Raw genomic sequence first — 57,671 nt, 5'->3', positions numbered from 1 at the left:
CACACCCCGCCGGGCACGTACTTGCCGAGCTGGCTGATGCCGAACACGGCGACGGCGGTGCGCGGCCCGAGCGGGGAGCCGAGGTCGGCCAGCACGGCCCGCCAGGACAGCAGCGTGCAGCCGACGAACAGCACCGCGAGCAGCGCGGCCGCGGCGAGCCGGCCCGCGGACAGCGCGGCGGCGGCGTCGGCCAGCTCGTCCTGCACGGAGACCACGGCGTACACCGCCAGCGCCAGCGCCAGGACGAGGAACCCCCAGCGCACCCACGGCGAGCGCAGCACGGCGAGCAGGCGGGCGACGGCGCCGGGGCGTCCGGCACCGGCGGCGTGCGTGCGGCCGGCAGGCGTGCCGGTCACGGCCGCACCCCGCGGGCGGCGAGGGCGTCGAGGAGCGGGCCGACGACGGCGGCGGGCCGGACGGCGTCCCGCCCGGCACGGGCACGGGTCCGGGCGGCGGCCAGCTCGGCCGGGTCGGTCAGCGCGACGAGCCGGTCGGCCAGGGCCGCGGCGTCCCCGGCGGGGACGAGCTCGAGGTGGTCGCCGAGCAGGCGGCGCTGGGGCGGGGTGTCGGAGGTGACGACCACGCAGCCGGCGGCGAGGCCTTGGAACACCTTGTTGGGCACGACGCGGAGCGCCTTGGGGGTGGCCCCGAGGATGCCGAGGCAGACGTCGTGGTCGGCGACGAGCCCGGGCAGGTCGCCGGGTTCGACCCAGTCGTGCCAGGTGACGCCGGGGACGCCGGCGAGCGCGGCACGGGCGGCGTCGTGGTCCTGGCCGGTGCCCGCGAGGGTGGCGGTGATCGGTCGGCCCGCGGCGGCGGCGCGGGGCAGGGCGTCGGCGAGCGCCTCGGCGATGACCACGGCCCCCTGCAGCGGTGTGAACAGGCCGAAGAAGACGACCCGCAAGGGTCCGGCGTCGTCCCGGGTGCCGTCGTCGGACGTGCCCTCGTCGGACGTACCGCCGTCGCGCACGGCCGCGAACCACGCCTCGGGCGCCCCGACGGGCACGACGACCGCCTGCCGCGTCCGGCGGGAGCGGGTCCGGACGGCCGGCGCGAACAGGCCCCCGGGCAGCATCGCGCGGTGCTCGTCGGTGTCGACGACGACGACGTCGGCGCAGGCCAGGGCGAGCCGGTCCAGCCCGTGCAGCAGCCGCACGCGCAGGCCGCGGGCGCCGCGGTCGGTCGCGGTGTCGGCGGCGAACACGAGGTGGTCGAGGATCACCGGGGTGCGCGGGTGCAGCAGGCGGGCGAGGACGACGTCGAAGTGACCGAGGTAGCCGACGAGCAGCGCGTCCGGGGCGCCGTGCGCGCGACGGTGGGCGACGCCGTCGCGCACGAGCGCGAGCCAGCAGGTCAGCAGGCGAACCACCAGCAGCGGCAGCCGCCAGGGCTGGCGCAGCATCCGGACCCGCTCGGCGGTGGAGAACCCGAGGGGGCGGTTCAGCTCCTCGACGCGGTGGCCGTGGGCGCGCAGCCCGGCGATCAGGACGCCGGCGCGGGGGTGCCGGGCGGCGTCGTACGTGCCGAACGCGACGATCACGTGTCGCGCCCGTACTGCAGGTTCTTGACCCGTTCCAGGGTGTCCTCGACGAGGATGCGGTTGGTGCGTTGCAGGTCCGCGAGGACCAGCAGGGCCAGGCACAGCAGGGTGCCCACCAGCATGGCGGCGGCGAAGATGAGGGACTGCACGTGCCCGTCGCCCTCGCCCTGGGCGAAGAACACGAGGAACCGGACGGCCGGCACCGCCGAGGCGAGGAAGAACAGCGCCGCCAGGGTCAGGAACACCAGGTGGGGTCGGAACATGATCGAGCTGCGCACGATCGCCCGGGCGGACCGCCCCATGTGCTGCCAGATGTTGCGGAACAGCCGCGACTCGCGGGTCTTGGCGTTGGTGACCACCGGCACCGAGACGATCCGCAGGTGCTTGTTGCCCGCCTGGATGATCGTCTCCATGGTGTAGCTGAACTGCGTGATGACGTTCAGGCGCAGCAGCGCGGCGCGCGAGTAGGCGCGGAACCCGCTGGCGGCGTCGGGCAGCGAGGTGTTCGCGGCGGCGCTGACCACCCGCGACCCGAGGCGCTGCATGCGCTTCTTGAACGGGCTGAAGTGCTCGATGGTGGCGGTCTGGCGGTCGGCGACCACGATGTCGGCCTCGCCGGCGAGGATCGGCGCGGCGAGGTCCCCGACCCGGTTCGAGGGGTACTGGTTGTCGCCGTCCGTGTTGACCACCACGTCGGCGCCGTGGGCCAGGGCGAAGTCGACGCCGTCGCGGAAGGAGCGGGCCAGCCCCATCGTGGCGGTGTGCCGCAGCACGTGGTCGACGCCGAGGTTGCGCGCGACGTCGGCGGTGCCGTCGGTGGAGCCGTCGTCGATGACGAGCCACTCCACCTCGTCGAACCCGTCGACCTCGCGCGGCAGGGTCGCCAGCACGAGCGGGAGGGTGTCGGCCTCGTTGAGGCAGGGGATCTGCACGACGAGCTTCATCGAGCCCTCTCCGGTCCGACGGCGGTGGGCAGCGCCGGGGCGCTGACGTGCGCGAGTCTAGCCACGCGGGTCCGACCCGGTGCGATGCGGCGGGTCAGTCATCGAGCGCTGACGGCTGACCGGACGCATCGTCGCGGGGTGCGCGCGGCGCGCCCGGGGCGCGCCACCGCCAGGCGGCGACTAGCCCGGTGACGAACCCGAGCGCGACGACCACGAGCACGACGGCGATCGCGGTGCCGCTCATCGGGCTCCACGCGGCCCAGCGCTCCCACGCCTGCGCCGCCGACTCCCCCGGCCCGCGGTACATCGCCCCGAACGCCCACACCAGCCCCGCGGCACCGGCCGCGACGGCGAGCGTCGTGAACCCGGGCACGACGACGGCGGTCCAGCGTTCGCGGCGCAGGCACAGCTGCCACACGGCGATAGCCAGCAGCGTCGCCAGCGCGGCCAGCCCGCCGAACACGTAGCGGCCCTGCAGGGCGACGAGCACGCCAGTCTCCGACCAACCCTGCAGCGCGTTGCCGACGACGCCCGCGGCCAGCGCGAGCGGCAGCAGGGCGACGGTCACGGCCCCGCGCCGCGCCCCGGGCAGCGCCACGGCGACCAGTGCCGCCACGACCAGCACCGTCGAGCCGGTCGCGACGAAGGTGCCGGGCAGGTGGATCTCCAGCCAGGACAGGTTGCCGAAGAACGCCTGGGCGGTGCGGCCGACCGCCTCCTCCAGCACCTGGTCCGCCGGCACCCGGGTCATGCCGTCGTAGTCGCGCGGCAGCCCGACCGGCTGCACGGCACCGTCGACGATCCAGTTGCGGGCCCACCACCAGCCCCCGACGACGAAGGCGACCGCCAGGGCGACGAGGCCCCGCCCGCTGCGGGCGAGCACCGACGGGCCGGCCCGCGGCCGGGAGCGCGGCCCCGGGGCGAGCAGGTAGGCGGCGACGACGGTAGGGATCGCGAACGCGAGCATCACCTTGGTCAGCAGGCCGACCCCGAGCACCAGACCCAGGCTGACGGCGGTGCGCCAGCGTTGGTCCCCGGTGACCACGCGGGCGGACAGGTAGGTGACGCCGGCGCCGGTGAGCACCACGAGGGCGTCGTTGTTCGCGGCGCCCAGGATGTGCCCGACCTGCGGGATCAGCAGCGGGAACGGGGCGGCGAGCAGCGCGGCCGAGCGGGACCCCGTCAGCCGGCGGGTGGTCGCGGCGGCGAGCGGCACCGTCGCGGTGAGCAGGGCGACGTCGAGCAGGCGCAGCGCGAGCAGGGCGACGTCCCAGCGCGCGTCGGCGGTGCCGGTGAGGCGCAGGACGCCGGCACCGAGCACGTAGTAGGCGGGCGGGTGCTGCGTCATCTGGTCGACGGTGGCGTTGCTGACGGGCGGGGGCAGCGCGTTGCCGGCGTCGATGCGGACGCGCTCGTCGGCCGGGACGGGTGTGAGGTCGACGAACTGGGTCTCGTCGGGGCGGTACCGCCAGCGTCCGGGCAGGTCGGCCGGGTAGGCGGCCTCCTCGACGGCCTGCTCGGTCACCGGCGCGAACCGCGCCTCCCCCGGCGCCGGCCACCCGCCGCCGTAGGCGATGCGCACGGCGCTGTTGAGGTGGTTCTGCTCGTCGGGCGACCGGAAGCCGGGGGTGAGCACCGCCCAGGCCACCGACCACAGGGCGACGACGAGGGTCAGCAGGGCGAGGGTGCGGCGATAGGCACGCTCGGCCGACGGCGTGTCTCGCGTCACAGTGTCATTGTGGCAGGCGGACGACGGTGTCGCCTGCGACAGCTGCCCACCGGACACCTGCGTAAAGTGCTGATCGATAGGCTGCGACAGGTGTACATTGAGGCCAGGATCGCTGGTGGGAGGCGCAACATGTACCGACCGCGCGTCGTCGACGAGGAGATCTCCGACGGCCTGCAGACCGCTGGAGCCGTGCTCGTCGAGGGGCCGAAGGCCTGCGGCAAGACGTCGTCGGCCCACCGGGTCGCGGGGACGCGTGTCCACCTCGACGACGTGGCCGATCCGCGGATCACCGCCGCCCTCGAGGTGGATCCGTCGCTGCTGCTGCGGGGCGAGACCCCCGTCCTCCTGGACGAGTGGCAGCTGGCGCCCGACCTGTGGAACCTGGTCCGCCGTGAGGTCGACCGGCGGGAGCACCCGGGGCAGTTCATCCTCACAGGGTCCTCGACGCCCGACGACGACATCCGCCGTCACAGCGGTGCCGGACGCTTCACCATCATCGAGATGCGGCCGATGGCCCTCGCCGAGAGCGGCCACTCCAGCGGTGAGGTGTCGCTGGCAGGCCTGTTCGACGGCGCGGATGCCGACGGGTACGACAGCGCCTGGAACCCGACCGACGCCGTCCACGAGATCGCCGAGCGGGTCGTCGGGGGCGGATGGCCCACCAACGTCGACAAGCCGGTTCGTGCCGCAGCACGCGCGAATCGCGACTACCTGGACATCATCCGGAACTACGACATCCCGCAGGTGTCGCGCGTCCGTCGCGACCCGGACAAGGCGTGGCGTGTCATGCGCTCCCTCGCCCGGAACGTGGCCACTCTCGCCGGGGACGCCACGATCGCCAGGGACGTCCGCGAGGGCGACCCGGACTCGGGCGCCGACGCGACCCACCGGGCGACCGCCACCGAGCACCTCGACGCCATGCGGCGGCTCAGGATCGTCGAGGACCAGCCGGCATGGTCCCCGCACCTCCGGTCGCGCACACGTGTCGCGTCACGGTCGAAGCGGCACTTCGTCGACCCCGCCCTGGCAGCAGCAGCCCTGGGAATCCATGCCGGGCCGCTCACGGAGGACCTGCAGACCCTGGGGTTCCTCTTCGAGTCTCTGGTCACCCGAGACCTCCGTGTCTACGCCCAGCCGCTCGGTGGACGCGTGCTGCACTATCGCGACGAGCGCGGCCTGGAGGCCGACGTGGTGGTCGAAGTGCCGGACGGTCGGTGGGCGGCCATCGAGGTCAAGCTCGGCTCCCGCCCGGAGACGATCGACCGGGCCGCCCACGGCCTCACGACGTTGCGCGACAAGGTCGACACCTCACGCAGCGGTGAGCCGGCCTTCGCCGCCGTGATCACGAACGGCGGCATCGCCTACCGTCGCCATGAGGACGGAGTGCATGTGATCCCCGTCAGGATGCTCGGCCCCTGACCCCACCATGGGGCGCATGGATCTGCCTGCAGACGAGGGCCATGTGGCGCCCGCCCTCTCGGCATATCAGTCGCGCTCCTCGCGAGTGGCAAGGCGGTCCAGGAGCACGGTCACATGCCGCCAGGGCAATCGTGCAACGGCCTGTTGCACACATTCGGTCTCGGTCGGCCAGACCTCTCACCCTCCTTCAGCCACCGACAGGGAACGCACCGCCGCCCGGGCGGCGGCGATCGTCGCGGCGCGCGGCGGGTGCGCGGAGGCCGCCGCGGCCGCGGCGCGCTGGCGTGCCTGGACAGGCGCGGGCCGGCGTCGGGCGCCCGCCGACGGCGGCGCGGCGGGCGGCGCCGTGTTCCTCCGCCAGGAGGGGAAGGCCTGCCACCGTGTCAGGTTGGGGACGCGCAGGCCGGGTGCTCCGCCCGGCCGGGCGGCCCGACGTCGGGCGCGGGCGTCCTTCGCACATCGGGAGGCGGGCAGCAGCGCGACCAGGACCCGCTTGGTCACCCGCAGCAGGGACGGCACGCCGCGCAGCCCCTGCCGTGCGCCGCGGCGCAGCATCACGACGACGCCGCGATGCTGGAGCCACCGGCGGGCACGGATGACGGTCCGCACCGAGACGCCCGCGCGTTCGGCCGCCTGGGCGTCGGTGGTCTCGACGACGGCGGTGCGCGGGTCGGCGAGGCGGGCCAGGGCGAGCAGGTAGCTGCGCACGCTCTGCGGGGCGTCGCGCAGATCGCCCCAGCCGGCGGCGGCCAGGGCGTCGACGAGGCGCCACAGCGGCGCGTGGGCGTTGAGGCGCACCGGGGGTGGCGGGGGCGCGCTGATATCGTCGGCCGTAGCCATCAGAGAGGTCCTATCTCTCGTGGTGGTCAGGCCCGGTCAGAGGTTGCCGCCTCTGGCACGGGCCGTTTTCGGTTGTGGTGGGCGTCACGCTAGCGCACGACGCCGATGGTCCGGCAGGGGTCGGGGCACGCCGACTCGTGACGGCGCCACTTACCTATACCTCGCGCCTCCCGACTGCCTCTCCTATAATTAACACACCTGTTAATTATGATCGAGGTGAGCGGGGCCCGATGAACACACTCTTCGACGACAGCCCGGTCCAGATCGCCGTGCGTTCGATCCTCGACGCCCTCGACGACGGCCGCCCCGTGGACGAGAGCGTCGAGCGACAAGTCGTCGATCTCAAGGAGGAACACGGCCGCCGGGACAAGAGCGGCGCGGTCGGACCCGGACTAGCGAACAACGAACTGGCAGCCAGGGAGCTGGCCGCCGCGGCCGCCTGCATGGCCAACACTCCCGGCGGCGGAGCACTCATCGTCGGCGTCTCCGACGATGGCGACCTGATCGGCACCGAGCTCGATGCCGACTGGCTGCGCCATCGGCTGTGGGAACTGAGCAGCCGGTCTCTCACCGTTGACATCGGGGTCCGCACCTGTCGCGGCACCAGGCTCCTGGTGGTCCTTGCGCCTCAGGCGTTGGAGCCGATCCGCGTCGACGGCCGGATCCGATGGCGCGTGGGTGCCAACTGCGTCGACGTCGATCCCCACACCTGGCATGCGAAACGGATGGCCGCCCTGCACTACGACTGGTCTTCCGACCCGTCGACCGTCACCGCCGATCAGGTCCGACCGGGCGCCGTGCAGCAGGCTCGGGACATGCTGCTGGCTTCGACAGAGCCGCACGCGGCGGAGCTCGCACGACAGCCGGACCTCGACCTGCTCCGCCGGCTGAATGTTGTGACCCCGGACGGATACCTCACCAACGCCGGCGTCATCGCGTTCGTCGGCCGCGGGGACCCGTGTCTCGACTACGTCAAGCGTGAGCACCAGGGCGGCGACAGCCTGACCCGAGTGCGACGCCGCGACCGGTCGCTGCTCGAAGAGCTCGGCGAGCTGCTGGCAGCCCTCGAGGCCAACACGCCGGCTGTGCACGTCCGACGAGGGCTCGTGATCGGGCAGCAGCGAGAGATCCCCCTGCGCGCCGCACGCGAGGCGGTCGTCAACGGTGTCGCCCATCGCGAGTGGGCAAGCCCGGAGTCCACCCTTGTCGAGCAGGTCGGCCGGTCTCTGCGCGTCACGAGCCCCGGCGGCTTCGTGGGTGGCGTGACGCCGGACAACATCATCACGCACCCGTCCAGGTCACGGAACCGTGCCCTCAGCGAGCTCCTCGCGGCACTCCGCGTGGCTGAGAGAGAGGGCGTGGGCGTGGACCGGATGATCGGCGAGATGATTCGACGCGGCCACCCCCGGCCGCAGATCGAGGAGATCGGCGGACCGAACGTTCGCGCGTCGCTGATCGCCGAGGAGGTGGACGAACCGTGGGTCGCCTGGCTCGACGAGGTCGAACCGATCGAGCAGTCCGACGACGTCAACACTCTGCTCGTCCTGCGACAGCTGGTCGATCGTCGATGGACCGACCCGCTACAGAGCTCTCGTCTCATCCAGGACACCGTCGAACGGGCTTCAGGAGTCCTCGCCCGACTCTCACGCGCTTCCGTCGGAGGACGACCGTTGGTCCAGAGGCTCAACGGTGTTCCTGACTCCGCAGACCCTGTGTGGATACTGACGTCCGCCGCGCGGGAGCGCCTCTCCGACCTCGACCAGGAACTGGCGTACACCCGGCCGATACCCCGCCGCGAGACCATCGCCCGGGACTACGTGAGGGAACGCGGACGCATCAGCTCCACCGAGCTCGGAGGGCTCGTCGACGCATCCCCCACCAACGTCGGGGGAGCCCTCCGCATCCTCGAGGACGAGGGCCTCGTGGAGCCCGCCTGGCCCTCTCGCCGGGGCAAGGGGTTTCACTACGTGCTGTCGGCACCCTCACGGAACGCCTCCCGCTGACGACCGGGAGCTGGGGGCGGTCACATGCTGAGCGGACAAACGTGGACAGCAGAGCCTGGATTTCGGCCAGTCCTCCCGGGGCGGGCTCCTGAGAGGGCCAAGATCTTCGTGAGATCCGCGTGACATCATCGGCACCATGCGCGGCATCATCCTGGCCGGCGGGTCCGGCACGCGGCTGCACCCGATCACGCTCGGGGTGAGCAAGCAGCTCGTGCCCGTCTACGACAAGCCGATGATCTACTACCCGCTGTCGACGCTGCTGCTCGCGGGGATCCGGGACATCCTCGTCATCACCACCCCGCACGACGCCGAGCAGTTCCGGCGGCTGCTCGGGGACGGTTCGCAGTTCGGCATCTCGCTCGAGTACGCCGTGCAGGAGGAGCCGAACGGGCTGGCGCAGGCGTTCGTGCTCGGCGAGGAGTTCCTCGCCGGCGGGCCGGCCGCGCTCGTGCTGGGTGACAACATCTTCTACGGCCAGGGCCTGGGCGACCAGCTCCAACGCTTCACCGACGTCGACGGCGGCTCGATCTTCGCCTACCGCGTGGCCGACCCGACGGCGTACGGCGTCATCGAGTTCGACGACGACGGGATCGCCCGGTCCATCGAGGAGAAGCCCGCCCGGCCGCGGTCGCGGTACGCGGTGCCGGGCCTGTACTTCTACGACGCCGAGGTGGTCGAGGTCGCCAAGGGCCTCACGCCGTCCGCCCGCGGCGAGTACGAGATCACCGACATCAACCGGCACTACCTAGACCAGGGGCGCCTGCACGTCGAGGTGCTGCCCCGCGGCACTGCGTGGCTAGACACCGGCACGTTCGACTCGCTCATCGACGCCAGCGACTTCGTGCGCACGGTGGAGCAGCGCCAGGGCCTCAAGATCGGTGCTCCGGAGGAGGTGGCGTGGCGTCGCGGGTTCCTGTCCGACGACGAGCTGCGCGGGCGGGCCGAGCCGCTCGTGAAGTCCGGCTACGGCACCTACCTGCTCACGCTGCTCGACGGATAGCCAGCCTCCGGGGCCCCGGGCACCGCGGCGATCCCCGCCAGGACCGACGGCGCGGCGACGTCCCAGCGGTCGGCCCAGTCCCCGATCGGCTGCACCCCGGCACGGCGCAACGCGTCGTGGGCGAGCACGGAGAACCGGGGGCGGCGCGCCGGTCGGGGGAGGGCCTCGCTCGGGACGCGGTCGAGCTGGGCCGTGGACCCGGTGGTCGTCAGGATCTGCCGCGCGAACCCGAACCAGGACGTCCGGCCCGACGCGGTGCCGTGGTACGTGCCCGCCGGAGCACGGGCGGAGACCAGCCGCACGATCAGCTCGGCTAGGTCCCGGGACCACGTGGGCTGGCCGACCTGGTCGTGGACGACCGCGAGCCGGTCGCGCTCGGCGGCCAGCCGGGCGATCGTGCGGGGGAAGCACCGTCCGTGGGCACCGTAGAGCCAGGCGGTCCGCACGATGAGGTGGTCGAAGGCCTCGTCGCGCACGGCCCGCTCCCCCGCGGCCTTCGAACGCCCGTAGATCGATTCCGGCGCCGTGGGCGCGTCCTCCGGGTACGGGGCGGCGTGGTGGCCGTCGAACACGTAGTCGGTGGACAGATGGACCAGCCGCGCACCGGCCAGCCGGGCCGCCCGTGCCACGTGGGCGGCACCGACGGCGTTGACGGCCATCGCCTCGGACTCGTGGGTCTCGGCCGCGTCGACGTCGGTCCAAGCGGCGGCGTTGACCACGACGTCGGCCCCGGCGAGCGCGCGCCGGGTGGCGTCGGCCTCGGTGATGTCCAGGTCGGCGTGCGTAAACGCCCGCACCGAGGCACCGGCGTCCGTGAGGACGTCGACGAGGTCGCGGCCGAGCATGCCGCCCGCACCCAGGACGGCCCAACGCTGGGCCCGATCGACGGGAGCCATGCGTAGCATCCTAGGGGCGGGACCATCGACACCGGGAGGCCGTCCGTGCAGTTCAGTGAGCTGGGAGTGCCCGGCGCGTACGAGATCACGCCCCGTCAGCACGGCGACCCGCGCGGCGTCTTCCTGGAGTGGTTCAAGGCGTCGACGTTCGCCGATCACCTGGGCCACGAGCTGGACCTGCAACAGGCCAACTGCTCGGTCTCGGCGGCCGGTGTGCTGCGCGGCATCCACGTCACCGACGTCCCGCCCGGGCAGGCCAAGTACGTCACGTGTCCGCGCGGCGCGGTACTCGACGTCGTCGTCGACCTCCGGGTCGGATCCCCGACGTTCGGCCGGTGGGACTCCGTGCTGCTCGACGACGTCGACCGGCGGGCCGTGTACGTCGGCGAGGGCCTGGGCCATGCCTTCCTGTCCCTGGAGGACGACTCCACGGTCATGTACCTGTGCTCGTCGGGATACGACCCGGGGGCCGAGCACGGCGTCCACCCGCTCGACCCCGCGATCGGGATCGCCTGGCCGACGACGGCCCGCGACGGGTCGCCGATCACCCCGCAGCTCTCTGAGAAAGACGCGGCGGCTCCGACGCTGGCCGAGGCCCAGGAGCAGGGCCTGCTGCCCGCCGTCGAGGTCGTCGAGGACTACCTGGCGACCCTCCGGCGCCGCTGACCCCTCACTGGCCGGTCCGGGCGTACTTCGCCTCGACCGCGGCCTTGCGGGGACGCCACCACGCCTCGTTCTCGCGGTACCAGTCGACGGTCGCTTCCAGGCCGGAGCGGAAGTCGGTGTACCGGGGTGTCCAACCGAGCTCGTCGCGCAGCGTGGTCGCGTCGATGGCGTACCGCAGGTCGTGGCCGGGGCGGTCCGGGACGTGGTCGAAGTCGTCGGCGTCGCGGCCGAAGATCTCGAGCAGCGTCTGCACGACCTCGAGGTTGTTCCTCTCGCCGTCCGCACCGATGAGATAGGTCTCGCCGATGCGGCCGCGGTCGATGATCGCCCACACGGCGGTGTTGTGGTCCTCGACGTGGATCCAGTCGCGAACGTTCAGCCCGGCGCCGTAGAGCCGGGGCCGCACCCCGTCGAGGAGGTTCGTGATCTGGCGCGGGATGAACTTCTCGACGTGCTGGTACGGCCCGTAGTTGTTCGAGCAGTTCGAGATCGTGGCCGCCACGCCGAAGGACCGCACCCAGGCGCGCACCAGGTGGTCGGACCCCGCCTTGGTGGCCGAGTACGGGCTCGACGGGTCGTACGGGGTCTCCGGCGTGAACTTCGCCGGGTCGTCCAGTGACAGCTCGCCGTAGACCTCGTCGGTCGAGACGTGATGGAACCGCACCCCGTGCCGGCGCACGGCCTCCAGCAGCGCGAAGGTGCCGACAAGGTTGGTCTGCACGAACGGCGACGGGTCGTCGAGGGAGTTGTCGTTGTGCGACTCGGCGGCGAAATGGACGACGACGTCCGCTTCCCCCACCAGGCGGTCGACCAGCTCGACGTCGGTGACGGAGCCGTGCACGAACTCGATCTGCGCGGCCACCGGCTCCAGCGAGCTCCGGTCGCCCGCGTAGGTCAGGGCGTCGAGCACCGTCACCTGAGCGTCCGGGCGGTCCCGGAGGGTCTGCAGGGTGAAGTTCGCGCCGATGAAGCCGGCGCCGCCGGTGACGAGTACCCGCACGCGTCCACTCCTCACTGCTGGTGTGGAGCCAGGCTAGCGGTCGACCGAGGGCGAATCGTGACCATCTCGTGGACCACGTGGCGGCACCGGAGGGGATCCGGTCACGCCATACCCTCTAAGATGCACGCGATGAGTGCCCCGGTCCCCCCACCGCAGTCGACGTCGTCCGCGACGTCGGCCGACGTCGCGGATCTCTACAAGGAGATCTTCACGGGGCAGCAGAAGGCGCTCGAGGTGGTCTCGACCGACCGCCTGACGCAGGTCGGAGCGCGACCACCGATCTCCACGTACCTGGGCCAGCTCTGGAGCCGCCGGCACTTCCTCTGGGCGGAAGCCCGGGCCAAGGTGACGAGCGGGACTCGCGAGACGCTGCTCGGCCAGGCGTGGCTCGTCATCAACCCGGTCCTCAACGGTCTCGCCTACTATCTGATCTTCGGCCTCATCCTGAACACCAGCCGGGGCATCGAGAACTTCGTCGGCTACCTGGTGATCGGGGTCTTCCTGTTCCAGTTCACGACGCAGTGCGTGACGAACGGCGCGAAGTCGATCCAGAGCGGACGCAACCTCATCCGAGCGTTCACGTTCCCCCGCGCCTCGCTACCGATCTCGGTCGTCCTGCGGAGCATCCTCAACCTCATCCCGACCATAGGGGCGATGCTCCTCATCATCGTCCTGCTCCCACCGGCCGAGAGCTGGTCCCTGGCGGCGCTCCTCTTCCCCGTCGTCCTCGTCCTCCAGGTGATGCTGGCGACGGGGCTCGCGCTCCTCTTCGCCCGCATGACCACCGTCCTGCCGGACATCGGCCAGCTCCTCGGCGTCGGCATGCGGATCTGGCTCTACGCGTCGGCCGTGTTCTTCTCGGTGGACCGTTTCAAGGAGTTCCCGTCGATCGTCGGGATCATGGAAGCCAACCCGATGTACATGGTCCTGGACGCCGCGCGGGACTGCCTGCTCTACGCCACGGTGCCCGACGCCGGCACCTGGATCGGGCTCGGGGCCTGGTCCGTGGGTGCGCTCGTCCTCGGGTTCCTCTTCTTCTGGCAGGGGGAGGAGTCCTATGGCCAGGCGTGAGGACAACCCGTTCGCCCACGCCACGGTGGCGGTGCAGGACGTCCACGTCCGCTACCGCGTCCCGTCGACCGACGCCGCCGAGCGCCGCCGCGGCGCCAACTTCGTCAAGCGGGCGGCACGCACGGTGCTCGGCAACGACCCCAAGGTGCTCGTCCGCGCACTGTCCGGTATCTCGTTCGTCGCCAAGTCCGGGGAGCAGATCGGGCTGGTCGGCCAGAACGGCTCCGGCAAGAGCACGCTGCTGCGGATCATCGCCGGCCTGGAGAACCCCGCCAAGGGCCGGGTCCTCGCGGAGAGCACGCCCGTGCTGATCGGCGTCAACGCCGCCCTCGTGCCGGACCTCTCCGGTGAGCACAACATCCGGCTCGGGTGCCTCGCCATGGGCCTCACCCCGGAGCAGGCCGAGGAAGCCGTCCCCGACGTCAAGCAGCTCGCGGGCCTGGGCAAGTCCATCTACCTGCCGATGAAGACCTACTCGTCCGGCATGGGCGCCCGCCTGAGGTTCGCCATCGCCACAGCGGCCAACCCCCACATCCTGCTCATCGACGAGGCTCTCGCGACCGGTGACGCGGCGTTCAAGGAGCGCAGCGAGGCCCGCATGCAGCGCCTCCGCCAGAGCGCCGGCACCGTGTTCCTCGTCAGCCACGCGGCGCAGACCATCGAGGAGAGCTGCACCCGCGCGATCTGGCTGAACCACGGCCGGCTCGTCCTCGACGGCGCCGCGGAGGACGTCGCACTGCGGTACCGCAAGTGGGCCTGGGCCGTGGCGAAGGACAAGCCCGACGAGGCGAAGAAGATCATCGAGAACGCCTTCGCCGAGCGACAGCAGACCTACGTCCAGGTCGAGGAGACCGCCCGCCCCCGGCTCTACACGGCCCGGCACGTCCGGGACAGCAAGCGCATGCCCCCGAACGAGTGAGAGAACAGCGACCAGTGAAGCACCGCGTATTCATCTACGGCTCGTGCGTGTCCCGGGACACCTTCGAGTACTTCGACGACGAGCAGTTCGAGCTGGCCGAGTACGTCGCTCGCCAGTCGGCGATCAGCGCCTACACCAAACCCGTCGAGCTGATCGCACCTCCGACGCTCGAGTCGCGGTTCCAGCAGCGCATGCTGAGCGGGGACTTCGGGTCGAGCCTGCCGACGCTGCTGCGCGACTCCACCGACGAGATCGACCTCTTCCTCGTCGACCTGGTCGACGAACGTCTGGGGGCGTACGTCCTGCCCGACGGCTCCGTCATCACCCGGTCGCTCGAGCTGATCAGCTCCGGCGCGGAGAACCTCCTCCCCGCGGGCTCCCACCATCTCCCGTTCGGCTCGGACATCCACCTGCAGTACTGGAGCCAGGGCCTGGAGACCGTGGCGTCCCTGCTCCGGACGCACCACCCCCGCGCCGGCGTCGCTCTGCTCGACATCCCCTGGGCATCGGTCTCCGAGACCGGCACCGCGACGCCGCCGAGCTTCGGTGTGTCCGCCGACGAGGCGAACGCCCTCTACCGGCCCTACATCGACGCCGCGGCCCGGATCCTCGACGCGGAGGTCGTCACCCCTGGGAGCACCGCGGTGGTCTCCAGCCCCGACCACGCGTGGGGGGACGCACCGTTCCACTACGCACCGAGCGTCTACCGCAGCGTCGCCTCCGTGTTCGGGGCCCCGCGCGCGGCAGAGTCCGCACCGCCGGCCCCCGCACCGGCCTCGGCCGCCACTCCTTCGGCCGCGTCGGCCGCGACGGCCCCGGCGCAGCAGGTCGCCGCGCAGAAGCCGTCCTCCGTGATGACCTTCGACGCGTCCACCGTCACGGACGTGCCGGAGATCAGCGAGCACGTCAAGGTCGTCACGGTGAAGCACGGCTCGTTGGCGAACGGGGAGGAGAACCTCGTCCGCATCGCCTACAAGAACCACGCCGCGCGGCATCTCGTCTACCAGCTCGCGGCCCAGGGGTTCCACATGTACCGGGCGGACAAGAACGAGACCCGGTTCGTCCTCGACAGCCACATCCCCGACTTCTGGCACAAGGTCAAGGACGGCGACCTCCAGCATGGCGACGAAGGCCTGATCCACACGGTCGAGCCGCCACGTTCCCAGGTCCGGGCCGAGTCCATGGTCGTGGTGTTCTCCTCCATGGCGACGCCCTACGACAAGCCGTCGATCCTGCGCTACATGGACAGCAACTACCGCTCGCTGCCGAAGCACGTCCCCGACTCGACCGCGATCCTCCGGATCGCGGACGTCGATGGCGTCGTGGGCGGCTTCTACCTGGACACCCACCGCAACCCGGACCGGACCGCTCAGGTGACCCGTCTGGTGGAACGGGTCGCCGGCGAGCTCGGAGTTCCTGCGGACCGGATCATCACCTACGGGCCGTCCAAGGGCGGGACGGCCGCGCTCTACTACGCCGCCCGCAACGGCTGGCGGGCCGTCAGTGTGGACCCTGTGCTGGACGACACCTTCTACGAGAGCACGTACGACGACCTGCACTGGACCGCTGGCCCGCTCTTCGTGCACCGCAAGCGGGACCTCTTCCACCACCTCGGGGGGCAGGTCGCCCCGCATCCCGGCGGCGCACACCTCACGGTGATCACCTCGCCGAACTCGCCCCAGTACCCGTACACGGCCGAGATCCTGCAGAGCTACCCCCCGGCGGCGCTCCAGGTGGTACGGACGAATCATCCCGAGGTCACTGAGCATGCCCATGTGTCTCCGCGAACCTTGTCGATCGCGGCGTCGATGATGACCCTGTACGCCATCGGCGCCCAGGTGTCGCCCGGCGTCCGGGACGTCGACCGCCCCGCCGGTTGAGGGCGTCCGGCCCGCCGACACCATCGGCGGGCCGGACGTCAGCTCAGGCTTCTGCCAGGTCCCGGGCCCGCGTGCCGAACGCCTCCGTGAAGGCGCGGACGGCGTCACGGCGGTACGCCTCGAAGTCGAAAGCCTGCGGTGCCTGCCACCCCTCGGCCAGGGCCCGCATGCCGTCCCGCAGCCCCGACGTCGTGCTCGGCACCAGCAGGCCCTCCCCGCCCTCGAGGATGGTGCGGGGGCCGACGACATCGGTCGACATCGCGGGCAGCCCGAGCGCCAACGCCTCGAGCACCACGAGCCCCTGTCCCTCGTACTCGGACGACATGACGAACCCGTCGCAGACACGCATGGCGGGGAACGGGTTGGCGACGTACCCCGCGAACCTCACGTCGGCGGCAGTCAGTCCGAGCCGGCCGGCGTACGCCTCGAGGACCTCGCGCAGCGGGCCGTCGCCGACCAGGAGCAGCTGGACGGGGACACCCGCGTCCCGCAGCTCGCGGAGGGCGTCGAGCAACCGGCCGTGCCCCTTCTCGGGGGAGAGCCGCGCCGCGTTCACGAACGTGAACCTCTCCGGGTCGATCCACTCCTCGAGCTCCGGGTCGACCGGCTCCTCCGCCGCCACGCGGGTCTTCACGTGGTCGGTCACGTTCGGCACCGAGACGAAGCGCGAGGGGTCCAGGTCGACGACCTCCGGCAGGTGGGCCCGGTTCGCCTCGTGCACGCTCTCGGAGACGGAGGCGAGCACGTCGTACGAGCGGTACTGGCGCGCCACGCCGTACAGGTAGGGGAAGCGGGTGCGCGCCTCGCCGAGCATGTCGTTGTGCAGGTAGGCGCCGTGCTTGCCCGCCTCCGTCACCGCAAGCAGCGCCATCCAGAACCTGGCGTACCCCTCGAAGCAGATCGAGGCGTCGAACGAAGCGCTGCCGAACATGCGGCGTGACTCCCGACGGAACGCCCGCCAGTAGGAGTCCCACATGGCCTCCGAGGGCAGGTCGTCGTGCCGGTTGAAGGTGTCGATGACCCACCGTTCCTCGGCGGTCCGTGCCTGCACCCCCACGCGCCCGATCACGCGGACGCCCGGATCCATGGACTCGAACCGCTCGACCCGGCGCTCCTCCGAGTGGAGGGCCGAGGGTTCCAGCACGACGGTGCACCCGACACCCGCGTCGACCAGACCCGCCGCCAGGGCGAGGAAGCTGGACGTGATCCCGTTCGGCATGAACGAGCCCTGGAAGAAGAGCAGCTCGGACTCCCGGCGATCGGTCGAGAAGTCGCGGACCCGCTCCGGCTCGATCGCGTCGTCGAAGAAGTACTCCACGACCCGACGTGTCGCGGCACCGTCCTCGGTGGCGCCGAACGTCTCGACCGCGGCGTCGTGCCACCCGCTGTCGGTGTGCGCGTCCGCCGCGATCTTCTCGAGCCCCTCGACGAGCTCGACCTCCGTGCGGAAAACGAACCGTGACAGCTCGGCGGGCTCGACGGCGAAGCCGCGGGCGTCCCGGTACTCGGCCTCGTCATAGGCATAGAAGACCGAGGGCCGACCGAGCGGCAGGAAGTCGAAGATCACCGAGGAGTAGTCCGTCACCAGCACGTCGGTGGCGGTCAGGACCTCGTTCGTCGGCACGGTCGGGTCCGCCACGGTCACCCCGGGGACGGCCAGGTCCCCGAGCGCGGCCTCGTCGACCGGGTGACCCCGGAAGACCACTCGATAGCGACCGACACCGACGAGCGCCTCCAGGGTGCTGCGCAGCCGCTCGGTGTCGACGTCACGAGCGCCGAGGTCTCCGCGCCAGGTCGGCGCGTAGAACAGGACGGGGGCGCCGTCGTCCGGCAGCCCGAGCCGCTCACGGACCGCCCCTGCCGCGGTCCCGGCCGACGCGACCGTCACGTCGACCCGGGGCGAGCCCGTCACCGCGACCTTCCCCGTGTACAGGTGCGCCACGTCGTAGTCCTCCAGGAGGACACGCGCGGTGTGGTCGTTGGGTGCCGCGAGGTGCGTGGCGTGGAGGAAGTTCCGCGCCGCGTTCTTGTGGTCGAGCTGACCACCCCGGATGTGCTTGCCGAGCGTCTTGAGCGGGGTCCCGTGCCAGGTGTTGAGGTAGCGCTGCTCGTCGCGGCGGGAGAAGTAGGGCGGGAACGTGTTGTTGTTGACCAGCCACCGTGCCGTCGCGAGATACCGCAGGTAGAGCTCGCTCCCCCGCGGGACCGGGATGACCCGGGGGTCCGCCAGGACGTCCTGCGGCACCCCGTCGCCGTTGACGACCACGGCGAACGTCATTCCCTCGAAGCGCGGGTCCTCGAGCAGGTGGCGGGTGATCGGCAGGACGTTGCAGGTCAGCGAGACGCCGTGGTTGCTCTCGAGGAGCACCAGGTCGCCGTCCACCGGCAAGCACTCCGCGAACTCCAGGAACTTGGCGGCGTCACGTTCAGCGGCCGTCTTGAGCTGGGACCCGATGTCGCCCACGAACGGGCGGCGCAGCACCCGGGAGTCGACGAAGGCGGCCGCCGCGCCCTCGTGATCCCCGAGCAGCGCCCTGACCTGGGCGAGCTTGAGGTGCGTCACCGGCTGGTGGCGGGGTGTGCTGCGCACGGCACTCATGAGCAGCTCCTCGGCCCGGCGGAGGTCGCCCCCCGACGCGAACTGCCCCGCGAGCCTCACCCGCATGGCGTCGTCGCGGAGCTCCATGGCCCGGCCCGCCGCCGCCAGCGCGTTGCGCTCCAGATAGGGGCTCCAGCGCCGCGCCGGCTCGCCGTCGCTCTCCCCGGACAGCCCGAGGACGTCCGGGAGGAGGTCGACCACCGCCGAGGTGTCGCCCGCCTTCCAGGCGCAGTACCCGGCGCGATACCGGCGGTAGTCCGTCGGGGCGTCGCTCGTCATCGCCTGGCGGTATGCGTCCGCGGCCTCCGCGAACCGTCCGCTGAGCTCGAGCGCCTGCCCGAGACGGAAGTGGTACTCGGCGCGAGCCGGTGCCAGCCCCGCCGCCAGCATGAGATCGGCGGCGGCGGCGTCGAACAGGTACTGGAACAGGGAGGCCATGCCCCGCGCGTGGTACAGCTCCGCGGTCGGTCGCGTCGCGAGGCGCCGGCTCAGCGTGGCGACCGCGAGGTCGCGGAAGGCGAGAGCGCTCAGGAGCACGCCGATCCCCATGCGTCGCGCGTCCTCACGACCCGACTTCCGGACGGCGATCGCCTCGGTGTCGCCGGTGAGCTCCACCCCGGACCGTGTGCCGGCGACGAACGCGTGGACGGCGTCCTTCCAGCCGCAGCCCGGGAACCCCAGGAGGTGGTCGTAGTACCGGGCCGCGACGTCGTACTTCTTCATGCGGAACGCGGCGTCCGCGAGGTGGCGCACCCACTTCTCGTCCCGGGTGTGCAGCGCGTAGCCCTGCTCCAGGATCTCGAACTTGCGCCAGAGGGGGAGCTTCGAGGCGGCCTCGAAGCGGATCTGATGCACCCGCGGGTCGGACTCGGTCAGTGCGAGGGCGCTCTCCGTGTCTCCCATCGCCTCGTCGTCACGTCCGAGAAGCCGGCCGACCTTCGCGCGGCGGTAGAAATACTCGGCCTCGGACCGGTGCAGCTCGATGGCCCGCGAGTACGCCTCGTGCGACTCCTCGAGGTCCTTGCTCCGCTCCAGCACGAACCCGAGGCGGTACCAGAGCCGGTGGTCCTCCGCGTTGCTCCGGAGTGCCGCGCGCAGGATCGCCGCAGCCTCCGTGAGCCGATCGCGGCCGAGGGCCCGCTTCGCCCGGTGCAGCGCCACCTCCGCGTCGTCCGGCTGCAGCACCTCGGCCACGCGGATCACGGCGGTGGCCGCACGGTCGTGCTTGCGGCGTTCCAGACCGGACGCCACTCTCAGAAGTTCCTTCACCAATTACACCTTGCGTCGTGCGGGTAGAGCCGTGTGCACATTCCTGGAGTTCCTGCCGAGGCGCCGAATGGTGCCGTCAGCCGATCTCGGCCGACGAGCGCACCGGCGGGTCGAGTCGGTCCATGATGCGGGCGCGCACCTGCGCCAGTCCCTCGGTGACCCCTGTCGAGTCGACGGCGGGTGTCGCTCCCGTGCCGTCGAACGCGTGGCTGACGGCCTCGACGAGCTGATCCTCGTGCTCGACGACCGGCCATCGGATGTCGTTCGGCCATGTGCCGTAGAAGCCGCGCTCGACGTCGCGGTATCGCGCCAGGTCGTGCGCGTAGACGATCGCCGGACGGTTCAGGAGCGACCAGTCGTGGAGCACCGAGGAGTAGTCCGAGACGAGGACGTCCGCCGCGAGCATCAGCTCCTCGACCGACCCGTGGTCGCTGACGTCCTTGACACGTGCCCCCGAGACCTCGCGCCGGCTCGAGACATGGTGACTACGTGCCAGCACCATGGCACCGGTCATTTCCGCGAGCCCCTGGAGGTCGAGCTCCTCGTCCCACGTCCCGGCGCGGTCGCGCGTCCGGTGGTGCTCTCGCCATGTCGGCGCGTAGAGGATCACCCGCTCCTGCGGACCGATCCCCAGGTCACGCCGAACACCAAGCCGCCCGTCGACGCCTGCCAGCAGAGCGGCGTTGCGCGGTTGCTCCGCCACGAGCACCTCGCCGTCGTAGCCCAGCCCGCTGCGCAGGTCCCCGACCGCCGACTCCGTCTGGGCAAGCAGCAGGTCCCACATCGGCACCTGCCGCCGCATGAGTCTGCGGTACGTGAGCGGCACGGCCGACGACGGGAGATCCCACAGCAGGCGCTTGATCGGGGTGCCGTGCCACGTCTGCAGGTAGAACTGCTCCGCACGCTTCTCGAAGTGGTGCGGAAAGTTGTTGTTGTTGACGAGGACCGCCGACGTCGCGAGCGCCCGGTGCCACGCCTCGGAACCGATCACGAGCGGTGTGCCTCCGCGGGGCACGGGCACCGAGAGGTCCCGGACGGACCAGTAGAGCGGGACGTCCACGGCTGCATGCCGGAGGTCGTCGAAGATCGCTCCCGGGTTGCCCCCGCAGGACTTGCCGTTGAAGGTCTCGAACAGGACGGCCGGAACCACCGGCCCCCAGTCCTGTACCCGGCGCAGCGCGCGCTGACCGTATCGTGATCGTTCCCCCACGGTCAGGGGCGGCCTGATCGTGACGCTGACCGCGCTCTCACCGCGACGCGCGACCGTCGCCGCCTGCGACTCACCACCGGCCTCGACCGCACCCTCGATCAGCGCGTGACCCGGCCGTGCCCAGCCGACCAGCTCGCCGTCCGCGGAGGTCGACCACCGCAGGAAATAGCCGTCGCTCGGGAACGCCGAGCCCATGGAGTCGATCTGGACGGAGAACGCGCCTTCCGGCGAGACGTCGGCGAACGCGTCGAACACCCGGCGTGACGTCCGCAGGCCGACGCGAAGCTTCTCCGGGACCGGAGCGACCGTCCCGGACACCAGGACCGAGCCCCCGTGCACGGCGACATCGTCGACGGTCATGCGCATCGGCCCCTGCGCCACCGCGGAGTCCGGACGGAGGCCCGCCGCCTCGCGAAGCGGCGTCGCGACCTCGATGGTGGCCACCCATGCGGCGCCGCCGAGGACGAGCTCGACCTCCAGCGACGCGGAGGGCCCGTCGGCCGGCAGGACCACGCGGAAGCCTGCGTCGCGATAGCTGCGCCAGGGATCACCGGCGTCCACGTCGACCAGCAGATCCCGGTGCCCGTCGTGGTCGAGCACCAGAGGGTCCCCGGCCTGCCGGATCCGTACGTCGAGCCCCGGGGTGTCCGGGGCCAGCCCGGGGACGTACGCCCAGCCGTCGACCTGCACCCTCCGGTCGTCGAGCCGGACCACGTTCCGAATACCGGCCTCGGGCTCGAGCAGCCCGGGGTCGACGTCCAGCACCTCCGGGGGCACGCTCGTCCCGAGCCTGTCCAGAACCTCGGGGACTGCACGGAGCCGATCGTCCGAGGTGGCGACCAGCGGTACGGCTGTCGAGTCCTCCGCCTGCGTCCCCAGGACCTCCTCGACGTCCTGACGGCTGCCCGACACCAGGCACCACGCCAGCAGCCGGTCACGCACGGGCACCTGAGCCCAGACCGCGGATGTCACTCTTGGTGCGATCCGGGCGACGCCAGCGCGCAGCAGGTCCCAGTAGGCGTCGTCGGCCTGCGGCACATGGGCCGCGTACATCCCGAGGTCCGGCCCGATCCAGCGGGCGACCACGCGGTCCCGCAGCGCCCCGTCGGCCTCGTCGAGGATCGGGAGCTTGCGTTCGATGACCGCGAGCCGGTCCCGCAGGTCGCCGAGCTCTCTCTTGTGCTGGGACCGGGAGGCGCGCCCCTCCGGGAGGCGCCAGGAGTACACCTCGGTAGCGAGGAGATCGAAGGAACGGGCACGTAGGGCGGAACGCAGCGCAGGCTCCCGGTCCTCGTAGTTGCCCTGCTCGGGGAAAGGTCCCACCGAGGACCGCCAGAAGGCCGTCCGGTACACGCGGTTCCAGACCACGGCTTCGTCGAGCAAGGACGGGGTGCGTCGTGCGTCGGTGCCGATCCGCTCCTCCCGGTGCACCCGGGAGACCAGCCGCGGCCGGTGCGTCCCGCCCGTCCCGTGCCGGAGATAGCCGCCCACAGCCATGTCGCTGCGCGACCTCCGCAGCGCGTCGAGCATGCGCGAGTACGCCCCCGGGAGAACCAGGTCGTCGGCATCGACGAAAGTCAGGTATCGACCGCGTGCCTGCGCGACCCCCAGGTTGCGTGCCGCGCCCGGCCCGAGGCCACCGCTGGTCGCCATGGGACGGATCCGACGATCCCGGCCCGCGAGCGCCTCGACGATCTCCCGCGACCGGTCCTGTGACCCGTCGTCCACCACAATCAGCTCAAGATCGCGCATGTCTTGGTTCAGGACGCTTCGGACGGCCGCCTCGACGAACCTCTCGCCATCGCGGCACGGCATGACCACGCTCATCTGCGGCGGACGGAGCCTCCGCCGGATGCCTCCCAGAGTGCGCCGCACGACGGCAGGGAGAGCTGCAGCTCTGGTCATGACGTGGATCGTTCCGCCAATGGTGAGGGGTCCTGTGGCCCGACGATGATACCCACCGTTTAGACTCCGGACAGTCTCCGTCCATGTCCTCGACAGCCGGATTCCCCGGGCCGGCGTATCGCCCGACGGGATGGATCCACTGAAGGTGAAGGTTGGCCCGTGCGCCCTCGCGTCATGACCGTCTATGGCACTCGCCCCGAAGCGATCAAGGTCGCACCCCTCGTCAAGGCTCTTGAGGCGAGCGACGTGCTCGACGTCGTGAACGTGGTCACCGGACAGCACCGCGAGATGCTTGATCAGGTCAATGACATCTTCGAGATCACCCCGGACCACGATCTCGACGTCTTCGAGCACGGCGCCTCTTTGTCGACGATCGTCGCCCGCGTCCTGGAACGGCTGGACCCGCTCCTCGAGTCGGAGCAGCCAGCGGCGGTGGCCGTCCAGGGCGACACGTCGACCTCCACGGCGGCAGCTCTCGCCGCGTTCCATCGACAGATCCCCGTGGTGCACGTCGAGGCGGGACTCCGGTCGGGTGACATCCGCTCGCCGTTCCCCGAGGAGGCGAACCGGAGGATCACCTCCCAGATCGCGTCCCTGCACCTGGCGCCCACCCCCCGGAGCCGGGACAACCTGCTGCGCGAAGGGGTCCCCGCGGAAGCGGTCTTCTCCACCGGCAACACGGTCATCGACGCGCTGCTCATGTCGGTGCAGAAGGAGACGCCGTTCACCCGGCCCGAGCTCACCGAGCTGGCCCTGTCGGGCCGCCGGGTCCTGCTGGTGACCACGCACCGGCGCGAGAACTGGGGCGGCACGATGGAGGGCGTCGGTCGCGCCCTTGCCCGGCTCGCGGAGCGCTTCCCGGACGTGGAGCTGGTCCTGCCGGCGCACCGCAACCCGATCGTCCGCGAGTCGATCCTTCCCCACCTCCACGACCGCCCGAACGTGACCGTCACGGAGCCGTTGGCGTACGGCGAGTTCACCCGTCTGCTCGCCCTGTCGAGCCTCGTCCTCACCGACTCCGGCGGCGTGCAGGAAGAGGCCCCGAGCCTCGGCAAGCCGGTGCTCGTCATGCGGGAGAACACCGAGCGCCCCGAAGCCGTCGACGCCGGCACCGTGCGGCTCATCGGGACGGACGAGACGACCATCGTCGAGGAGGTCTCCCGGCTGCTCACGGACCGGGAGGCCTACGACGTGATGGCCCGCGCCACCAACCCGTACGGGGACGGGCACGCCGCGGCCCGGAGCGTCCAGGCGATCGCCGGCCTGCTCACCGGCGCGGAGCGTCCCGCCGAGTTCGCCTGACGTCCTCAATGGGGGCCGCCACGGCCCCGTCAGCCGACGGCGGCTGTTGTCACCACCCGATACCGCGAGTGTCGATGAGCGCGACGTCCCCGAGGTCGGCGGCGCGGATCTGGTCGAAGGCGCCGTGGTCGACGAGCACGACCACCACGTCGGCCGCCCCGAGCGCCTCGTCCAGGTTCCTGAGCCCGACGTTCCGCCGGTTGGCCAGCTCGGGGGGCAGGCCGTCGACGTGCGGCTCCACGACCTGGATCTGCCCGTCCGGGAGCCGGTCCGCGACCTCGGCGACGATCGTCCGCGCCGGGGACTCCCGCAGGTCGTCGATGTCCTTCTTGAAGCTCAGCCCGAGCGCGACGACCGTCGGGTTCTCGATTCCTGCCACCGCCTCGATCACCTTGTCCACGACCCACTCGGGCTTGGAGTCGTTGACCTCGCGGGCGGCGCGGATCAGTCGTGCCTGCTCCGGCGCCGCGTCCACGATGAACCACGGGTCGACAGCGATGCAGTGCCCACCGACCCCCGGTCCGGGCCGGAGGATGTTCACCCGCGGATGGTGGTTGGCGAGCTCGATCAGCTCCCAGACGTCGATCTTCAGCCTGTCCGCGATCAGCGAGAGCTCGTTGGCGAACGCGATGTTCACGTCGCGGAACGAGTTCTCGACGAGCTTCGCCATCTCGGCCGTGACCGCGTCGGTCAGCAGGATCTGTCCCTGGCAGAAGACCGAGTACAGCTCCTTGGCGTGCTGCGCCGCCGCCGGCGTCAGGCCGCCCACGATCCGGTCGTTGGTGACGAGCTCGATCATCACGCGTCCCGGCAGCACCCGCTCCGGGCAGTGCGCCACGTGGATGACCGACCGGCCGTCCGACCCGTCGAGGCTCAGGTCCGGGCGGGCGGCCAGGATCCAGTCGGCCATCTGCTGCGTGGCGCCGGGCGGGGACGTCGACTCGAGGACGACCAGCTCGCCGCCGTTGAGCTGCGGCGCCACGGCCTCGGCGGCAGCCCGGATGTACGAGAGGTCCGGCTCGTGGTTCCCACGGAAGGGCGTCGGCACGGCGATGATGAAGGCATCGGCGGGTGCCGGGGTCGCCGTCGCCTGCAACGTGCCGAGCTGCACCGCGCCGCTGACGTAGGTTGCGAGGTCCGGCTCGACGAACGGCACGTCGCCGCGGTTGACGGCCTCGACGGTGGCGGGATTGACGTCCATGCCGGTCACCTTCACGTCCTTCGACGCGAGGATGGCGGCGGTCGGCAGACCGATGTAGCCGAGCCCGACCACACCGACGGTATTGATCTCCATACCCAGATTCCTTCTCAGATCATGACGTGCTGGTCGGCACGTCCGTAGAAGGCCACATCACCGCTGGCGAGCAGCTCGGCATCGGTCACCGTCCAGGTGTGCCGGCCCGACCCGGACCGCATCTGGACGAAGTTGAATCGGTCGGCGGAGTAGATCCGCGCCCCGGCATCCGCGACGGTCCGCAGGAACCCGGTGTCCTCCCCGGTCCAGGTCTCGGCGAAGCGAGCGCGCGCCACCAGGTCGCGGCGCGCCACGATCGTCGGCCCCATGACGAAGTCCGTGTACCGGTGCTCCCGCTCGGCGAACCGCAGCAGGGTCGCGTCCTGGGACTCGAGGTACATGTAGTGGGCCTGCTTGCCGACCACGTCGGCCGCGGCGTAGTCGAGGGCGTGGAGCTGGTCGCTCAGGTACTGCGCCCCGTAGAGGTCGTCGTCGTCCATCTTGGCGACGGCGTCGCCGTCGGCCACGTCGACCAGCCGGTTCAGGCAGGCGCCCAGTGGCACGTCCTGGTCCGCCCGCAGCAGCACGAGCTCCTCGACGCCGGCCTCCTTGGCGCGGAGCCGCAGGTCGGTCTCATCCTCGGTGAACCCGTGCGTGAGCAGGGCGAGCTGGACGTCCACTCCCTCCTGCGACCCGACCGAGCGCAGCACGTGGTCGAGCTGGTGCGGACGGTTCGTCGAGACCAGCGCGGTCACCCGCGGACGCGGCACGACGGGCGAGTCGGCCAGCCCGACGTCGTGCAGCACCCGCTGGGCCCGATGTCCGTACGTGTGCTCGCGCCAGATGCGCCGCTGGCCCCGGTGCACGGCACGGTCCCGCAGCTCGGGCGAACGGACCAGGGCGCGCACGGTCGAGGCCGCCTCGTCCCGCGTCGCGACGTCGAAGACCTCGTCGCCGGGGAAGAACTCCCCCGTCGCTGCGCTCGGCGTGGTGACGACCGGCGTGCCGCAGGCGGTGATCTCGAAGATCCGCCGCGCGCACATGCTCGGCGAGTCCACCACCGAGTTCACGTTGAGGAACACCTTGTAGTCACGGTAGGCGGAGAGCATCTGCTCGTAGGGAAGCGATCCCACCACCCGCGCGGCGTACGGCGCCGGGAACTCGTACCGCTCGTCCTGTCCCGTGAACCGGGAGAAGATCTCCAGGCCCCGCTCCATCCGCGACGAGACGTCCAGCGCACCGCCGAGCAGGAGGTGCATCTGCTCGCGCCGCTCCGGGTACTTGTGCGCGAACCACGTCCCCGCGAAGGCGACGTCCCGCTGCGGGCCGGCACCGTGCCGGCGCACCGGGTTGTGGATCGTCGGCTGCGCACCGAACGCCAGGACGCCCACGCGGTCGTGTCCTAGCGCCTCGCGGTAGGCGGGCAGTCGGTTCACGTCCGTCGTGTACACCCGGTCGAACAGCCGCGCGGTGTCGAGGAAGTCCTCGAAGTGGACCGGGTCCTCCTTGTTCCAGAAGACCGTCGGGATCTTGCGCTCCTGGCACGCAGCAAGCATCTCCGTGACGGCCGTGCGCGGCGCGGACGGGCCGGTGAGGTGGTACTTCCAGGCGCCCCCGTTGCCGGCCCAGGCCGACTCGACGAACACGAGGTCCAGACCGTCGAGCTGCTCGGTCCACGTGGACGGCTCGAGCGCCACCTGATGCCACTCGTCCCCGAAGGCGAGCCGGGAGAAGTCGTCCAGGACCACACCCACGCGCAGGGAGCGGGCGGCGGCCCGGTCCGGCGTCGTCCACGGTTCGTAGGCGAGTCCGGAGCCGGTCGTCGTGTCGCCCTGCGGGGCGTGGTCACCCAGGATGCGCCGGCGGCGGAGGAACACCCGGACCTGGTCCGGCCCGCCGCGCCGCAGGTGCCAGGCAGCCTTCCGGGCGGTCGTCCACCACCCCGCCCGTCGTGCCCGCATCGTTCTCCCGCTCCCAAACCTCAGATCGTCAGCCGAGGCAAATGGTATCGACCTGAGCCACCCTTCTGTACACCCCCGGTCACAAGGAGGTCACAACCGGGTCAGGACAGAGCGTCCTGCAGCGGTTCGAGCAGGAAATACACGACGAAGAGCAACGAGGAGACCCACATGAGCGGGTGGATCCTGCGCGCCTTGCCGAGCGCGAGCTTGATGACCACGAACGCGATGAACCCCGCCCCGATGCCGTCCGCGATCGAGTACGTGAACGGCATGATGATCATCGTGAGGAACGCCGGGATGGCGATCTCCATGTTCCGCCAGTTGATGCCCGCCACCTGCGCCATCATGAGGAACCCGACCAGCACCAGCGCCGGCGCGGCCGCCTCGTAGGGCACCAGCGCCACCAGCGGGGACAGGAACGTCGCCAGCAGGAACGCCACGCCCGTGACCACCGAGGCGAACCCGGTCTTGGCGCCCTCGCCGACACCCGTCGTCGACTCCACGTAGGCGGTGTTCGAGGACACCGAGCCGGCACCACCGGCGATCGCACCGAACGAGTCGACCACCAGGATCGCGCGGGTCCGCGGCGGGTTGCCCTTCTCGTCGAGCAGCTTCGCCTCCGCCCCGACGGCGACCATCGTGCCCATCGTGTCGAAGAAGTCCGCCAGCAGCAGGGAGAAGACCAGCAGCGCGACCGACACCGCCGCGATCTTGTCGAACGACCCCAGCAGCGAGAACTGGCCGAGCAACCCGAAGTCCGGGACCTCGACGACGCCGGAGAAGGCCGGGGCGTTGAGGTTGAAGCCGTTCGGGTTGGAGCCGTCCGGCGCCTTGGCGCCGATGCTCAGCGTGTTCTCCAGCACCACGGCCAGCGCCGTCGCCGTGAGGATCGCGATGAGCAGTGCACCGCGGATCCGGCGCACCCACAGCACGATGGTGAGGATCAGCCCGACGACGAACACCAGCATCGGCCAGGTGGCGAGGTTGCCCAGCGCCACCGGGGTGCCGTCACCCGGCACGACGAACCCGGCGTTGACCAGACCGATGAGCGAGATGAACAGGCCGATGCCGACGCTGATCGCCGTCTTGAGCTCGACGGGCACCGCGTTGAACACGGCCTCCCGGAACCCGGTCAGCACCAGCACGAGGATGATCAGGCCCTCGATGACCACCAGGCCCATGGCGTCCGCCCAGGTCATCTCCGGCAGGCCGGCGATCGAGTACGCGACGACGGCGTTCAGGCCCAGACCCGCGGCGAGGCCGATCGGGAAGTTGGCGAAGACGCCCATCGCGATCGTCACGATGCCGGCGATCAGCGCCGTCGCCGCGGCGACCATCCCGAGGTTCGGCGCGTCGCCACCCCCGAGGAACTGCCCCGTGCCGTCCGGCACGGTGCCGATGATCAGCGGGTTCAGCACCACGATGTAGCTCATCGCGAAGAACGTGACCAGGCCGCCGCGGACCTCGGCCCCCATGCTCGACCCTCGCTGGGTGATCTGGAAGAAGCGGTCGATCGCGCTGAGACCCTCGGTGGGCGCGCTGGTCTGGTTCGCCATGGGCACACATCGTGCCAGAGCCGTGCCGGTCGACGGGACACGGTCCGGACAGTTCGGGCGTGACGCCGACCTCGTTCGGGGCCCGCGACGTACGATCGATCCGTGCCCTCCGTCATGACGCTGCTGCTCCACCCGGAACGCCGCCGTCCCACGCCCGGGCCGCCGGCGATCGACCTGTCCCGCGTCACGCTCCTCGGGATCGCGTGCTGGGTGGTGGCCCTGGTGGTCACCGGCGTGCTCGCCGCGGTCGACCTGGTCCCGGTCGACGTCGTGATCATCTGCGGGGCCGGCATCGTGCTCGGGCTGCTCGGCCTGCCCTGGGCCCGCCGCCACCGCGGCGACTGATCCCCCTAGGCTTCGACACTCGATCCGACGTGGAGACGAGCGCTAGGATCACGGATCGCACCGCTTACAGAGGGAGATTCGTGATGGCGCCAGACTCTGGCCTCGTGGCTTGCCGGCAACAGGTCTCGGGCGACAGCACACTGGAATACGCCCGGAGCAATGGCAGTCCGGAGTGCCGATCTCCGGGTCGCGTCAACGACGGCTCGATCTCCTACGTGCGCGACTTCGTCTCCCGCCACCTCCTCGAGAACGGCGCCGCCTTCAATGAGCACAAGGCCGCCCCCGGTCATCTGAACTACGTACTTGAGGCCGCGAGGAACCGGAACCTCGAGGTACAGGCGGTCGGCCTGGGTCATTACTTCTACGCCGACGGGGCGGTCGTTGGCGGCATTCGGAAGATGGTTACGACACTCGTGGGTGACGTTGCTGCCCAGGTCGCCGAATCGAAGACGGTCACGAAGCAGCTCCTGGAACGTGCTGGGGTACCGACTCCTCACGGCCGAGGCTTCAAGATCTACGAGTTCGCGAGCGCGGTGGCCTTCCAGGAGAGTCTTGGCGGACCCGTCGTCCTCAAGCCTGCGGGGGGACGCGGGGGCGAGGGAGTTCGCTGCAATGTCCGTGACTCCGCGGAGTTTGAACGCGCATGGGCGTATACCGCGGGGATCACAGCGAAGGGTAGTCGCGTACTCGTCGAGGAACAGGTCGCGGGGATCGACATTCGCGCCTACGTCATCGGAGACACCGTCATCGCAGCGGCAACTCGGCTACCGAGCTTCGTGGTTGGCGACGGTGCGACCACGGTCGCCGACCTCATCGAACTCAAAACCGAGAAGCGCGCACGAAACGCCTACCTAGCGCGCGGGGCGATCGTCATGGACGAGGAAGTCGTCACAGAACAGGGTTACGCCCTCGGAAGTGTGCCAGAACACGGCGAGGTGGTTGTACTCAACGGGGTAGCAAACGTTCATCAAGGAGGCGAGAACGTTGACATTACTCGTCTCATCTCGCCAGAACTCGCTGATCTCGCCGTCAGAGCTGCTCGCGCCATCCCAGGTCTCCGCGCCGCGGGTATCGACCTCATCACTCCGAGCCTCGACACCAGCGACGGTGCGGTCGTGCTTGAGGCCAACGTCAGTGCCAACATCGGCATGCACCACCTACCCGCCTACGGCGAGCCCGTGGACGTGGCCGCGGCCCTCGTCGAGGAGATGCTCGACCACTCCTGCTAAGTTCCGCCCGGCGCAACAGGCTTCGGTCACATGACCATGCGACCGCATCGACCGCATCGCTCAGGGCAGGCTCCGCGTCAGCCCCAGGCGGTCGTCGCCCAGAGCGCCACCGCGCGCTCCGGCTCGCGCAGCACCGCCGACAGCAGCGCCACCCGGTCCGGGCGTCCCAGCACGTCCGCCAGCCCGGCGGCCAGCCCGGCCGCCGACGTCGCGTGCACGCGACCCTGGGCGTCCACCCACCACGGCACCGGCCGGCCCGCCACCGACAGCCGCTCGTGCTCGAACCAGACAGCCGGCAGCCGGTGGTCCAGCACCGCGAGGCGCGGGTCCAGCTCCTGCTCGGTGCCGAGCTGGTCCGGGGACGGCAGCCCGTCCTGACCCGCCAGCGGCAGGTCCAGCAGCTCGGCCAGCCCCTCGGCCTCGCTCTCCGGGGCGGGCACCACGGCGCCGAGCGCCGCCCAACGGGCGGTCCCGGCCACCACGACGTCCTCGGCGGGCTGCACGACGACGTCGCTCGCGTCGAGCACGGGCAGGCGGTCCGGCAGGGGGTCCAGCGCCGTCGAGCGGTCGGCGGCGTCCAGTCGCTCCGCCAGGCTCGTCAGCCCGCGCCACACCACCAGGGCGTCCCGCAGCGGCAGCGGCGAGCCGACGGCGGGCAGCCGGTCCAGCGCGGCCGGCCAGTCCGTGGGGTCGAGATCGCCGAGGGCGTCCGCCCCGCCCAGGGCACGCCGCACCGCGACGTCCAGCCCGGCCACCGCCCGGGGTTCGGGCGGCAGCAACGGGACGCCGTCGTGCAGGGCGAAGGGGGCGCCGAACCGCTCGCGCAGCCACCACGCCGAGTACGAGGGCGCCGCGGCCCGTCCGCGCCGGACCGGGGTCAGCAGGGCACGGCGCGTGTCGGGGTCGCCGGCCAGCCGGGCCAGCACCCGCGGCCAGGCGTCATCCGCCACGGCGTCGAGGTCGGCCACCGCCACCAGGTCGCCGACGGCCACGCCGGGACCGAACCGCGCCGTCAGCAGCCGCAGGTAGTCCGACCACCCGCCGAGCCAACCCGCGGCGTCGTCCGGGCCGCCGTCGTCGTCGGCCTCGTCCGGATCCGGGGTGATGACGTCCGGGACGATGTAGACGTCCGGGTCGGTGCGGGCACCCGCCGCGGTCAGCACCGGAGCGCCGTAACGGGCCACGTACTCGGCACCGACCGGTGCGAGACCGTCGAGGACCTCGGCCGCCCACGTCCCGGGCAGCGTGGCCTCGCGCAGCGCGACCAGCTCGCCGTCCGCCGTCGGCACCGGCAGCTCACCCGTCCAGAACGGGGCGTCCGCTCCCCCGGTGAGCCGCACCAGCGCCAGCGCCGACGCGACGACCTCGCGAGCGCCGTCGTCGCCGTCGCCGTCCAGGACCGCCTCGGCGGCGTCCAGCGCGGCACGGCGGACCTCCGGGTCCTGCAGCATCCGGTGGGCGTCCGTCGCCACCGCGCCGGCGCGCACCAGCAGCGGGTGGGCGACGTCGGGGTGGACGACGCGCAGCCCGAGCACCCGGGCCGTGGCTGCCAGGGAGGCCTCGTCGCCGTCGTCCACCGACCCCTCCGGCAGCACGACGGCGCTGCGCACCCCGGCCACGCGGCCGTCCGCCAGCGGGACGCGGGCCCCGGCGAGCGACTCCAGCACCCCGGGTTCGTTCGCGTACGGCGCCAGCGAGTCCAGCAGGTCGTGCCACCGGGCGGCGGGCAGCCCCGCCGGCAGGTCGTCGACGAGGTCCGCCAGTGCGACGACGGTCGCGCCGAGACTGCGCACCGTCGCCTGGTGCCGTGCCGGGACGAGCACCAGCCCGGGCAGCACCGGGGCGAGCGCGGCGACCAGGTCCGCGTCACCGCCGGCGTCGCCGGCGACGACCAGCGCGTCCTGCGGCGCCTCGAGCGCGGCACCGCCATCCTCCGCGCCGGACGCGCCGAGCAGCGGGGTGCCGCGCAGCGCCGCCGTCGCGGACTCGCGCACCGCGGCGTCCAGCTCGGAGCCCGGCAGGCCGGTCGGCACCAGGTCCAGCGGGTCCGGCGCAGCGGCCCGGTCCGTGGCGCGGTCCGCGGCCAGCGAGCCGAGCAGCTCGGCGTAGGCGGCCCCCGCCTCGGCGGCCAGCCGGTCGGTGGCCGGGCCGGGCAGCACGCGACGGCGTCCGGCGTCGACCGGGAACGTCGCAAGCAGCACGGCCGGCAGGTCGATGACGACGTCCGTCGGCGTGGGGGCGTGCAGCACGCGCCGCCCCTCCTGCAGGGTCCAGACCAGCGACCAGTCCGTGCGCCGGTGCTCGCGCGGCAGGTCGGCGACGTCCGCGGCGGTGAACCGTCCGCTCCGGCCGAGCTGCGGGGCCGCCGTGCGGGCCGAACGGTCCCAGGTGTGCTCGTCCTCGGTGCCGGACGCCGTCGTGACGACGACAGCGAGGTGGTCGACGGCGGGGAACGCCAGCAGCAGCACGTCGTCGAGCTCGGCGAGCTGGCGGCGCACCGCCTCCACCGCGGCGGCGTCGCGCAGCCGCAGCTCGACCACCGTGTCCGCGGCGGAGCCGGCGTCCAGCGCGGGCGCCGGGAACGGCAGGCGCAGCACCGGCAGGTCGTCGCCGCGCCCCGCGACGTCGGCCGCGAGCCGCTGCCGGTCAGGGCCGACGTCACCCGAGGTCAGCGTGGCCAGCGCGGTGCGGGTCTCGTCCAGGTCGAACCGCACACCGCCGTCGCGCGAACTGATCGTGACGTCGTCGGACACGCCGCGCACGGCCGCGAAGCCGACGCCGAACCGCCCGACCTCGCCGGGGGCGCCGTCCTTCGCCGAGGCGCGCAGGGAGGCCAGGGAGGCCACCCCGTCGGCATCCAGGGCGTGGCCCGTGTTCGCCACGCGCAGCACGCGCGCGCTCGTGTCGAGGGCGATCTCCACGCGGCCGGGGACCCCGGCGCGGGCCGCGGCGTCGGCGGCGTTCTGCAGGAGCTCGACCACGACGCGGTCCCGGTAGTGACCGCGGGCGTGGTCCTCCTCCGAGTTCGCGTCCTCACGGAAGCGTGTGGCGGACCCGAGCCACGCCTCCGTGACCGCGTGCCGCAGCGCGGCGGTCCCGAAGACGTCTGTCGTCACGCGCGCTCGTCACCTTCCGGCTCGTCGGACCGGTCCGGCTCGTCCGGACCCGGCGTCCCCAGGTCCACCTGCTCGACCGTGGACTCGTCGATGATCGGGTCCGGGTCCGGCCACTCGCTGCGGCGCCGGCTCACGTCCGTCTCGGAGTGCGCCCCGCACCCGTGGTCCAGCGAGACGACTTTGCCGTCGTCGGGCGACCACGCGTTGGCGCACACCCCGAAGAGCTGGCCCAGCGGGCCCTGCAGCGGCACCAGGAACCCGCAGGTCGTGCACTCGGCGTCCGAGGCGACCGCCCCGCGGGAGGTCGGGCCCTGCGAGCCGCGGTACCAGCGCTCGGCGGCCTCGTCCCGGCCCTGCGGGGACAGCACCCGCTGGCGGGCCAGCGCGAGCTCCTCGATCGCGACCTCGTCCTGCTCCTCGTCACCGGTCGGCGTCCAGCCCGGCTCCAGGCGCGGGTCGTCCGCGCGGAACGGCAGCTTGTCGCCCGGGCGCACGTCCCCGGGGCGCAGACGCTCCGACCAGGGCACCCAGGCCGGGGCGAGGATCGCGTCGTCGCCCGGCAGCAGCTCGACCTCGCAGACGGTGGCCGTGCGGCCGCGCGGGACGCGGGCCACCGTCACGGTCCAGTGCCAGCCCTGGTAGCCGCGCATCCCGGCCGCGAACCGGTGGGACATCAGCCGCTCGCCCTCGGCGACCGTCCCCAGGTGCTCGCCGACGTCGTCCGGTCCGGACGCGACCTCCAGCGCCGCGGCGCGCGCCAGCTCGACGGCGCCCAGCAGGACGGCGTCGTTGCGGGCGCGCGAGCTCACGCGGCGTGCCTTCGCGGGCGCCTCGGCGGATGCCATGATTCGTCTCGCTCTCAGGAATCGAGGTTGTCGGCGACGGCGCGCAGCATCGTGGCGACGCGCTTGCCCGCCTCGCCCTCCGGGTACTTGCCGCGCCTGAGCTGGTCTCCCGTGCGGTCGAGCACACGCATCAGGTCCTCGACGATGCCGGCCATCTCCGACGGCGGCTTGCGCTTCGCCTTCGCCACGGACGGCTGCGGGTCGACGACCCGCACCGACAGGGCGGACGGCCCACGGCGCCCGTCGGCGACGCCGAACTCGACGCGGGTACCGGGCTTCGGGCTCGGCACGTCGGCCGGCAGCGCGGAAGCGTGCAGGAACACCTCACCGCCGTCGGCGCTGGCGATGAAACCGAAACCGCGATCCGCGTCGTACCACTTGACCTTGCCGGTGGGCACCTGAACCTCTTCGTGCTCGTCGTTGCTCTGACCCGACGGATGCCGGGCAATGTCCCAGAGTACCGGCGTGGGGCCGGGCCCGTCGCATCCGTGGACGACGGTGTCCGCCCCCTCCGGTCCGGGGCACGCCGCGCCCGGCCGTGCCACGCTGAGCGCACCGAGGAGAGCACCGCTCTCGGATTGGAGGGTCGGTCATGGCCCGTCATCTCGTCGTGGGGGCCGGTGCCGTCGGCCACCAGGTCGCCGCCCTGCTCGCCGCCGCCGGCGAGGAGGTCACCGTCGCCACCCGCTCCGGGCGGGACACCGGCCTGACGGGCGTCCAGCACGTCGCCGTCGACGCCGCCGACCCCGACGCGCTGTGCGCCGCCGCCGGGGAGACCGACGTGCTGTACAACTGCGCCAACCCCGCCGACTACACCCGGTGGGACGAGATCTGGCCCCCGCTGGCCGCCTCGCTGCTGACCAGTGCCGAACGGCTCGGCGCCACCTACGCGATCACCGGCAACCTCTATCCCTACGGCCCCGTCGACGGCCCGATGACCGAGGGGCTGCCCGACGCCGCCACGGACCACAAGGGCCGCCTGCGCGCCCGGATGTGGGCGGACGCTCTGGCCGCCCACCGGGCCGGCCGCCTCCGCGCCGTCGAGGTGCGCGGCTCCGACTACGCCGGTCCCGGGGTCGGGGACAACGGGCACCTCTCCCGCGTGCTGCCGGCGGCCCGCCGCGGCCGCGCCGTCGGGATGATCGGCCGCGTCGACCAGCCGCACACCTTCACCGACGTGCGCGACGTCGCGCGCACCCTCGTCGCCGCGGCCGCCGACCCCGACGCGCACGGGCGCGTGTGGCACGTGCCGTCGAACCCGCCCGTCACCCAGCGCCAGGCCGTCACCGACGCGCTGGCCGCCGTCGGGCAGGACCCCGTGAAGGTCCGCGCGCTGCGCGGGCCCGTCCTCGCGGTGGCGTCCTGGTTCTCCCCGCTGGTGCGCGAGCTGCGGGATCTCCGCTACCAGTGGGAGCGGCCGTACGGGCTCGACTCGACGGCCGCCCAGGAGCGGTTCGGGATCGCCCCCACCCCGTGGCCGGAGGTGTGCCGGGCCACGGCCGCCGACTGACGTCGCGCTGTGGGCATGAAATCTGCAGCTCTGCCCTTGGTCGGAACGTGGATTTCATGCCCACAACCCGCGGGGGCCTGGTCCCGGTGCTCGGCGATCGGCGTAGCATCGAACAGATGGCCGTCACGTTCACCGAGTGGGTGCGCACGCGCACGGACGACGAGCTCGTGACGCTGCTGCGCGCCCGACCCGACCTCGGCACCCCCTCCCCCTCCACGCTGCGCTCCCTGGCCGCCCGCGCCGCCAGCCGCACCAGCACCGAACGCGCCGTGGCGCACCTCGACGCCGGCACGCTGCAGGTGCTCGAGTCGCTGCTCGCGCTGTCGGACGGCGGCCCCCCGGTGGGCGCCGCACGGATCGCCGCCGCACTCGGCGCGCCGGACGCCGTCGGCCCGGTCGCCCGCGTGCTCGACGACGCCCGTGACGCCGCCCTGGTCTGGGACGACGACGACGGCGTGCATCCCTCGCCCGGCCTCGAGGAGGTGCTCGGCCCGTACCCCGCCGGACTCGGCCCCGCCCGGGACGGCGACGGTCCGACGGTCGACGTCACGGCACTCTCCCCCGCAGCCCGGCAGGTCCTGGACGCGCTCACCTGGGGACCGCCCGTCGGTGTCGTCCCGCCGGAGGGGTCGGCGGCGCGCGTCGCGGTCGACGGTCTCGTGACCGACGGGCTGCTGGAGCGCTCCGACACCCGGCACGTCCTGCTCCCCCGCGACGTCGGACTGGCGCTGCGCGGCGGCCGCACGCACCGCACCCCCGACCTCGACCCGCCCCGACCCGCGGGCACGGTCGTCCCCGACGCCACCGTCGACGCCGAGGCCGCCGGCGCCGCGCTGGAGATCGTGCGCCAGGTGGCCCACGTCGTCGTCGCCTGGGACGACACCCCGCCGTCGACGCTCCGCGCCGGCGGGCTCGCCGTCCGCGACCTGCGGCGCACGGCCCGGCTGCTCGAGACCGACGAGGCCACCGCCGCGACCGTCGTCGAGCTCGCCGCGAGCGCCGGCCTCGTCGCGGACGACGGCGACGCCCCGGCGTCGTACGTGCCCACCACCCGGGCGGACGGCTGGGAGGAGGCCGAGGACGCCGACCGGTGGGCGACGCTGGCGACGGCCTGGCGCCGGTCCCGGCGGACGCCGTGGCAGGTGGGGACCCGTGACGAGAAGGGCACCGTGCGGGCGCCGCTGTCCGCGGACCTGCAGCGGCCGTGGGTGCCGCGGCTGCGCGAGCAGGTGCTCGCCGTCCTGGCCGCCCAGCCGGGGGTGGCCCTCGGGGTGAACGACGTCCTGGAGGTGCTGCGCTGGCGGTCACCGCGGGCCGTGCCCCCCGAGGCGGCCGTGGCCGGGCTGCTGCGCGAGGCGGCGCTGCTGGGCGTCACCGGGGCGGGGGTGCTGTCCTCACCCGGCCGCGCGGTGCTCGCCGCGGGCGACGACCCCGGCGAGGAGGACCTCGCCGGGGCCATGCGCACGGTGTTCCCCGAGGAGGTGCACGAGTTCCTCCTGCAGGGTGACCTGACCGGCATCGTGCCGGGTCGCCCGGGGCCCGAGCTGGCCCGGCTGATCGACCAGGCCGCCGAGGTCGAGTCCCGCGGGGCCGCCACCACCGTGCGGTTCACCACCGGGTCCGTGACACGGGCGCTCGACCACGGCCGCAGCGGCGAGGACCTCCTCGCGGAGATCGCGCAGCGCTCGGCGGTCCCGGTGCCGCAGCCCCTGGAGTACCTGGTCAAGGACACCGCCCGCCGGCACGAGGCGCTCCGGGTCGGGTCCGCGCAGTCCTACGTCCGCACGGCCGACCCGGCGACGCTCGCGGGCCTGGCCGACGACCCGCGGCTGGCCTCCCTCGGACTGGTGCGACTGGCCCCGACCGTGCTGGCGGCGTCGGTGCCGGCCGCCGAGCTGCACGAGGTGCTGCGCGAACGCGGTCTGCTCTCCGCGCTCGAGGGACCGGACGGCCGCCCGCTGGGCCGGGTCCGGCGCGGGGCACGCCTGGACCGGGACGCCTGGTCGCGACGACGCGGCGGCGGGTCGGTGCGCGGCATGACCGACGCCGGGCGGCGCGAGCTCGTCGCCCGGATCCGCGGCACGAGCCGGGGCGGCACGTCGGCGTCGGCGGGCTCCCCCGACGCCGGGGCGTCACCGGCCGGCGCCGAACCCGGGTTCGGGTCCGTGCCCGGGCCCGGGCGCGGGGGCAACGCGGCGTCGCCGTTCGGCGAGGGCGTCGGCGTCGGGCGGGCGGTGCGCGAACCCGGGGACGTGCAGGCCGAGCTGAGCGAGGCGCTGCGCGACGGACGGACGGTCTGGGTGGAGCTGGTCGGCGGGTCCGGGGCGCTGGAGCGGCGCGAGCTGCGGCCGATGCGGCTCGAGGGCGGGCGGCTGCGGGCCCTGGACCCCGTGCGCGAGGCCGAGCTCACCATCGCCGTGCACCGGATCGCCTCGGTGCAGCCGACCGACTGAGCCTCTCGGTCCGCCGACCGGGTCCGCCGTGGGAGTCGCCGATGGTCGGTCGGGACGACCAGCTCGGCACGACCCGGCTCCGGGCGACACTCGATCTGGGGCCTGTGCGCTCCGCAGGATCCACGGCACCGTGGCGCGCGCCGATCACGGATAGCGTGAATCTCACGCCATCCGTGACTGGTGCGTACGCAGCAGTCACGGTTCACGGACCGCCGACAGGTACGGAATCGACATCCGCCCCCTCGCGCCGCTCACCGCCCGCAGGAACACGACGGGCGGCCGGTGCGTTGGCATCCTGGACGCCTGCCCCGCGGAAGGACACGCATGCCCGACGGCCCCCTGATCGTCCAGAGCGACAAGTCGATCCTGCTCGAGGTCGACCACGCGCGCGCCGAGGAGGCGCGCCGCGCCATCGCGCCGTTCGCCGAGCTCGAGCGCGCCCCCGAGCACGTGCACACCTACCGGCTGACCAACCTGGGGCTGTGGAACGCCCGGGCGGCCGGTCACGACGCCGAGCAGGTCGTCGACACGCTCATCGAGTACTCGCGCTACCCCGTCCCGCACTCGCTGCTGGTCGACGTGGCCGAGACGATGGGCCGCTACGGCCGCCTGACCCTGCACTCGCACCCCACGCACGGGCTCGTGCTGGAGTCCACCGACGCCGCCGTGCTCGCCGAGGTGCTCAAGTCCAAGCGGACCACCGGCCTCGTGGGCGAGAAGCTCGACCCGAGCAGCGTCGTCGTGCACCCCTCCGAGCGCGGCAACCTCAAGCAGGCCCTGGTCAAGCTCGGCTGGCCCGCCGAGGACCTCGCCGGGTACGTCGACGGCGAGGCGCACGCGATCGACCTGCGCACCACCACGACGCCCGTCTACCCGGGCGAGGAGGCCGCCGACTGGACGCCGCGGCCCTACCAGCAGCAGGCGGTCGACGGGTTCTTCCACGGCGGCTCCGGCGTCGTCGTGCTGCCCTGCGGCGCCGGCAAGACGATCGTCGGCGCCGGGGCCATGGCCGAGGCGAAGACGACCACGCTGATCCTGGTGACCAACACCGTCTCCGCGCGCCAGTGGCGCGACGAGCTGGTGCGCCGCACCTCCCTCACCGAGGACGAGATCGGCGAGTACTCGGGCGCCCGCAAGGAGATCCGCCCCGTCACGATCGCGACCTACCAGGTGCTGACGACCAAGCGGAAGGGCGTCTACACCCACCTGGAGCTGCTGGACGCCCGCGACTGGGGGCTCATCGTCTACGACGAGGTGCACCTGCTGCCCGCCCCGATCTTCCGCATGACCGCCGACCTGCAGGCCCGCCGCCGGCTGGGCCTGACGGCCACGCTCGTGCGAGAGGACGGCCGCGAGGACGAGGTGTTCTCGCTCATCGGCCCCAAGCGCTACGACGCCCCGTGGAAGGACATCGAGGCCCAGGGGTACATCGCCCCGGCCGACTGCGTCGAGGTGCGGCTCACCCTGCCCGAGCACGAGCGCATGCTCTACGCCACCGCCGAGCCGGAGGACAAGTACCGGCTCGCCGCCTGCGCCCCGGGCAAGAACCGCGTCGTCGAGCAGATCGTGGCCGACCACCCCGACGACCAGGTGCTGGTCATCGGCCAGTACATCGACCAGCTCGAGGAGCTGGCCGCGCACCTCGACGCGCCGCTGATCACCGGGTCGACCACCGTCCGCGAGCGCCAGAAGTTGTTCGCCGCGTTCCGCGCCGGGGAGATCTCCCGGCTCGTGGTGAGCAAGGTCGCGAACTTCTCCATCGACCTGCCCGAGGCGTCGGTGGCGATCCAGGTCTCCGGATCCTTCGGCTCCCGGCAGGAGGAGGCCCAGCGCCTGGGCCGGGTCATGCGCCCCAAGCAGGACGGCCGCACGGCGCACTTCTACGCCGTCGTCGCCCGCGACACCGTCGACCAGGACTTCGCGGCGCACCGCCAGCGGTTCCTCGCCGAGCAGGGGTACGCCTACCGCATCGTCGACGCCGAGGACCTCGACCAGGTGAAGTAGACCGCCCGCCGCCCGGGCAGGGAGCGCGTGACAACGGGCAAACGGTCTGGCGGAGCCCTACGGTGCCAGCATGGCCGAAGACGCCGCCGCGGACCGCGAGACCGCGCCCCCTGCCCCGGACGACGGCACCGGGGAGGGGACCGACCGTCCGCTCCAGCACGACACGAGCCGACCCCCGCGCTGGGTACCGCGCGTGCTCGTCATGGGCGCCGTCGCCGTCTTCGCCGCCATCTGGGTCTGGGGCGCGATCCAGCAGCTCAACACCGTCCTCGTCTACCTGCTCATCGCGGGGTTCCTCGCGCTCGCCCTCGAACCGGTCGTCGTATGGCTCGTGCGGCACGGCTGGCGACGGGGAGCCGCGGCCGCCGCCGCGTTCTTCGGCTCCGTCATCCTCGGGATCGGCATCCTGGCGCTGTTCGGCAACCTCTTCATCCAGCAGCTCGTCCAGCTCGTCAGCACCCTGCCCGACGTGTACGTGGCGGCCCAGCAACGTCTGCAGGCCAACCTCGACGTCGACCTGCCGTCCTCCGACGACCTGCTGCAGCAGCTCGTCCAGGAGTACGGCTCCGACGTCGCCTCCGGCACCCTCGCCGTCGGCACCACCATCGTCGGGTTCGTGTTCGCCGCCCTGACGATCGGCCTCGTCACCTACTACCTCCTGGCGGCGGGCCCGCGGTTCCGGGTGGCGGTGTGCCGCTGGCTCCGCCCGGACCGGCAGACCGAGGTGCTGCGCCTGTGGGAGATCACGCAGGTGAAGGTCTCGGACTTCATCAGCTCCCGGGTGGTGCTCGCAGCGCTGTCCGCCGCGTTCACCGCCGTGTTCCTGGTGATCCTGGGCACGCCGTACGCCCTGCCCCTGGCCCTGTTCACCGGCCTGGTCTCGCAGTTCATCCCCACGATCGGCACCTACATCGGCGGGGCGCTGCCGGTGGCGGTCGCCCTGACGTCGCAGGGGGTGCCGCAGGCGGTCGCCGTGCTGGCGTTCATCATCGCCTACCAGCAGCTCGAGAACCTCTACTTCTCGCCCAAGATCTCCGCGCGGGCGCTGGAGATGAACCCGGCCGTCAGCTTCGTCGTCGTGCTCGCCTTCGGCGCCGTGTTCGGGGCGCTGGGCGCGTTCCTGTCGCTGCCGATCGCCGCCACGATCCAGGCCGTCGCCAACACCTACCTGACCCGGCACGAGCTCGTCGACTCCGACATGCTGCGCGACCCGGGCCGGCAGCCGCCGAAGGGGTCACGCCGGTCCCGCAACCTGCGTGCCGCCCAGGAGGCCGCGCGCACCGTCGACGAGCGCCGGGCCGACGGTCTGGCGTGAAGCGCCGGCCCGGCGCCTCGCGACGTGGTCAGCCCATCATCTCCTCGTAGTCCGCGACCTGGTCGGCCGGCGGCGCCTCGATGCTGACGTCCTTGCCCCAGTCGGAGTAGGTGGTCGTCAGCACGACCTCCTGGCCCTCGACCGTCATCGTCATGTCGAAGGACACCGGCAGGCCGTCCCCGTCCAGCCGGAACACCATGTCCACCGGGGTCTCGTCCATCTCGTCGAGCGTCGACTGGTCGACGCCGAGCAGGGCGGGGTCGAAGGCCTCCGCCGCGTCGATCGTCACCGCGTAGACGTCGAGCTCCGTGCCCCCGACCTGCTCCGTCCCGACGTACTCGAAGGACTCCACGGCGTCGGCCATCATCTCGGCCTGCGCGGCGGGGTCCGCGTTCTCCAGGAGGTCGAGCGCCTGGGCGACACCGGCCTCCTCCTGCGCCTCGTCGAGGTCGATCGCGACGTACTCGACCTCTCCGGCGCTGAACCCGCTCATGTCCATGTACATGGTCGAGTCGACGATGAGGGCCTCGACCGTCATCCCCATCGCGTCGGTGGTCATGCGCATCCGCATCTCGTCGAGCGTGGCACCCAGGACGATGTCCGCGTTCTGGTAGACGCCGTCCATCCCCGCGAGCTCGACCGCCTCACCCGCGATACCGCTCTCCACGTGCACGGTGGAGTGCCCCTCCTGGGCCTGCGCCATCCGCTCCGAGAGCTCGACGACGTCGCCCGCCACGGGGCGCCCGCCGGTGGCCTCCTCGGCGGTGGCCGCAGCCTCGGCGGCCGACACCGCGGGGTCGACGGCCTCGTCGTCCGCTCCCGCACAGGCCGACAGCGTCAGTCCGACGGCGCCCGCCGTCAGCAGGGCGGTGATCCTGGTCCTCAGCACGTGTCCACTCATTCCGTCGTCGGTCGGCGGGTCCCCTGACCCGGCCCACGAGCATCGAAGCAGGCCCAGGTCACGTCCGGGTCACGGCGGGAACCGCCACAAACCTCACCCGCTGCGGGATTGCGTCGCACCCCCGGTCGCGCCACGATGCAGACCGTGACCCCGTCCCTCCCGGCCGCGCGGCGACGTCCGGTCTCAGCTGCCGTCGCCGTCCTCACCCTCGCCTCCGCGGTAGCCGCCTTCGTCGCCCTGACCGCCGGTCCGACGCACGCGGTGGGACCCGTCGCCGCCGAGGCCCCGCTGTCCGAGCTCGACGGGGACATCACCGACGTCGCGGGTGTCCTGGACGAGGAGGGCACCGCCGAGGTGCAGTCCGCGCTCGACGAGCTCGCCGCCGACACCTCCTACCAGCTGTTCGTCGTCTACGTCGAGCGCTTCGACGGCCTGGACGGCCGGGAGTGGGCCGACGCCACGGCGAACCGGGCCCGGCTCGGCACCGACGACCTCCTCCTCGCCGTCGCGACCGAGGACCGGCTGTACGGCATGAGCTGGGACCAGAACGTCGACCTCACCGACGGCCAGCTCGACGCCGTCCGGGACGCCGCCGTCGACCAGCTGCGGGACGACGACTGGGCCGGCGCGACCGTCGCCGCCGTCGACGCCCTGCTCGCCACCACCGGGGGGTCCGGCGCCACCACGGGCACCGGCGCCGGGCAGGACGACGGCGGGGGGATCCCCGACGTCGTGCTCTGGGCCGCGATCGGCCTGGTTGTCGTCGTGGGTGGGTTCGTCCTCGTGCGCCGGGCACGCCGTCGGGACGCCGAGCTCGCCGAGCGCGGCGCGGCTGCCGCGGCCGCCCGCCGTCGCCGCGCCGCGGAAGGGGCCCGCCGTGTGGTCGGCGCCGCCGGTCGCCGCCAGTCCGCAGGCCCGGACCTGGAACGGTTCGCCGGGCTCGGTCTGGAGGAGATGCGGCGTCGTGCCGGCAGCGCCCTCGTCGCCGTGGACGACGCCGTGAAGACCTCCGAGCAGGAGCTCGCGTTCGCCGAGGCCGAGTTCGGCGTCGAGGAGACCCGCGAGTTCCGGGACGCCCTGGAGACCGCGCGCCAGGAGGTCGCCGAGGCGTTCCACCAACGGCAGGTGCTCGAGGAGACCCCGGGCAACGCCCTGGGCGAGCACGCCGAGCTGGCCGCGATCATCACCCGGTGCGAGACCGCGGCCGCGTCGCTGGACGCGCAGACCGACGCGTTCGACGAGCTGCGTCGCATCCGCGCCCGCGCGCCGGAGATCCTCGACGAGGCCGAGCAGCGCGCCACCGAGATCACCGCCCGCGTCGAGCTCGCCCGGCACACCCTGGCGGGACTGACGGCGACCTATCCGGACACCGCCCTGGCCTCGATCCGCACCAACCCCGACCAGGCCGAGACCCTGGTCGCCAACGCCCGCGAGATGATCGAGTCCGGCCGTGCCGCCGTGCGCCGGCGTCGCCGGGCCGTCGCGGTCGCCGACGCCCGGGCCGCGCAGAACGCGCTCGGTCAGGCCGTCACCCTGCTCGAGGCCGTGGCGACCGCCGGCGACGACCTGGCGACGGCGGGATCCAGCCTCGACACGGGCATCGCCTCGATCACCCACGACATCGGTGACGCGGACCGGCTCGCCCCGGACGACGTCCGGGTCCGCGACGCAGCCGCCGAGGCCCGCGACGCCGTCGACCAGGCCCGTGCCGCCAAGGACGGCGGCGACCCTCTGGCCGCCCTGAGCCGACTCGCCGCCGCCGAGGCCGCCCTCGACGACGCGCTGGCTCCCTCGCGGCACCGTTCCGAGGCCGACGCCCGCGCCCGCGCGCTGCTGCGCGACGTCCTGGGGCGCACCGAGTCCCACCTGCGCTCCACCCGGGACTACGTGACGACGCGACGCGGCGCCGTCGGCCCCGACGCCCGGACCCGGCTGGCGGAGGCCGAACGCCTGGTCGCCCAGGCCCGCGAGCAGCAGGCGAGCGACCCCCAGGCGGCGCTGGCCACGGCGCAGCAGGCCGAGCGCTACGGCCAGCAGGCCGCGCAGATGGCCCAGCAGGACACCGGCGGGTGGGACGCCGGCCAGGGCACGGTCGGCTCGCGCCGCGGCGCCGACATCGGGGGCATGATCCTCGGGGGGATCCTCATCGACTCGATGATGCGCGGCGGCCGACGGCGCGGACGCCGGGGCGGGTTCGGCGGCTTCGGCGGAGGATTCGGTGGAGGCTTCGGCGGCGGTGGCCGCGGCGGCTTCGGCGGTGGCTTCGGCGGCGGTGGCCGCGGCGGTGCCGGAGGCCGTTTCTGACCCGGCCGGCGGGAACCCCAAGGCCTCCACCGACGTCGGACCTAGTGACGGGCAACCTGGCACCAGAAAGGCACCTCAATGAACCAGAAGCAGAGCATCCTCGGCCGGATCGGCCAGCTCGCGAAGGCGAACATCAACGCGCTGCTGGACCGCGCCGAGGATCCGCAGAAGATGCTCGACCAGCTCATCCGCGACTACACGAACAACATCGCGGAGGCCGAGCAGGCGATCGCGCAGACCATCGGCAACCTGCGCATGGCCGAGCAGGACTACCACGAGGACGTGCAGTCCGTGCAGGAGTGGGGCGCCAAGGCGCTGGCGGCCTCGCGCAAGGCCGACGAGCGTCGCGCCGCCGGCGACGCGGCCAACGCCGACAAGTTCGACCAGCTCGCCAAGGTGGCGCTGCGCAAGCAGCTCGACGCCGAGAACGAGGTCACGACCGCCCAGCCGATGATCGAGCAGCAGCGGGTCACGGTGGAGAAGCTGAAGACCGGGCTGGCGCAGATGAAGGACAAGCTCGTCGACCTCAAGTCCAAGCGCGACCAGCTCGTGGCCCGCCAGAAGGCCGCCGAGGCCCAGCAGACCGTCCAGGGCGCGATCAGCTCGATCAACGTCATGGACCCCACCAGCGAGCTGAACCGCTTCGAGGAGGCCGTGCGGCGCGAGGAGGCGCACGCGATGGGCCAGGCGGAGATCGCGGCGTCGTCGCTGGACTCGCAGTTCGCCGAGCTGGAGGGCTCGATGGAGGACCTGGAGCTGGAGGCCCGGCTCGCGGCGCTCAAGTCCGGGTCGCCGCAGCCGGGCCAGATCGAGTCCTGACCGCCGGCGCAGGTCAACTCCGGCCGAGTCAGAACCGCGCCGGCCGAGTCAGGACAGCTCCGGCCGAGTCAGGACAGCTCCGGCCGAGTCAGGACAGCTCCGGCCGAGTCAGGGCTCGGGTGCGACGGGTCAGGAAGCCGACCGGTCACACCCGAGCCGGACTCGCGGGCCGAGCCCTGACTCGCGGCCCGCCGCCCTGACCCGCAGGCAGAGGCCCTGACCCGCGGGCCGAGGTCCTGACTCGCAGCGCGGCGGCGCGTTCAGGCCGCGGGTGCCTCGACGGACTCCGGCAGCTCCGCGGCGCCGTCGACCTCCTGCTCGTCCCGGCCGGCGGCGACGACGGCGGCCTCCTCCCGCTGCCGACGGGCGGCGACCGCGGCGCGCACGTGGTCGAGGAACGCGTCGGCGAGCAGCTCGCCGGACCGGCGCAGCTCGTCGTCGTGCTCGACCGCGCCCGCGTGCACGGCGGCGGTCTCCACCTCGGTGTACCCGAGCGCCCAGCGGACCGCCGTCGTCGGCCCGGCCTCCGGGTGGAACTGCACCCCGAGCGCGGACCCCCAGCGGAACGCCTGGTAGGGGTACATCTCGGACCACGCCAGCCACTGCGCGCCCTCCGGCGGCTCGATGACGGCGTCGGCGTGCATCTGCACGAACGAGGTCGCGACGCCCCGGCCGTCGAGGTCCTCCGCGGTCTCGGCACCCGCCGCCCGGGCGAGCGGGGCGAGCACCGGGTCCTCGAGCGCCTCGGCCCGCCAGTACACCGGCAGGACACCGGCCTCGCGACCGGGCGGGGCGCCCACGGCCACGGTGCCACCGCCGGCGACCGCCAGCATCTGGGCGCCGAGGCAGACGGCCAGCGTGGGCAGGTCGGCGGCGACGGCGTCGGCCAACAGGGACCGGACCGCGGGGAGCCACGGCGCGGCGTCGTCGGCGTAGGCGTTCATCTGACCGCCCAGCACCACGAGGCCGTCGCCGCACTCGTCGAGCGTCGGCACGGGGTCGCCGTCGAAGAGACGGACGACGCGCAGGTCGCCGAGCAGCCCGCGGAACCGGTCGACGGGAACGTCGGAACTGTGCTGCAGCACGGTGACACGAGGCACCGCTGAGAACTCGATCTCGGACACGAGCGCTGAGACTACTCCGCTCGCCCCCGTCGGTCACCCCCCCCCCCCCCGTCGACCGGCCCCCCGCGTACGCTGTGCCCATGGCCTCCCCCTTCTCCGAGCCGACCACCGTTCCCGCGCGCGGGACCGCGCGCACCACCTACCTGCTGGTGGACGGCGAGAACATCGACGCCACCCTCGGCATGAACGTGCTCAACCGGCGCCCCAACCCCGAGGAGCGGCCGCGCTGGGACCGCATCACCGGCTTCGCCCAGCGCGTCTGGAACCAGGACGTCGTCCCGCTGTTCTTCCTCAACGCCACGAACGGCCAGATGCCGATGTCGTTCGTCCAGGCGCTGCTGGCGATGGGCTACCGGCCGATCCCCCTGGCGGCCAGCGGTGACGAGAAGGTCGTCGACGTCGGTATCCAGCGCACCCTGGACGCCATCGCGGACCGCGACGCCGACGTGCTGCTCGCCAGCCACGACGGCGACTTCCTGCCGCAGGTCGAGCGGCTGCTGGGTCAGGACCGCCGCGTCGGCCTGCTGGCGTTCCGCGAGTTCGTCAACATGCAGCTCGCCGGGCTGTCCGAGTCCGGCCTGGAGATCTTCGACCTCGAGGGCGACGCCAACGCGTTCACGAGCCCCCTGCCGCGCGTGCGGATCATCCCGATCGAGGAGTTCGACCCCCTGCGCTTCCTCTGACGGTCCCCGGCCGGGCGGGCGTCAGCCGCGAGGTTGCCCGGCCGGCGGTTGCTCGGCCGGCGGCCGCTCGCTGCCGCGTCGCTCTCCCGGCAGGCCGGCGGACCGCCGCGTGACCGTGATCGCCCACAGCGCCGCGGCCGCCAGCAGGACCGTCAGCACCATGACCACCCACAGGAACCCGGTCGCCACGACGACCAGGACCGCCACGGCCAGCACGGCGAGGCGCAGCACGTCCGCGTGCGCGGCGACCCACCGGCCCAGGCGGCCGTCCTGGCCCGTGACCGTGCCGACCCACGGCCACCGACGTCCGGCGTCCACCAACCACCGCGGCCGGCCCAGCAGCGCGCCGACGACCACCGTCACGGCGGCGACGACGGCGACGAGCCAGAAGATCTCGTGGACATCGCCGGCCACGGACTCGAACAGCACGGTCGCGACGCGCTCGCCGTCGGGCGTCCGCGCCACGTCCACCACGACGCCGCGCAGCCGGGAGATCAGCGCGGTCACGATCACCACCCCGACGAGCACGCCGATGCCGAGCTGGACGGCTCCCCGGCGCCGGTCGGGCGAGATCCACAGGGTGGCCACGACGGCGACGAGCGTCAGCACGACCAGCAGCCACCCGACCCGGTCCGCCGTCGTCACGGCGTCCTGGAGCCCGTCGAAGGTCGCACGGTCCATGAGCTGCACCTGGCCGATACCCTCCGGCAGCTCCACCCCGAGGGCCTCGGAGAGCTGGGCGCGAGCCTCTGGCGCCCTCTCGGAGACGGCGTCCGGGAGCGTGACGTCGCCGAGCACGTCCTCCAGACCACCGAGCGACTCACGCACGGCGTCGGCGACGAGGGGCAGCGTGTTCAGCATGACCGCGTCGTCGGTCAGGTAGACGTTCGGGTGGTCCTCGACGTCGGCGCGGGCCAGCGCCACGACTCCGGAGTGCGCCCGCTCCACGAGATCCGGCACCCGGTCCGCGACGGCATCGGACGTCACCACCCGCTCCACGGCCGCGTCGATGCGCTCCTCCAGGGGCTCGACGATCAGCGGCGTGATCGCCGCGAGCGTCGGTCGGTCGACGTCCCCCGAGAGCGCATCGAGCAGCGGCCCCGGCGCGAGGTCGCCCCGCGCCACCAGCGCGGCCACGAGGGCGGTGTCGAGCTGGGCCAGCCGGTCGGAGACCCGGGCGTCCAGGTCGAGGGCGAGCAGCACCTCGTCGGAGACGCGGTCCGCGAGCGCGTCGGCGAAGGCCGGGTCGTCCAGGGCGGGCCCGACGGTGTCCATGAACCGGTCGGTGTCCAGCACGGTGCGGTGCGCCCACACGACGAGGGACGAGGCGACCACGAGGAGCGTCGTGATCACGACCATCGCCCCGGCGACCCAGCGGCGGACCACGGGAGCCCGCGACGACCGCACCGGCTGCTCGGTCGTCGAGTGCTGCGTCACGGGGACGTCCTCCCTGGTCGGGACTGCTGGGCCGAGCCTACCGAGGTCGTCCCCGGCCCGCCGGACGGACGGGTCGGCCGTCCACGGCGCCTGTCCAGGTAACGTCCAGCAAGTCGGCGCACACTGGAGTCATGGCTACCACCGACGCCGACGCCCCCGAGGCACGGCTCGTCGTCGTCGACGACGAGCCCAACATCCGCGAGCTGCTGTCCACCTCCCTGCGTTTCGCGGGCTTCGAGGTGCATGCGGCCGCCGACGGCGCGAGCGCCCTGCAGCTGGTGTCGGACACGCAGCCGGACCTCGTGGTGCTCGACGTGATGCTGCCCGACATGGACGGCTTCACCGTCACCCGGCGCATGCGCGCCACGGGCCGGCACACCCCCGTGCTGTTCCTGACCGCCCGCGACGACACCCAGGACAAGGTCCAGGGGCTGACGGTCGGCGGCGACGACTACGTGACCAAACCGTTCAGCCTCGAGGAGGTCGTGGCGCGGATCCGGGCGGTGCTGCGGCGCACGGCGGGCGGTGAGCCGGAGGACGACGCCGTGCTCCGGGTCGGCGACCTCGAGCTCGACGAGGACTCCCACGAGGTCCACCGCGCCGGCGTCGAGGTCGACCTCTCCCCCACCGAGTTCAAGCTGCTGCGCTACCTCATGCTCAACGCCGGGCGGGTGCTGTCCAAGGCGCAGATCCTCGACCACGTGTGGCAGTACGACTGGGGTGGCGACGCCAACATCGTCGAGTCCTACATCTCCTACCTGCGACGCAAGATCGACCACCTGACCGTCCCGGGACCGGACGGCACCGACGTCGAGCTGCCCGCACTGATCCACACCAAGCGAGGTGTGGGCTACCTGCTGCGGACGCCGCCGCGATGACGGACGCGCACCCCGACGGCGCGCGCCGTGCCCCGGCGGACGCCGCGGCTCCCGCCACCGACGACGGCGGGCGCCGGTGGGGCTGGCTCGCCCGCACGCCCCTGCGTGTCCGCCTGGTGGCGATCACCGTGCTGCTGCTCGGCGCCGGTCTCGTGCTGGCGGGGCTGACGGCGCGGACCGTCGTGTCGAACTACCTGGTCGACGAGCTGGACCAGCAGCTCACGCAGTCGGCCCAGGGCGTGGCACGCCTGACGACGCTCAACCCCGGTGAGACGACCCAACGCATCCCGAGCGACTACGCGGTGACGCTGCACAGCTGCAACGGGCTCGACGGCGGCCCGGTGGGCTGGACGCAGACCCTGGACCGGTTCGGCGAGCCGCAGATCCCCGACGAGTCGGTCGAGACCGTCGTCGCACGGGGCATCGACCCCTTCACCGTGGACTCCACGGGTGGCAGCGACCCGTCGCAGTGGCGGGTGGTCTCCATCCCCTGCAGCCCGTTCCGCGGCGCCGAGGTCGAGGGCGCCGCCTACGTCGCGCTGCCGCTGTCGAACGTCGAGGAGACGAGCGAGTACCTGGGCAAGGCGTTGCTGTGGATCGGTCTGGGCATCGTGGTGCTCGGGGGCGCCCTGGCGTTCTGGCTGGTGCGCCGCTCCTTCCGGCCCCTGCGCCGCATCGAGTCCACGGCCGCGGCGATCGCCGACGGCGACCTGTCCCGCCGCGTGCCCGAGGACCAGCCCGCCAGCACCGAGGTCGGCTCCCTGTCCCACTCGCTGAACGCGATGCTCACCCAGGTCGAGGCCGCCTTCGCCGCCCAGGAGGCCTCCGAGCAGCGCATGCGTCGCTTCGTCTCGGACGCCAGCCACGAGCTGCGCACACCGCTGGCCACGGTCAAGGGCTACGGGGAGCTGTACCGGATGGGTGCCCTCGACAGCCCGGACAAGGTCGAGGACACCATGGGGCGCATCGAGGACTCCGCGCGGCGCATGGGGTCCCTGGTCAACGACCTGCTGGTGCTCGCCCGCCTGGACGAGCGCCGGCCCCTGCGCCAGGAGTCGGTGGACCTGGTCGCGCTGGCCCGGGACACCGCCCAGGACCTGCACGCCCTGGACCCGGAGCGTGTGGTCACCGTGACCGGGCTGGGTCCGGGCGAGGCGGCACCGTCGTCGCTCCGCGTGACGGGCGACACGGACCGGTTGCGGCAGGTGCTGACGAACCTCGTGGGCAACGTCGCACGGCACACGCCGGTGGGCTCCCCGGCGGAGCTGGCCCTGGGCACGACACCCGACGGTGACGCCGTCGTCGAGGTGCGCGACCACGGCCCCGGCGTCTCGAAGGACCAGGCGGACAAGATCTTCGAGCGCTTCTACCGCGCGGACTCCTCCCGCAACCGCGAGTCCGGGGGCTCGGGTCTGGGGCTCGCGATCGTGGCCGCGATCCTGAGCGCCCACGGCGGCCGGTCCTCGGTGCACGAGACACCCGGCGGTGGTCTGACGGTGCGAGTTCACCTTCCGCTCCCCGGGGACTACGATGCGTGACGGCCTGGTTCCGGTTCGCCTGCGCAGCAACGTCGCTGGGGCGGCGTAATCTGGAACTACGGCTGGTCACAGCATCCGGCCCCTAGACGAAGGTCTTGATAGCGATGGGCGTGCTCCACGCCGACGCACCACAGTGGTTCCTCTCCGCGTTCGTCCGTACGTGTCACGGCGCCGGCGCCACCGCCACGGAGGAAGAGATCCGCGCGGTCGGGTCCGAGCTCATCGACCGGTGGTCGGAGACGGACCGGCACTTCCACAACCTGCGTCACCTGGCCGCGGTCCTGCACCGCGTCGACGAGCTCGCGCACGAGACGCACGAGCCCGACCTGGTCCGGCTGGCCGCCTGGTACCACGGCGCCGTCTTCGACGCCGACCGCAAGGTCGCGTACGCCACGCGGGGCGGTGAGCAGACCACCCTGAGCGCCGATCTGGCGCGCGAGCAGCTCGTCGGGCTCGGGGTGGCCGCGCGGCGGGCCGACCGTGTCGCCGAGCTCGTCGAGTCCATGGCGCGGCACAAGGCCCTGCCCGGCGACTTCGACTCGGCGGTCCTCAACGACGCCGACCTCGGCATGCTCGCCGCCGAGCCGCAGCGCTACAAGGAGTACGTCGCCGCGATCCGCGCCGAGTACGCGCACATCCCGCTGCCGGACTACCTCGACGCCCGCATCAAGGTGATCTCCAAGCTCCTCGGACGGCCCCAGCTCTACGTCAGCCCGCTCGGACTCACCTGGGAGGAGCCGGCGCGGCAGAACCTGGACGCCGAGATGCACCGGCTGGTCAAGGAGCGTCGTCGGCTCGAGGCGCAGACCCCGGCCGGCCCCGCCCGTCAGTAGCCGCCCGGCGCACGCACTGCTCCCGCGAGTCAGGGCCTTCCTGCGCGAGTCAGGACGATCCCGCGCGGGTCAGGACCGTCCTTCGCGAGTCAGGACCGTCCTCCGCGAGTCAGGGCGGTCCTGCGCGGGTCAGCCGCTCGTCCACACCCTGTGGACGACGGCGGCCTGCTGCGCGCCCGCACACCTAGCGTCGTGGCGAGCCCGGCACTCCCGGGACCCACGACGAAGGAGCAGCACGTGCGATACGAGGTCGACAGCGATCGGGTGGCGCAGGCAGGGGCGGCGGTGAACGGGTCCGTCGGGGCGATCCGCGCCGAGGTCGGCGCCCTGATGCGGCACCTGCAGGACCTGCAGGCGAGCTGGCACGGCAGCGCGGCGACGTCGTTCGCCGGGGTGATGACGCAGTGGCAGTCCGCCCAGACCCAGGTCGAGGCCGCACTGGACTCGGTCACCGCCGCCCTGCAGGCGGCGTCCCAGACGTACTCCGACGCGGAGAACCAGGCCACGCGTCTCTTCGCCACCCGCTGACCCACACCACCGCCCTCCCCCATCGTTGTGGGCATGAAATCTGCAGTCCGGACGTGGTCCGGGGGCGCAGATTTCATGCCCACAACGTCGAGGGGCTCCACGCACGACGGCGGCCGGCCACCTCCGCAGAGGTGACCGGCCGCCGTCGTTCGCAGCGAGGCGCGGTCAGGACCGCGCCGGACGCGCAGGGATCAGAAGCCCATGCCGCCCATGTCGCCCATGCCGCCGTCACCGGCCGGGGCCGAGGCCGGCTCCGGCTTGTCGGCGACGACCGCCTCGGTGGTGAGGAACAGCGCGGCGATGGACGCGGCGTTCTGCAGCGCCGAGCGCGTGACCTTGACCGGGTCGTTGACGCCGGCGTTGAGCAGGTCCTCGTACTCGCCGGTCGCGGCGTTGAGGCCGTGACCGGAGGGGAGGTTGCGGACCTTCTCCGCCACGACGCCGCCCTCGAGGCCGGCGTTGATGGCGATCTGCTTCAGCGGGGCCGAGATCGCCGCGTTGACGATCTGCGCACCGGTCGCCTCGTCGCCGTCCAGCTCGAGCTTCTCGAACGCCACGGCACCGGCCTGCAGCAGGGCCACGCCACCACCGGCGACGATGCCCTCCTCGACGGCAGCCTTCGCGTTGCGGACGGCGTCCTCGATGCGGTGCTTGCGCTCCTTGAGCTCCACCTCGGTGGCCGCACCGGCCTTGATGACGGCCACGCCGCCGGCCAGCTTGGCGAGGCGCTCCTGGAGCTTCTCGCGGTCGTAGTCGGAGTCCGACTTCTCGATCTCGGAGCGGATCTGCTGGACGCGACCCTCGATGAGGTCGGCGTCGCCGGCACCCTCGACGATCGTGGTCTCGTCCTTGTTGACGACCACCTTGCGCGCCTGGCCGAGCTCCTCGAGCGTGGCGTTCTCCAGCTTGAGGCCGACCGTCTCGGTGATGACCTGACCGCCGGTGAGGATCGCGATGTCCTGCAGCATGGCCTTGCGGCGGTCGCCGAAGCCCGGGGCCTTGACGGCGACGGACTTGAAGGTGCCGCGGATCTTGTTCAGCACCAGGGTCGCCAGGGCCTCGCCCTCGACGTCCTCGGCGATGATCAGCAGCGACCGGTTGGTCTTCATGACCTGGTCGAGCAGCGGCAGCAGGTCCTTGACGTTCGAGATCTTCGACTCGACGATCAGGACGTACGGGTCCTCGAGGACGGCCTCCTGGCGCTCCGGGTCCGTCTCGAAGTAGCGGGCCAGGAAGCCCTTGTCGAAGCGCATGCCCTCGGTGAGCTCGAGCTCGAGGCCGAAGGTGTTCGACTCCTCGACGGTGACGACGCCTTCCTTGCCGACCTTGTCGAGGGCCTCGGCGATGAGCTCGCCGATCGCCGGGTCGCCCGCGGAGATGCCGGCCGTGGCCGCGATCTGCTCCTTGGTCTCGACCTCGGTGGCGGCGTTGAGCAGCTGCTCGGTCACCGCGGCGGTGGCCTTCTCGATGCCGCGCTTGACGGCGATCGGGTTGGCACCGGCGGCAACGACGCGCAGGCCCTCGCGCACGAGCGCCTGGGCGAGCACGGTGGCGGTGGTGGTGCCGTCACCCGCGACGTCGTCCGTCTTCTTGGCGACCTCCTTGACGAGCTCGGCGCCGATCTTCTCGTAGGCGTCCTCGAGCTCGATCTCCTTGGCGATGGAGACACCGTCGTTCGTGATCGTGGGGGCGCCCCACTTCTTGTCCAGGACGACGTTGCGGCCCTTGGGGCCGAGCGTCACCTTGACGGTGTCGGCGAGCTGGTTGAGCCCGCGCTCCATGCTCCGACGAGCTTCCTCGTCGAACGCAATCATCTTGGCCATGGGGACTGATCCTCCGCTGTGGCGTGTCGTGGTCTGCCGGTGCCCGCGACGGACGACCCGTCCGCGTGCGTTCACATCACGCACGCGACCGAGCCTCACCGATGGACCGAGTGGGTCACTCCGGTCGGCTGTCACTCGACAGTCGAGAGTGCTAAGACATTATTGGCACTCTCACCCCGAGAGTGCAAGATGTTCGCCCCCGGCGCACAACGGCACTGCTCAGCAGCGCCCGACGTCGGCACGCCCCCTGCCCGCACACCCTGCCGGCAACGGCGAAGGCCGGCACCCGCGACGCGACGAGCGTCGTCGGGCACCGACCCTCGCACCGGACGGATCACTCGGCGATCTGGAGCGACTCCTTGATGATCACGACGACGTCGCCGCTGGCGAGAGGCTGCTGGGACGTCCTTTCTGCGGGGACCCCGAGGATCGCGGCCACGGCGGCAGCCGTCTCGGCGCGCCCCTCGGCGTACCAGACCACGTTCGTCGTCTGGCCGGAGTCACCCTCCAAGTTCGCCGCCTCGGTGTTCGAGAAGCCCTGGGCCCCGAGCGCCTCGGCACCACGGGCCGCCTCGCCGCCGATGCCGCTCTTGTCGTTCAGGACCCGCACGTAAGCGCTCGTGTCGCCGGCCGCCACCAGGGAGGCGATGTCGGGACCGGACTCCTCCGCCGGCTCCTCCGTCGCCTCATCGGAGCCCTCGCCCGACTCGTCGCCGGAACCGTCACCGGACTCCTCGCCGGAACCGTCCCCGGAGCCGTCACCGGACTCCTCGCCGGAACCGTCGCCCTCGGACGCCTCGCCCTCCGCGGAGGACTCGGGCGCCGCGGACTCCTGCTGCGCGGCCGGCGGGTTCTCGCTGCCGCCCGGGTCGTCGGACAGGAACCCCACGACGGCGACCGCCAGGCCGGCGAAGACGACGGCGACCAGCAGGAACGGCCAGGCCGAGCTCCACCCGCTGCGGGGCTCGCGGTGGACGCCGACGGGCGACCCCTCGGGACCGCGGACGTCGAACTCGTCAGGCGGGTACGGGTAGTGGCTCTTCGTCACGCCGCACAGGGTAGCGGGTCGGGATGGGCCGAAGTACAGAGCTTGTTCAGCACGCGGCCAAACCTGTTCAGCCGCACCGCGTCAGCCCCGCGAACCGTCGAGACGGCGCGAGCTGCGGGCCCGCTGACGCGTCGAACGAAGCCGCCGCAGACGCTTGACCAGCATGGGGTCGTGGGCCAGCGCCTCCGGGGTGTCGATGAGCGCGTTGAGCACCTGGTAGTACCGGGTGGCCGACATGTCGAACAGCTCGCGCACGGCCTGCTCCTTCGAGCCGGCGTACTTCCACCACTGCTTCTCGAAAGCCAGGATCTCCCGGTCGCGGTCGGACAGCGCCTCGGCGGCGTCCGACGCCGGAGCCTGCGTCGTGGTGTCGACCTCCTGGACCAGCATCTCGCTCATGCGGCCCAGTATGGGTCACTCCGGGCGCCACCTCCGGCAGCCCGGCCCCGCGCGTCGCCCCTCGCCGGCGTCCTGCTAGCGTCGCCGTCGTGGAGACGACGCCGGACCCTGCCGCCACCGCCCCGTCCGCACCGACCGGCGCACCGCCGTCGGCCGCCCCGGCCCCGAGCGATCGCCCACCGCTGGACCGGGTCATGGCGCCGGACTGGGCCGCGGCCCTGGCCGACGTCGAACCGCAGATCCACGCGATGGGCGACTTCCTGCGCTCCGAGGTGGCGGCCGGGCGCCAGTACCTCCCGGCCCCCGCCGACGTGTTCGCCGCCTTCCGGCGCCCCCTCGCCGACGTCCGGGTGCTCGTCGTCGGCCAGGACCCCTACCCCACGCCGGGCCACCCCATGGGGCTGTCCTTCTCCGTCCAGCCGCACGTCCGCCCGCTGCCGAAGTCGTTGGTGAACATCTTCACCGAGCTCGCCGACGACGTCGGCGTCCCGGCTCCGGCGAACGGCGATCTCAGCCCGTGGGCGGACCAGGGTGTGATGATGCTCAACCGGGTGCTGACCGTGGAGCCCGGCCGCCCGGCCTCGCACCGCGGCAAGGGGTGGGAGCAGGTGACCGAGGCCGCGATCAAGGCGCTCGTGGCACGCGGCGGACCGCTCGTCGCGATCCTCTGGGGCCGTGACGCCGCCTCGCTGAAGCCCTGGCTGGGCAGCACGCCCACCGTCGAGTCCGCCCACCCGAGCCCGCTGGCCGCCTACCGCGGGTTCTTCGGGTCGGCACCGTTCTCCCGGGTCAACACCCTTCTCGAGCAGCAGGGAGGGACGCCGGTCGACTGGCGGCTGCCCTGAGCAACTGATCCCGGGAGGGGTGCAGAATGGCCCCGTGAGTTCGCACGACAGCATCCCCCCGTGGTCCCGCTACGTCGCGATCGGCGACTCGTTCTCCGAGGGACTCTGGGACCCGTACCCGTACGACGACGGCACGCGAGCCCCGGCCGGCACGGAGACGACGGCGGTGCAGCGCGGCTGGACGGACCGGCTCGCTGACCACCTGGCCGAACGCCGCGGCGACGAGGTCCTCGAGTACGCCAACCTCGCGATCCGCGGCAAGAAGCTGCGCCAGATCGTGGACGAGCAGCTGCCCGTCGCGCTCGAGATGCAGCCGGACCTCGTCTCGCTCGTCGGCGGCGGGAACGACATCCTGCGCCCCCAGGCCGACCTCGACGCCCTGACGGCGACCTTGGAGGACGCGGTGAGGCGGCTGCGCGCCTCCGGCACCGACGTCCTGATGGGCACCGGGTTCCGGGCCGGCGGCACCCTCAGCTTCACCAGCGGGCGGGTCGGTCAGTACAACGCCACGATCTGGTCGATCGCCCGCCGCCACGGCGCGTACGTGCTGGACAACTGGGGCCTGAAGTCCCTGTTCGACCTGCGGATGTGGTCCGACGACCGGATCCACCTCACCGACGAGGGGCACCGTCGCGTCGCGAACGCGGCGCTGGTGGGTCTCGGCCTCGCACCGGACGACGAACGCTTCGACGACCCGATGCCCGCCGTCACGGCGCCGCGGCTGCGCCAGCGGGCCCGCGAGGACGCCCAG

The 57,671-nt window shown here is 72.4% G+C and carries 44 protein-coding genes (2 of these 44 running past the window's edge); 23 read left to right on the top strand and 21 right to left on the bottom strand.

All coding sequences use genetic code 11. The features are described from left to right. The 4 genes from Q6350_RS13105 to Q6350_RS13090 all read right to left on the bottom strand — a co-directional run. A protein-coding gene (locus tag Q6350_RS13105; RefSeq protein ID WP_305066413.1) for a bifunctional 2-polyprenyl-6-hydroxyphenol methylase/3-demethylubiquinol 3-O-methyltransferase UbiG crosses the window boundary here: on the bottom strand, window positions 1-356 show its beginning. It extends 1,426 nt beyond the left edge of the window; the window shows 356 of its 1,782 coding nt (coding positions 1-356); its start codon is at window positions 354-356; its stop codon lies off the left edge, out of view. Further along, window positions 353-1,540, bottom strand: a complete 1,188-nt coding sequence (locus tag Q6350_RS13100) for a glycosyltransferase (RefSeq protein ID WP_305066412.1) — start codon at window positions 1,538-1,540, stop codon at window positions 353-355. Before Q6350_RS13100 ends, Q6350_RS13105 begins: the two co-directional genes overlap by 4 nt. Beyond that, a complete protein-coding gene (locus tag Q6350_RS13095) occupies window positions 1,537-2,484 on the bottom strand; it encodes a glycosyltransferase family 2 protein (RefSeq protein WP_304603171.1) in 948 nt (315 codons plus the stop codon). Before Q6350_RS13095 ends, Q6350_RS13100 begins: the two co-directional genes overlap by 4 nt. Before the next feature lie 94 nt (window positions 2,485-2,578). Beyond that, window positions 2,579-4,213, bottom strand: a complete 1,635-nt coding sequence (locus tag Q6350_RS13090; RefSeq protein ID WP_305066410.1) for a DUF2142 domain-containing protein — start codon at window positions 4,211-4,213, stop codon at window positions 2,579-2,581. Window positions 4,214-4,342: 129 nt separating this feature from the next. Here Q6350_RS13090 and Q6350_RS13085 point away from each other — a divergent pair, with 129 nt between their 5' ends. Further along, on the top strand, window positions 4,343-5,632 hold the full coding sequence (locus tag Q6350_RS13085) for an ATP-binding protein (protein WP_305066409.1): 1,290 nt from the start codon (window positions 4,343-4,345) through the stop codon (window positions 5,630-5,632). 177 nt (window positions 5,633-5,809) lie between these two features. Here Q6350_RS13085 and Q6350_RS13080 read toward each other — a convergent pair whose 3' ends face one another. Next, on the bottom strand, window positions 5,810-6,472 hold the full coding sequence (locus Q6350_RS13080) for a hypothetical protein (RefSeq protein ID WP_305066408.1): 663 nt from the start codon (window positions 6,470-6,472) through the stop codon (window positions 5,810-5,812). A gap of 230 nt (window positions 6,473-6,702) precedes the next feature. Here Q6350_RS13080 and Q6350_RS13075 point away from each other — a divergent pair, with 230 nt between their 5' ends. Both Q6350_RS13075 and rfbA read left to right on the top strand, forming a co-directional pair. After that, window positions 6,703-8,475: an ATP-binding protein gene (locus tag Q6350_RS13075; protein ID WP_305066407.1), complete on the top strand. Its 1,773-nt coding sequence runs from the start codon at window positions 6,703-6,705 to the stop codon at window positions 8,473-8,475. Between the two features lie 136 nt (window positions 8,476-8,611). After that, window positions 8,612-9,475: a glucose-1-phosphate thymidylyltransferase RfbA gene (gene rfbA / locus Q6350_RS13070; RefSeq protein ID WP_305066405.1), complete on the top strand. Its 864-nt coding sequence runs from the start codon at window positions 8,612-8,614 to the stop codon at window positions 9,473-9,475. On the opposite strand, the gene rfbD is transcribed toward rfbA, so the two are convergent. Then, entirely contained in the window at window positions 9,448-10,371 is a 924-nt protein-coding gene (rfbD, locus tag Q6350_RS13065) for a dTDP-4-dehydrorhamnose reductase (RefSeq protein WP_305066403.1), read from the bottom strand. The genes rfbA and rfbD overlap by 28 nt on opposite strands. Before the next feature lie 45 nt (window positions 10,372-10,416). On the opposite strand from rfbD, the gene Q6350_RS13060 reads away from it, so the two are divergent. Then, window positions 10,417-11,037 (top strand): dTDP-4-dehydrorhamnose 3,5-epimerase family protein, encoded by a 621-nt coding sequence (locus Q6350_RS13060; protein ID WP_305066402.1) that lies wholly within the window; start codon window positions 10,417-10,419, stop codon window positions 11,035-11,037. Window positions 11,038-11,041: 4 nt separating this feature from the next. Here the strand turns inward: Q6350_RS13060 and rfbB are convergent, their stop codons facing one another. Continuing rightward, window positions 11,042-12,037 carry a dTDP-glucose 4,6-dehydratase gene (rfbB, locus tag Q6350_RS13055; RefSeq protein WP_305066401.1) on the bottom strand — a complete coding sequence of 332 codons (996 nt, stop codon included), beginning with the start codon at window positions 12,035-12,037 and terminating at the stop codon, window positions 11,042-11,044. A 129-nt stretch (window positions 12,038-12,166) separates the two neighbouring features. Between rfbB and Q6350_RS13050 the strand changes: the two genes are divergently transcribed. The 3 genes from Q6350_RS13050 to Q6350_RS13040 are packed head-to-tail and all read left to right on the top strand — an operon-like array spanning window position 12,167 to window position 15,907. Next, complete coding sequence (locus Q6350_RS13050) at window positions 12,167-13,108, top strand: ABC transporter permease (RefSeq protein ID WP_305066399.1); 942 nt, start codon at window positions 12,167-12,169, stop codon at window positions 13,106-13,108. Then, complete coding sequence (locus Q6350_RS13045; RefSeq protein WP_305066398.1) at window positions 13,095-14,027, top strand: ABC transporter ATP-binding protein; 933 nt, start codon at window positions 13,095-13,097, stop codon at window positions 14,025-14,027. The genes Q6350_RS13050 and Q6350_RS13045 overlap by 14 nt, the downstream gene beginning before the upstream one ends. Continuing rightward, window positions 14,024-15,907 (top strand): XcbB/CpsF family capsular polysaccharide biosynthesis protein, encoded by a 1,884-nt coding sequence (locus Q6350_RS13040; protein ID WP_370375397.1) that lies wholly within the window; start codon window positions 14,024-14,026, stop codon window positions 15,905-15,907. The genes Q6350_RS13045 and Q6350_RS13040 overlap by 4 nt, the downstream gene beginning before the upstream one ends. A gap of 43 nt (window positions 15,908-15,950) precedes the next feature. Here the strand turns inward: Q6350_RS13040 and Q6350_RS13035 are convergent, their stop codons facing one another. Together Q6350_RS13035 and Q6350_RS13030 are read right to left on the bottom strand one after the other, a co-directional pair. Continuing rightward, on the bottom strand, window positions 15,951-19,775 hold the full coding sequence (locus Q6350_RS13035; protein ID WP_305066395.1) for a CDP-glycerol glycerophosphotransferase family protein: 3,825 nt from the start codon (window positions 19,773-19,775) through the stop codon (window positions 15,951-15,953). Between the two features lie 76 nt (window positions 19,776-19,851). Continuing rightward, window positions 19,852-22,812, bottom strand: coding sequence for a CDP-glycerol glycerophosphotransferase family protein (locus Q6350_RS13030; protein WP_305066394.1), 2,961 nt, complete (start codon window positions 22,810-22,812; stop codon window positions 19,852-19,854). Between the two features lie 252 nt (window positions 22,813-23,064). Between Q6350_RS13030 and wecB the strand changes: the two genes are divergently transcribed. After that, on the top strand, window positions 23,065-24,192 hold the full coding sequence (gene wecB, locus Q6350_RS13025; protein WP_305066392.1) for a non-hydrolyzing UDP-N-acetylglucosamine 2-epimerase: 1,128 nt from the start codon (window positions 23,065-23,067) through the stop codon (window positions 24,190-24,192). A 49-nt stretch (window positions 24,193-24,241) separates the two neighbouring features. On the opposite strand, the gene wecC is transcribed toward wecB, so the two are convergent. From wecC to Q6350_RS13010, 3 genes are all read right to left on the bottom strand, one after another. Further along, on the bottom strand, window positions 24,242-25,486 hold the full coding sequence (gene wecC, locus Q6350_RS13020; protein ID WP_305066391.1) for a UDP-N-acetyl-D-mannosamine dehydrogenase: 1,245 nt from the start codon (window positions 25,484-25,486) through the stop codon (window positions 24,242-24,244). Window positions 25,487-25,500: 14 nt separating this feature from the next. Beyond that, the gene (locus Q6350_RS13015) at window positions 25,501-27,387 is read right to left on the bottom strand and encodes a glycosyltransferase (protein ID WP_305066389.1); all 1,887 of its coding nucleotides are present in this window, start codon (window positions 27,385-27,387) and stop codon (window positions 25,501-25,503) included. A 101-nt stretch (window positions 27,388-27,488) separates the two neighbouring features. Continuing rightward, window positions 27,489-28,943: an NCS2 family permease gene (locus Q6350_RS13010; RefSeq protein WP_304603149.1), complete on the bottom strand. Its 1,455-nt coding sequence runs from the start codon at window positions 28,941-28,943 to the stop codon at window positions 27,489-27,491. Between the two features lie 102 nt (window positions 28,944-29,045). Here Q6350_RS13010 and Q6350_RS13005 point away from each other — a divergent pair, with 102 nt between their 5' ends. Next, window positions 29,046-29,288: a DUF2530 domain-containing protein gene (locus Q6350_RS13005; RefSeq protein ID WP_304607539.1), complete on the top strand. Its 243-nt coding sequence runs from the start codon at window positions 29,046-29,048 to the stop codon at window positions 29,286-29,288. 215 nt (window positions 29,289-29,503) lie between these two features. Further along, a complete protein-coding gene (locus tag Q6350_RS13000; protein WP_305066387.1) occupies window positions 29,504-30,517 on the top strand; it encodes a hypothetical protein in 1,014 nt (337 codons plus the stop codon). Between the two features lie 77 nt (window positions 30,518-30,594). On the opposite strand, the gene Q6350_RS12995 is transcribed toward Q6350_RS13000, so the two are convergent. Genes Q6350_RS12995 through Q6350_RS12985 form a run of 3 tightly spaced genes read right to left on the bottom strand, consistent with a single transcriptional unit; the run spans window position 30,595 to window position 34,876 of the window. Continuing rightward, complete coding sequence (locus Q6350_RS12995) at window positions 30,595-33,633, bottom strand: sacsin N-terminal ATP-binding-like domain-containing protein (RefSeq protein WP_305066386.1); 3,039 nt, start codon at window positions 33,631-33,633, stop codon at window positions 30,595-30,597. Then, window positions 33,630-34,478 carry a DUF3027 domain-containing protein gene (locus Q6350_RS12990; RefSeq protein ID WP_171247055.1) on the bottom strand — a complete coding sequence of 283 codons (849 nt, stop codon included), beginning with the start codon at window positions 34,476-34,478 and terminating at the stop codon, window positions 33,630-33,632. The genes Q6350_RS12995 and Q6350_RS12990 overlap by 4 nt, the downstream gene beginning before the upstream one ends. A 14-nt stretch (window positions 34,479-34,492) precedes the next feature. Next, window positions 34,493-34,876, bottom strand: coding sequence for a cold-shock protein (locus Q6350_RS12985; protein WP_171247054.1), 384 nt, complete (start codon window positions 34,874-34,876; stop codon window positions 34,493-34,495). Window positions 34,877-35,070: 194 nt separating this feature from the next. Here Q6350_RS12985 and Q6350_RS12980 point away from each other — a divergent pair, with 194 nt between their 5' ends. From Q6350_RS12980 to Q6350_RS12965, 4 genes are all read left to right on the top strand, one after another. Continuing rightward, window positions 35,071-35,988: an NAD-dependent epimerase/dehydratase family protein gene (locus Q6350_RS12980; protein ID WP_305066385.1), complete on the top strand. Its 918-nt coding sequence runs from the start codon at window positions 35,071-35,073 to the stop codon at window positions 35,986-35,988. Window positions 35,989-36,104: 116 nt separating this feature from the next. Beyond that, window positions 36,105-38,441, top strand: coding sequence for a helicase-associated domain-containing protein (locus tag Q6350_RS12975; protein ID WP_304607535.1), 2,337 nt, complete (start codon window positions 36,105-36,107; stop codon window positions 38,439-38,441). A 324-nt stretch (window positions 38,442-38,765) separates the two neighbouring features. Then, entirely contained in the window at window positions 38,766-40,445 is a 1,680-nt protein-coding gene (locus tag Q6350_RS12970) for a DNA repair helicase XPB (protein ID WP_305066384.1), read from the top strand. Between the two features lie 70 nt (window positions 40,446-40,515). Then, on the top strand, window positions 40,516-41,760 hold the full coding sequence (locus tag Q6350_RS12965) for an AI-2E family transporter (RefSeq protein WP_304607533.1): 1,245 nt from the start codon (window positions 40,516-40,518) through the stop codon (window positions 41,758-41,760). Between the two features lie 28 nt (window positions 41,761-41,788). Here the strand turns inward: Q6350_RS12965 and Q6350_RS12960 are convergent, their stop codons facing one another. Further along, a complete protein-coding gene (locus Q6350_RS12960; protein WP_305066382.1) occupies window positions 41,789-42,649 on the bottom strand; it encodes a hypothetical protein in 861 nt (286 codons plus the stop codon). Between the two features lie 147 nt (window positions 42,650-42,796). Between Q6350_RS12960 and Q6350_RS12955 the strand changes: the two genes are divergently transcribed. Both Q6350_RS12955 and Q6350_RS12950 read left to right on the top strand, forming a co-directional pair. Then, a complete protein-coding gene (locus Q6350_RS12955) occupies window positions 42,797-44,965 on the top strand; it encodes a YgcG family protein (protein WP_305066381.1) in 2,169 nt (722 codons plus the stop codon). A gap of 78 nt (window positions 44,966-45,043) precedes the next feature. Beyond that, a complete protein-coding gene (locus tag Q6350_RS12950; protein ID WP_171247047.1) occupies window positions 45,044-45,784 on the top strand; it encodes a PspA/IM30 family protein in 741 nt (246 codons plus the stop codon). 260 nt (window positions 45,785-46,044) lie between these two features. Here the strand turns inward: Q6350_RS12950 and Q6350_RS12945 are convergent, their stop codons facing one another. Next, window positions 46,045-46,908 carry a type 1 glutamine amidotransferase gene (locus Q6350_RS12945; protein ID WP_305066379.1) on the bottom strand — a complete coding sequence of 288 codons (864 nt, stop codon included), beginning with the start codon at window positions 46,906-46,908 and terminating at the stop codon, window positions 46,045-46,047. Window positions 46,909-46,988: 80 nt separating this feature from the next. Between Q6350_RS12945 and Q6350_RS12940 the strand changes: the two genes are divergently transcribed. Beyond that, the gene (locus Q6350_RS12940; protein WP_171247045.1) at window positions 46,989-47,591 is read left to right on the top strand and encodes an NYN domain-containing protein; all 603 of its coding nucleotides are present in this window, start codon (window positions 46,989-46,991) and stop codon (window positions 47,589-47,591) included. Window positions 47,592-47,612: 21 nt separating this feature from the next. Here Q6350_RS12940 and Q6350_RS12935 read toward each other — a convergent pair whose 3' ends face one another. Then, a complete protein-coding gene (locus tag Q6350_RS12935) occupies window positions 47,613-49,028 on the bottom strand; it encodes a hypothetical protein (RefSeq protein WP_305066378.1) in 1,416 nt (471 codons plus the stop codon). A gap of 131 nt (window positions 49,029-49,159) precedes the next feature. Between Q6350_RS12935 and Q6350_RS12930 the strand changes: the two genes are divergently transcribed. The 4 genes from Q6350_RS12930 (at window position 49,160) to Q6350_RS12915 (ending at window position 52,805) form a co-directional block, all read left to right on the top strand. Then, complete coding sequence (locus Q6350_RS12930; protein WP_171247043.1) at window positions 49,160-49,906, top strand: response regulator transcription factor; 747 nt, start codon at window positions 49,160-49,162, stop codon at window positions 49,904-49,906. Continuing rightward, entirely contained in the window at window positions 49,903-51,444 is a 1,542-nt protein-coding gene (locus Q6350_RS12925) for a cell wall metabolism sensor histidine kinase WalK (protein ID WP_305066377.1), read from the top strand. The genes Q6350_RS12930 and Q6350_RS12925 overlap by 4 nt, the downstream gene beginning before the upstream one ends. Before the next feature lie 104 nt (window positions 51,445-51,548). Then, on the top strand, window positions 51,549-52,277 hold the full coding sequence (locus Q6350_RS12920) for a hypothetical protein (protein ID WP_171247041.1): 729 nt from the start codon (window positions 51,549-51,551) through the stop codon (window positions 52,275-52,277). Window positions 52,278-52,514: 237 nt separating this feature from the next. Further along, complete coding sequence (locus Q6350_RS12915; RefSeq protein ID WP_304603132.1) at window positions 52,515-52,805, top strand: WXG100 family type VII secretion target; 291 nt, start codon at window positions 52,515-52,517, stop codon at window positions 52,803-52,805. 191 nt (window positions 52,806-52,996) lie between these two features. On the opposite strand, the gene groL is transcribed toward Q6350_RS12915, so the two are convergent. The 3 genes from groL to Q6350_RS12900 all read right to left on the bottom strand — a co-directional run bounded on the left by groL (window position 52,997) and on the right by Q6350_RS12900 (window position 56,066). Continuing rightward, entirely contained in the window at window positions 52,997-54,628 is a 1,632-nt protein-coding gene (gene groL / locus Q6350_RS12910; RefSeq protein ID WP_171247039.1) for a chaperonin GroEL, read from the bottom strand. A 334-nt stretch (window positions 54,629-54,962) separates the two neighbouring features. Further along, window positions 54,963-55,676, bottom strand: a complete 714-nt coding sequence (locus Q6350_RS12905; protein WP_305066375.1) for a LytR C-terminal domain-containing protein — start codon at window positions 55,674-55,676, stop codon at window positions 54,963-54,965. Window positions 55,677-55,757: 81 nt separating this feature from the next. Further along, on the bottom strand, window positions 55,758-56,066 hold the full coding sequence (locus Q6350_RS12900) for a DUF3263 domain-containing protein (protein WP_305066488.1): 309 nt from the start codon (window positions 56,064-56,066) through the stop codon (window positions 55,758-55,760). 191 nt (window positions 56,067-56,257) lie between these two features. On the opposite strand from Q6350_RS12900, the gene Q6350_RS12895 reads away from it, so the two are divergent. Beyond that, the gene (locus Q6350_RS12895; protein ID WP_304603774.1) at window positions 56,258-56,920 is read left to right on the top strand and encodes a uracil-DNA glycosylase; all 663 of its coding nucleotides are present in this window, start codon (window positions 56,258-56,260) and stop codon (window positions 56,918-56,920) included. 34 nt (window positions 56,921-56,954) lie between these two features. Next, window positions 56,955-57,671, top strand: partial view of an SGNH/GDSL hydrolase family protein gene (locus Q6350_RS12890; protein WP_304603130.1) — the 5' portion only. 117 nt of this gene lie beyond the right edge of the window; the window shows 717 of its 834 coding nt (coding positions 1-717); it begins with the start codon at window positions 56,955-56,957; its stop codon lies off the right edge, out of view.

Source organism: Isoptericola sp. b515, from assembly GCF_030588125.1.
In the GTDB taxonomy this organism is placed as follows: Bacteria; Actinomycetota; Actinomycetes; order Actinomycetales; family Cellulomonadaceae; genus Isoptericola; species Isoptericola sediminis.
The sequence above is the reverse complement of the archived record's forward strand: the minus strand, read 5'-3'. Positions and strand labels throughout refer to the sequence as shown.

Bases quoted from the DNA above. Each gene is read 5' to 3' on its own strand.
- Q6350_RS13095 (WP_304603171.1), bottom strand. From the start codon at position 2,484: ATGAAGCTCGTCGTGCAGATCCCCTGCCTCAACGAGGCCGACACCCTC.
- Q6350_RS13085 (WP_305066409.1), top strand. From the start codon at position 4,343: ATGTACCGACCGCGCGTCGTCGACGAGGAGATCTCCGACGGCCTGCAG.
- Q6350_RS13080 (WP_305066408.1), bottom strand. From the start codon at position 6,472: ATGGCTACGGCCGACGATATCAGCGCGCCCCCGCCACCCCCGGTGCGC.
- Q6350_RS13075 (WP_305066407.1), top strand. From the start codon at position 6,703: ATGAACACACTCTTCGACGACAGCCCGGTCCAGATCGCCGTGCGTTCG.
- rfbA (WP_305066405.1), top strand. From the start codon at position 8,612: ATGCGCGGCATCATCCTGGCCGGCGGGTCCGGCACGCGGCTGCACCCG.
- rfbD (WP_305066403.1), bottom strand. From the start codon at position 10,371: ATGGCTCCCGTCGATCGGGCCCAGCGTTGGGCCGTCCTGGGTGCGGGC.
- Q6350_RS13050 (WP_305066399.1), top strand. From the start codon at position 12,167: ATGAGTGCCCCGGTCCCCCCACCGCAGTCGACGTCGTCCGCGACGTCG.
- Q6350_RS13045 (WP_305066398.1), top strand. From the start codon at position 13,095: ATGGCCAGGCGTGAGGACAACCCGTTCGCCCACGCCACGGTGGCGGTG.
- Q6350_RS13030 (WP_305066394.1), bottom strand. From the start codon at position 22,812: ATGAGCGTGGTCATGCCGTGCCGCGATGGCGAGAGGTTCGTCGAGGCG.
- wecB (WP_305066392.1), top strand. From the start codon at position 23,065: ATGACCGTCTATGGCACTCGCCCCGAAGCGATCAAGGTCGCACCCCTC.
- wecC (WP_305066391.1), bottom strand. From the start codon at position 25,486: ATGGAGATCAATACCGTCGGTGTGGTCGGGCTCGGCTACATCGGTCTG.
- Q6350_RS13015 (WP_305066389.1), bottom strand. From the start codon at position 27,387: ATGCGGGCACGACGGGCGGGGTGGTGGACGACCGCCCGGAAGGCTGCC.
- Q6350_RS13010 (WP_304603149.1), bottom strand. From the start codon at position 28,943: ATGGCGAACCAGACCAGCGCGCCCACCGAGGGTCTCAGCGCGATCGAC.
- Q6350_RS12990 (WP_171247055.1), bottom strand. From the start codon at position 34,478: ATGGCATCCGCCGAGGCGCCCGCGAAGGCACGCCGCGTGAGCTCGCGC.
- Q6350_RS12980 (WP_305066385.1), top strand. From the start codon at position 35,071: ATGGCCCGTCATCTCGTCGTGGGGGCCGGTGCCGTCGGCCACCAGGTC.
- Q6350_RS12975 (WP_304607535.1), top strand. From the start codon at position 36,105: ATGGCCGTCACGTTCACCGAGTGGGTGCGCACGCGCACGGACGACGAG.
- Q6350_RS12970 (WP_305066384.1), top strand. From the start codon at position 38,766: ATGCCCGACGGCCCCCTGATCGTCCAGAGCGACAAGTCGATCCTGCTC.
- Q6350_RS12965 (WP_304607533.1), top strand. From the start codon at position 40,516: ATGGCCGAAGACGCCGCCGCGGACCGCGAGACCGCGCCCCCTGCCCCG.
- Q6350_RS12955 (WP_305066381.1), top strand. From the start codon at position 42,797: ATGCAGACCGTGACCCCGTCCCTCCCGGCCGCGCGGCGACGTCCGGTC.
- Q6350_RS12950 (WP_171247047.1), top strand. From the start codon at position 45,044: ATGAACCAGAAGCAGAGCATCCTCGGCCGGATCGGCCAGCTCGCGAAG.
- Q6350_RS12940 (WP_171247045.1), top strand. From the start codon at position 46,989: ATGGCCTCCCCCTTCTCCGAGCCGACCACCGTTCCCGCGCGCGGGACC.
- Q6350_RS12930 (WP_171247043.1), top strand. From the start codon at position 49,160: ATGGCTACCACCGACGCCGACGCCCCCGAGGCACGGCTCGTCGTCGTC.
- Q6350_RS12925 (WP_305066377.1), top strand. From the start codon at position 49,903: ATGACGGACGCGCACCCCGACGGCGCGCGCCGTGCCCCGGCGGACGCC.
- Q6350_RS12920 (WP_171247041.1), top strand. From the start codon at position 51,549: ATGGGCGTGCTCCACGCCGACGCACCACAGTGGTTCCTCTCCGCGTTC.
- groL (WP_171247039.1), bottom strand. From the start codon at position 54,628: ATGGCCAAGATGATTGCGTTCGACGAGGAAGCTCGTCGGAGCATGGAG.
- Q6350_RS12900 (WP_305066488.1), bottom strand. From the start codon at position 56,066: ATGCTGGTCCAGGAGGTCGACACCACGACGCAGGCTCCGGCGTCGGAC.